At 45.7% G+C, this 57,671-nt stretch carries 35 protein-coding genes (1 of these 35 running past the window's edge); 11 read left to right on the top strand and 24 right to left on the bottom strand.

All coding sequences use genetic code 11. The features are described 5' to 3' along the window. The 4 genes from ACVBDY_RS07565 to ACVBDY_RS07550 form a co-directional block, all read left to right on the top strand. Window positions 1-84, top strand: the end of a protein-coding gene (locus tag ACVBDY_RS07565) for a glycoside hydrolase family 32 protein (protein ID WP_447174861.1). Its footprint begins 1,524 nt before the window's first position; 84 of the gene's 1,608 nt are visible here — the last part of the coding sequence; its start codon lies beyond the left edge, outside the window; its stop codon occupies window positions 82-84. A gap of 18 nt (window positions 85-102) precedes the next feature. Beyond that, window positions 103-3,252, top strand: coding sequence for a SusC/RagA family TonB-linked outer membrane protein (locus ACVBDY_RS07560; protein WP_447174860.1), 3,150 nt, complete (start codon window positions 103-105; stop codon window positions 3,250-3,252). 71 nt (window positions 3,253-3,323) lie between these two features. After that, on the top strand, window positions 3,324-5,045 hold the full coding sequence (locus tag ACVBDY_RS07555) for a RagB/SusD family nutrient uptake outer membrane protein (RefSeq protein WP_447174859.1): 1,722 nt from the start codon (window positions 3,324-3,326) through the stop codon (window positions 5,043-5,045). Between the two features lie 156 nt (window positions 5,046-5,201). After that, window positions 5,202-6,101, top strand: a complete 900-nt coding sequence (locus tag ACVBDY_RS07550) for a carbohydrate kinase family protein (protein ID WP_447174858.1) — start codon at window positions 5,202-5,204, stop codon at window positions 6,099-6,101. A gap of 8 nt (window positions 6,102-6,109) precedes the next feature. Here the strand turns inward: ACVBDY_RS07550 and ACVBDY_RS07545 are convergent, their stop codons facing one another. Then, complete coding sequence (locus tag ACVBDY_RS07545) at window positions 6,110-7,039, bottom strand: LysR family transcriptional regulator (RefSeq protein ID WP_447174857.1); 930 nt, start codon at window positions 7,037-7,039, stop codon at window positions 6,110-6,112. A 103-nt stretch (window positions 7,040-7,142) separates the two neighbouring features. Here ACVBDY_RS07545 and ACVBDY_RS07540 point away from each other — a divergent pair, with 103 nt between their 5' ends. From ACVBDY_RS07540 to ACVBDY_RS07525, 4 genes are all read left to right on the top strand, one after another. Then, on the top strand, window positions 7,143-7,754 hold the full coding sequence (locus ACVBDY_RS07540) for an NAD(P)H-dependent oxidoreductase (protein ID WP_447174856.1): 612 nt from the start codon (window positions 7,143-7,145) through the stop codon (window positions 7,752-7,754). Between the two features lie 133 nt (window positions 7,755-7,887). Continuing rightward, window positions 7,888-9,063, top strand: coding sequence for an MFS transporter (locus ACVBDY_RS07535; protein WP_447174855.1), 1,176 nt, complete (start codon window positions 7,888-7,890; stop codon window positions 9,061-9,063). Between the two features lie 24 nt (window positions 9,064-9,087). Next, a complete protein-coding gene (locus ACVBDY_RS07530; protein WP_447174854.1) occupies window positions 9,088-10,233 on the top strand; it encodes an alkene reductase in 1,146 nt (381 codons plus the stop codon). Between the two features lie 9 nt (window positions 10,234-10,242). Beyond that, window positions 10,243-11,538, top strand: coding sequence for a serine hydrolase domain-containing protein (locus ACVBDY_RS07525; RefSeq protein ID WP_447174853.1), 1,296 nt, complete (start codon window positions 10,243-10,245; stop codon window positions 11,536-11,538). Window positions 11,539-11,637: 99 nt separating this feature from the next. Here the strand turns inward: ACVBDY_RS07525 and ACVBDY_RS07520 are convergent, their stop codons facing one another. The 17 genes from ACVBDY_RS07520 to ACVBDY_RS07440 form a co-directional block, all read right to left on the bottom strand. Beyond that, the gene (locus ACVBDY_RS07520; RefSeq protein ID WP_447174852.1) at window positions 11,638-15,039 is read right to left on the bottom strand and encodes a PA14 domain-containing protein; all 3,402 of its coding nucleotides are present in this window, start codon (window positions 15,037-15,039) and stop codon (window positions 11,638-11,640) included. Between the two features lie 122 nt (window positions 15,040-15,161). Then, on the bottom strand, window positions 15,162-17,609 hold the full coding sequence (locus ACVBDY_RS07515; protein ID WP_447174851.1) for a glutaminase family protein: 2,448 nt from the start codon (window positions 17,607-17,609) through the stop codon (window positions 15,162-15,164). Window positions 17,610-17,642: 33 nt separating this feature from the next. Further along, window positions 17,643-18,812: an aldose epimerase family protein gene (locus ACVBDY_RS07510; RefSeq protein WP_447174850.1), complete on the bottom strand. Its 1,170-nt coding sequence runs from the start codon at window positions 18,810-18,812 to the stop codon at window positions 17,643-17,645. 160 nt (window positions 18,813-18,972) lie between these two features. Next, window positions 18,973-20,037, bottom strand: a complete 1,065-nt coding sequence (locus ACVBDY_RS07505; protein ID WP_447174849.1) for a cellulase family glycosylhydrolase — start codon at window positions 20,035-20,037, stop codon at window positions 18,973-18,975. 89 nt (window positions 20,038-20,126) lie between these two features. After that, on the bottom strand, window positions 20,127-20,828 hold the full coding sequence (locus ACVBDY_RS07500) for a DUF3823 domain-containing protein (RefSeq protein ID WP_447174848.1): 702 nt from the start codon (window positions 20,826-20,828) through the stop codon (window positions 20,127-20,129). 10 nt (window positions 20,829-20,838) lie between these two features. Beyond that, entirely contained in the window at window positions 20,839-22,719 is a 1,881-nt protein-coding gene (locus tag ACVBDY_RS07495; RefSeq protein WP_447174847.1) for a RagB/SusD family nutrient uptake outer membrane protein, read from the bottom strand. Window positions 22,720-22,735: 16 nt separating this feature from the next. Next, on the bottom strand, window positions 22,736-26,176 hold the full coding sequence (locus tag ACVBDY_RS07490; protein WP_447174846.1) for a SusC/RagA family TonB-linked outer membrane protein: 3,441 nt from the start codon (window positions 26,174-26,176) through the stop codon (window positions 22,736-22,738). 141 nt (window positions 26,177-26,317) lie between these two features. After that, window positions 26,318-27,358 (bottom strand): FecR family protein, encoded by a 1,041-nt coding sequence (locus ACVBDY_RS07485; protein WP_447174845.1) that lies wholly within the window; start codon window positions 27,356-27,358, stop codon window positions 26,318-26,320. 147 nt (window positions 27,359-27,505) lie between these two features. Then, window positions 27,506-29,629, bottom strand: a complete 2,124-nt coding sequence (locus ACVBDY_RS07480; RefSeq protein ID WP_447174844.1) for a beta-L-arabinofuranosidase domain-containing protein — start codon at window positions 29,627-29,629, stop codon at window positions 27,506-27,508. A gap of 309 nt (window positions 29,630-29,938) precedes the next feature. Beyond that, window positions 29,939-30,544: an RNA polymerase sigma factor gene (locus tag ACVBDY_RS07475; protein WP_447174843.1), complete on the bottom strand. Its 606-nt coding sequence runs from the start codon at window positions 30,542-30,544 to the stop codon at window positions 29,939-29,941. A gap of 135 nt (window positions 30,545-30,679) precedes the next feature. Next, complete coding sequence (locus tag ACVBDY_RS07470; RefSeq protein ID WP_447174842.1) at window positions 30,680-32,875, bottom strand: GH92 family glycosyl hydrolase; 2,196 nt, start codon at window positions 32,873-32,875, stop codon at window positions 30,680-30,682. A gap of 29 nt (window positions 32,876-32,904) precedes the next feature. Continuing rightward, window positions 32,905-34,332, bottom strand: a complete 1,428-nt coding sequence (locus tag ACVBDY_RS07465) for a glycoside hydrolase family 125 protein (protein WP_447174841.1) — start codon at window positions 34,330-34,332, stop codon at window positions 32,905-32,907. A gap of 133 nt (window positions 34,333-34,465) precedes the next feature. Next, window positions 34,466-35,632: a glycoside hydrolase family 76 protein gene (locus ACVBDY_RS07460; RefSeq protein ID WP_447174840.1), complete on the bottom strand. Its 1,167-nt coding sequence runs from the start codon at window positions 35,630-35,632 to the stop codon at window positions 34,466-34,468. Window positions 35,633-35,644: 12 nt separating this feature from the next. Continuing rightward, entirely contained in the window at window positions 35,645-36,775 is a 1,131-nt protein-coding gene (locus tag ACVBDY_RS07455; RefSeq protein ID WP_447174839.1) for a SusE domain-containing protein, read from the bottom strand. Window positions 36,776-36,901: 126 nt separating this feature from the next. Then, window positions 36,902-38,530, bottom strand: coding sequence for a RagB/SusD family nutrient uptake outer membrane protein (locus ACVBDY_RS07450; protein ID WP_447174838.1), 1,629 nt, complete (start codon window positions 38,528-38,530; stop codon window positions 36,902-36,904). An 11-nt stretch (window positions 38,531-38,541) separates the two neighbouring features. After that, the gene (locus ACVBDY_RS07445) at window positions 38,542-41,937 is read right to left on the bottom strand and encodes a SusC/RagA family TonB-linked outer membrane protein (protein WP_447174837.1); all 3,396 of its coding nucleotides are present in this window, start codon (window positions 41,935-41,937) and stop codon (window positions 38,542-38,544) included. 177 nt (window positions 41,938-42,114) lie between these two features. After that, a complete protein-coding gene (locus ACVBDY_RS07440) occupies window positions 42,115-43,248 on the bottom strand; it encodes a FecR family protein (protein ID WP_447174836.1) in 1,134 nt (377 codons plus the stop codon). Between the two features lie 126 nt (window positions 43,249-43,374). On the opposite strand from ACVBDY_RS07440, the gene ACVBDY_RS07435 reads away from it, so the two are divergent. Continuing rightward, on the top strand, window positions 43,375-43,971 hold the full coding sequence (locus ACVBDY_RS07435; protein WP_447174835.1) for an RNA polymerase sigma factor: 597 nt from the start codon (window positions 43,375-43,377) through the stop codon (window positions 43,969-43,971). On the opposite strand, the gene ACVBDY_RS07430 is transcribed toward ACVBDY_RS07435, so the two are convergent. Beyond that, window positions 43,952-44,605 (bottom strand): GDSL-type esterase/lipase family protein, encoded by a 654-nt coding sequence (locus tag ACVBDY_RS07430; protein ID WP_447174834.1) that lies wholly within the window; start codon window positions 44,603-44,605, stop codon window positions 43,952-43,954. The genes ACVBDY_RS07435 and ACVBDY_RS07430 overlap by 20 nt on opposite strands. Before the next feature lie 222 nt (window positions 44,606-44,827). Beyond that, on the bottom strand, window positions 44,828-46,135 hold the full coding sequence (locus ACVBDY_RS07425) for a Gfo/Idh/MocA family protein (protein ID WP_447174833.1): 1,308 nt from the start codon (window positions 46,133-46,135) through the stop codon (window positions 44,828-44,830). A gap of 471 nt (window positions 46,136-46,606) precedes the next feature. Here ACVBDY_RS07425 and ACVBDY_RS07420 point away from each other — a divergent pair, with 471 nt between their 5' ends. Further along, window positions 46,607-47,089, top strand: a complete 483-nt coding sequence (locus ACVBDY_RS07420) for a MarR family winged helix-turn-helix transcriptional regulator (RefSeq protein ID WP_447174832.1) — start codon at window positions 46,607-46,609, stop codon at window positions 47,087-47,089. Next, window positions 47,082-47,318, top strand: coding sequence for a hypothetical protein (locus ACVBDY_RS07415; RefSeq protein WP_447174831.1), 237 nt, complete (start codon window positions 47,082-47,084; stop codon window positions 47,316-47,318). Before ACVBDY_RS07420 ends, ACVBDY_RS07415 begins: the two co-directional genes overlap by 8 nt. Before the next feature lie 87 nt (window positions 47,319-47,405). On the opposite strand, the gene ACVBDY_RS07410 is transcribed toward ACVBDY_RS07415, so the two are convergent. From ACVBDY_RS07410 to ACVBDY_RS07395, 4 genes are all read right to left on the bottom strand, one after another. Further along, a complete protein-coding gene (locus tag ACVBDY_RS07410; protein ID WP_447174830.1) occupies window positions 47,406-49,781 on the bottom strand; it encodes a beta-L-arabinofuranosidase domain-containing protein in 2,376 nt (791 codons plus the stop codon). Between the two features lie 82 nt (window positions 49,782-49,863). Further along, window positions 49,864-51,849, bottom strand: coding sequence for an alpha-L-arabinofuranosidase family protein (locus tag ACVBDY_RS07405; RefSeq protein WP_447174829.1), 1,986 nt, complete (start codon window positions 51,847-51,849; stop codon window positions 49,864-49,866). 53 nt (window positions 51,850-51,902) lie between these two features. Next, window positions 51,903-53,531, bottom strand: a complete 1,629-nt coding sequence (locus ACVBDY_RS07400) for a RagB/SusD family nutrient uptake outer membrane protein (RefSeq protein WP_447174828.1) — start codon at window positions 53,529-53,531, stop codon at window positions 51,903-51,905. Window positions 53,532-53,656: 125 nt separating this feature from the next. Then, a complete protein-coding gene (locus tag ACVBDY_RS07395) occupies window positions 53,657-56,689 on the bottom strand; it encodes a SusC/RagA family TonB-linked outer membrane protein (protein ID WP_447174827.1) in 3,033 nt (1,010 codons plus the stop codon). Window positions 56,690-57,671 lie beyond the last annotated feature (982 nt).

Raw genomic sequence — 57,671 nt, 5'->3', positions numbered from 1 at the left:
CCTTTTGACACTTTTGGCCTTACCTCGGCAGATTCAGAAGCTATCATAAAAGAGATAGCTATTCATCAATTAAGCTTCAATTAACCAGAAAAACCAAAACATATGAAACGATTATTGTTCTGCCTTCTGCTGCTGGCACAGGGCTACCTGTATGCACAGGAAACCGGAGTGAGCGGTACGGTAACCTCGTCGGAAGACGGGCTTCCCCTGCCCGGGGCCTCCATCCTGGTAAAAGGGACTACCAAAGGTACCGTGACTGATTTTGATGGTAATTACAATCTCACCGATATTCCCGCCGATGCCACACTGGTATTCAGCTACGTGGGATTTGTTACGAAGGAGGTTCCCTTAGGCGGAAAAACACAGATCAACATTGCCCTGGACACAGATTCGCAGCAACTGGATGAAGTAGTCATTGTAGGATATACCAGGGAACGAAAAGTGGAAATGACAGGTGCTATTTCCGTAGTAGACATGGCCCCTCTGGAAGGACAAAGCATGAGCTCCGGAAGTACGATGCAGGCCCTCCAGGGCCGTGTGCCCGGATTGTTCGTAGAAAAATCGGGAGACCCTACGGGGGCAAGCAGCCGTATCCTTATCCGGGGAGTGAGCACCTTGGGGGACAATAATCCCCTTTACGTTATAGACGGGGTGCCTACCGTTCGTCCGGAAGTCTTTGCCAGTATCAATCCAAGTACCATAGAATCCGTCCAGGTACTCAAGGATGCTTCGGCCTCTTCCGTATATGGAGCAAGAGCAGCCAATGGTGTTATCGTTGTCAGCACCAGAAACCGCGCAAAGGGAGAAGGCGAAAAGTTTAGTGTCAGCATAAACTCCAACATTTCGGTACTTTCCGAAAAGAAACAACGTTACGACATGCTGAATGCACAACAGCGAGGTGAAGCATTATGGCGTGCCTCGGTGAATGACGGCGCCGATCCCAATAATGCCTATGGAGAGATTTACGATTTTAACTGGAACGGGGACTTTAACAATCCTGTGCTTAACAGTATATCCGTACAGCCTTACGTAGGCGGAAATACCAATGTCCCTGCGGGGGATACGGACTGGCAGAAAGAGACCTACGAAACCGGGTATGTATATAATAATGATGTGAGTATTTCCGGGGGGACGGACAAATCTTTCATGCTGCTCAACCTGGGATACCTGAAAAATACAGGGATTCTGAAATATACGGGTTACGAACGCTATTCGGCCAAGTTTAACGGAAACGTAAAACTATTTAATGACAAGGTACGGGTAGGCGTGAATACCCAGCTTTTTACTTCGACCGAAACCCTCGCCTCTCCCGATGTGGGAAGCGCTCCCACTCCCGGGCTGGCCATTACGATGGCACCGACTATCCCCGTCTTTACGGCTACGGGAGAATACGCAGGCCCCATCGGGTCCGGATACTCCGACAGGAACAATCCCGTGTACATGCAATACATCAACCGGTGGGACAATACCGAAAGGACCACTCTTTTCGGAAATGTATTTGCCGAAGCCGATATCTTCGACAACCTGACCTTCCGTACCTCTGTGGGGATAGATCACAACCGCTTTCACCGGAAAGATATAGAAACCACCGTACAGAATGGTTTTATAACCAGGAGTGTCAACAAACTGACACATGATACCAACGACTATACCAGCTTTACCTTTACCAACACCCTGAACTATGAGTTGGAACTTGGTAATCACAGGATCGGGGTCTTGCTCGGTACCGAAGCGATAAAGACTGATTTTAATTCCATCATATCTTCCGGCCAGGGCTTTGCCATAGAAACCGAAGATTATTTTACTCTCGGCGCTGCTTCGGGGAACCGTACCACAGACGGTACCACAACAGGAAGCCGTTTATGGTCTCAGTTCGGTAAACTCAGTTATGCCTTTGCCGATAAATACCTGGCTTCCTTTACCCTTAGACGGGACGGTTCTTCACGTTTCGGGGAAGATAGCCGTTACGGGTATTTCCCGGCAGCGACCGCAGGATGGCGTATCAATCGCGAAGACTTTCTGAAGGAGAACAATATCATATCCGATCTAAAAATACGTGCAGGTTATGGTGAGGTTGGTAACCAATCTATAGGCGATGTGGCCCGCTTCGGGTTATACGAAGCACGGTACGGCCCAAATCAGAATGTATATGTACCGGATTTCTTCAATATTTATTACAACGTAGGAACGGCCTATGACCTCAACGGCAATAATACCGGGAACCTGCCTTCCGGGTTCGTCTCCATACAGGCTGCCAACAGCGGATTGAAATGGGAAGAGACCCGCGAAGTAAACATCGGGCTGGATTTCGGCCTTTTTCAAAACAAAATTGCCGGTTCTTTCGATTATTTTGTGAGAAATACGGAAGGTATTCTAATACAGCCTCCTGTCGCCTCGGTACTGGGCGAAGGCCGGCAACGCTTTCTCAACGGGGCTTCTACCCGTACCAAGGGATGGGAGTTGTCCTTAGCTTATTCCGACACCTATGAAAACGGGCTGTATTTTGCCGTATCCACCAACTTCGGAGCCTTCAGGGACAAAATAACCGAACTCCCCGAAGAAGTAAGGACCGCTTACCCAGGAACTGCGGAAAACTCCATCATCGGGCATTCCCAGTTCTCTATTTACGGGTATAAGACGGACGGGCTGTTCCAAAGCCGGGAAGAAGTAGAGGCACATGCCACCCAGGTAGGCGCCAGGCCGGGCGGGATCAAATTCGTCGACCTCAACGAGGATGGTATTATCAATGCGGACGACCGTGACTTCCTGGGCACCACCCTCCCCGATCTGGAATATGGTATCCGTATCGATCTCGGGTATAAGAACTTTGATCTATCTGTATTTGGTTCCGGAGTCACCGGGCGTATCGGGCTCGATCCCTATATTTTCTGGAACAATTTTGTACAGGGGCGGGAAAATGCCGGACTGGGTGTCCTTAATGCCTGGACCCCCGAAAATACCAATACGGATATCCCTTCCCTCTCCCTGGTAAACAATGATACGCAGGACTCCGATTATTTGTACCGCAACAATTCCTATTTTAAACTCAGGAATGCCCAGCTGGGATATAATCTGCCCAAGGAACTCATCACAAGATGGGGAGGGATGACCAATCTCCGGTTTTATGTACAGGGAGAGAACCTGTTCTGGATCACCCCGAAAAACTTCGTAGGGGCCGACCCGGAAAGGACTAATGTCAATGCCATTCCCGTTCCTACCACTTTTTCACTTGGAGTCAATATCGGGTTTTAAAATGGGATAATGTGCCAATGAGATAATTGGATGATATACCGATGACTTTAACTTGTAATAAAAATAAACAGATGAAAGCAATTCACACCATACATTATACTTTCCTTGCCGGGGCATTCTTATTGATGTCCTGCAGCAAGGATTTCCTGGAATACGATCCCAAAGGGCAGGTTCCCGAAGAAGATATTGCCACTACCGAAAATGCTGAAAGCCTGGTGACCACGGCTTATGCCGGTATTGCCAACGATGAAATGATAGGCCCCCTCACTCATTTGTGGGTGTACGGCAGCGTGCGTTCGGACGATGCCTATAAAGGCGGAGGCGGAAGAGGCGATGTCGCTGTAGTGGACCACTATGAACAGTATAACCTTACCCAGGCCGATGATGGCGACCAGATGATACCGCGTACCTGGACCAATTTTTACAAAGCTATTTCCCGGGCCAACTTTGCACTGTCGGTAATCGGGGAACTTTCCGAAGAGGAATTCCCACTAAAGACTACCCGGATGGCAGAACTTCGTTTTCTAAGAGGGCATTCCCACTTTATGTTGAAGTTGCTTTTCAAGAAGATCCCTTATGTTACGGAAGGCCTCAGTGATGAAGAACTACTACAGATCTCCAATGATGTGGACAATGACGAACTCTGGAACAAGATTGCTGAGGATTTCCTTTTTGCTTTCGAAAATCTTCCCGAAACCCGCGAACAGCCCGGACGTGCAGATAAAAATGCCGCCGCCGCTTATATGGCCAAATTAAGGCTTTACCAGGCTTACGAACAGGATGAGAATCACCAGGTTGTAAATATCAATACCTCGCAACTGGAAGAAGTTATTACTTATGCAGACGAAGTGTCCGGCAGCCTGGAACCGGATTTTGCGAATAATTTTCTTGACGGCCATGACAACGGTACCGAATCGATATGGGCCGCACAGTTTTCAGTCAATGACGGTACGGAAGTAGGCCGGGCAAGCTATGTAACCGGGCTGAACTCACCGCACGGTACTTCACTGTACGGTTGCTGCGGTTTTCACCTGCCAAGTCAGAACATGGTCAATGCCTTTAAAACCGATGAGGATGGGCTGCCTCTAACCGACGGCTTCAATACTTCGGACATGATCGACTCTACAGATTTTACAAGTGTCGACCCCCGGCTCGACCATACTATAGGTGTACCCGGGCGTCCTTTTAAATACCGGAATACGGTAAGTGAAGAGGGCGATATGATTTACCGCGCAAACTGGGCCAGGGACCCCGGAGTTTACGGTTTTTTCGGAAATATGAAAGAACAGCAGGCCCCGGACTGCTCCTGTTTTGTAAAAGAAGGTCCCTTTATAGGCACCTCCAAAAATGTGGACTTTATACGCTATGCCGATGTATTGCTTTTTAAAGCCGAAGCCCTGATACAACTGGGCAGGCACAACGAAGCGCTGCCTATCATTAACGAGGTACGGCAGAGAGCCGCGGCAAGTACGGTCCGCCCGCTGGAAGCCGGGGCAAGCGACATATACAACATAGAACCGTATCCCTCTTTTTCTTCCAAAGAAGAAGCTATGAAAGCACTGAAATTCGAGAGAAGACTGGAATTTGCCATGGAAGGGCACCGGTTCTTCGACCTGGTACGATGGGGTGAAGCTGCCGAAGTATTAAATGCCTACCTGGATGAAGAAAAAACCAAACGGGACTTCCTGGCCAATGCCCGTTTCACCGCGGGAAGGGACGAATATTACCCGATCCCGCAACGGGAGATCGATTTTACCGGGGGAGGATTGTACAAACAAAATCCAGGGTATTAATACAACTGTCACATCGGGCGCAGTCGGGATGTCTTTAACGGCCGGAACCTCTCGGCTGCGCTCGGGGTGACTATTAAAATTTGGAAGTTGAATTCAGACTTCCCATATTTAATTTTTCGTAATTTGTAACGGCAAACCAGCCTGAAATCAATAAAAGTGAATAAAGAAAAAAAACTCAGGGTAATATCTTATGGTGAAGTGTTATGGGATTGTTTTCCGGATCACAAAAACATCGGCGGAGCACCGCTTAATGTAGCTATGCGTATGCAGTCCCTCGGATGCCATGTAAGCATGATAAGCGGCATAGGCCGTGATGATGACGGTAAAGAAATAAAATCATACCTCGAAAAGAACGGGATCAATACCAAAGGAATTGCCGAAATAGAAAACCACTCCACCGGCACGGTACAGGTTACCCTCAACGACCGTGGCTCCGCCACTTATGAGATCACCTACCCCTCGGCCTGGGATAAAATACCATTTACCGATACGGCAGAAAAACTGGTCAACACTTCCGACCTTCTGGTATATGGCAGCCTTGCATGTCGTGACGAGGTAGCCAGGAATACTTTACATAAATTATTGTCCGAAGACATCCGTAAAGTATTCGATGTCAACTTAAGGAGTCCGCATTATACTATGGACACTTTAAAAGACCTGATGGACAAAGCAGATTTTATAAAATTCAATGATGACGAACTCTATGAGATCTCGGAAGCATTGGGTTCTCCCTACAAATCCCTGGAGCAGAATATGGAGTATATGGCGGAAAAAACCAATACGCCATCCGTATGTGTAACTAAAGGCAGGCACGGTGCGGTATTACTTCACGAAGGAAAGTGGTACTATAACAGTGGTTATAACATCAGGGTAAAAGATACGGTAGGTGCAGGCGATTCTTTTCTTGCCACATTACTTACCTATTTGTTCCATCACAAATCCCATCCGCAGGAAGCCATACATTTTGCATGTGCCATGGGTGCATTGGTAGCGGAAAGCGAAGGCGCCAATCCTGTTATAAGCCGGGAAAGGATATCGGCCTTAATGGTACGGTAAAAACATTTTTATCCGGCTATACTTTCTTTTTCCACAGGTTCATAAGAAGGCATTTTCCTTTCGAAAATGTCTTCTATGCATTTTATTTCATCGGCATAGATCGTATTTTTACGCATAGCAAAGTAAAGTGTGTTCTCTATGGGGGTTTTTCCTTCCCAGAGCAATTGTATATTCCCCTTTTCAATCTCATCCATACACAGAAAATCGGGAAGTACGGCAAGGCCCTTTGCCCTGCTCAGGCAGCGTACGATAGAAGTCTTGTTCGGAACAATGTAATTGCACTTAAAATCGGGATGTCTATTGAAATTCACATTCCAGAACCTCTGCAGATTTTCCATATCGCCTGTCGTCCCGTACCAGGTTTGGCATTTCAGCCACTCCTGCAGGCTGGCGCTATCTCCTTTCAACAATTCTTCAAAACCGGTCACGTCTGTATCCCTACCCGCCACAAGCACTATTTTCTCTTTGGAAAAGGCCCGGTAATCTATATTTTTATCCTGCCCTTTACGGGAACTTATCACCAGGTCGAGTATTCCCTTATCCAGGTCGGTAAGGGCATCCTTGTATTCCACGAATTTGATAATGACATCAAAAGGTAAAGTGGAAATAAACGGCTCTACAGTATACTGAAAGGTTTCCATACACATTCCTATACTAATGGTAGGTTTGTCCTTTTCCGTACTTTTCCGGAAACACTGCTCGGCATCCTCCAGTTTGGTTATAGCTTCCTTAATATGATTGTACAACACCTTTCCCCTTTCCGTAGGTACTATTTTTCTAGAAGAACGGTCAAACAATTTATATCCCGTATAAGATTCCAGGGAACTGAGATGCAGACTTACCCCCGGTTGGGATGCATAAAGCACCTGGGCAGCCCCGGTAAGGGTGCCTGTTTCATAAATGGCCTTAAAGGTCCTGTACCATTCTAAATTCACCATTTTTCACATCCATTATAATTATGATACAAATATATGATTTATATTATTTTAATAATACATAAAGTAGCTATAATTTTGTCCTGTAATCTTAACAAACATCCCTATGCAAAAGATATTCATTATTAACGGCGGACAAAAATTCGCACAATCGCAGGGCCGGTTTAATGAAACCCTGGCAAACATAACTCATGATTTCTTTAACACCCGGGAAGGATTTGAAGTAAAGACCACTAATATTAACGACAACTATATTCCGAAAGAAGAAGCCGGTAAATTCGCCTGGGCGGATGCAATCATTTATCACATGCCGATCTGGTGGTTTCAACTTCCCCATAAATTAAAGGAGTACATAGACCATGTTTTCGAAAGAGGAGAAATATACAATAGTGACGGTCGTTCTTCTGCAAATCCTGCTATCAATTACGGTACGGGCGGATTGCTCAAAGGAAAAAAATACATGGCTACCACCAGCTGGAATGCGCCTAAGGAAGCTTTTACCCTTCCGGGGGAATTTTTTCAGCAAAAAAGCGTGGACGAAGGCATTTTGTTCGGGTTTCACCGGATGAACGCCTTCATCGGGCTGGAGCCCCTGGAAGGGATCCACTTCCACGATATTGTCAAGAACGGGAATATGGAAAGGGATGTAGCCGTATACAAGGCTCACCTCGAAAAAGTATTTTCTCCGGTAATTCCGGGACAGAAGCGTTTAGCATAATAATATCATATATCTATCGTCTTATGAAATGCCCATGACCAAATTTGCGGACACCTCCCGAAAGTTTTCGGGACGGTAGGATCATACATAGGGCACTCCATCTGACCGTTTAAAAAACAATAAATATTAACAGATGAAAAAAAGCTTATTATCACTGGCATTGGGAGGTCTTGGTATCGGAGTTACCGAATTTACCATTATGGGAATGTTACCCGATGTAGCCAAAGACCTCGATATATCCATCCCTGTAGCAGGCTACCTTATCTCCGCCTATGCGCTGGGAGTAGTTGTCGGGGCGCCGTTGTTGGTGGTAGGAATGGACAAGTTTTCTCCAAAGAAAGCACTGGTGTTACTCATGGTCCTGTTCACTTTGTTCAACGGGTTGTCCATTATTGCCCCGAGCTATGAACTTCTCCTGTTATCCAGGTTCGTTTCCGGGCTTCCGCACGGCGCTTTCTTCGGGGTGGGGTCTGTAGTAGCCAGCAGGCTTGCTGATAAGGGCAAGGAAGCACAAGCTGTAGCCTTTATGTTCTCCGGACTTACCGTAGCCAACCTGCTCGGTGTTCCGCTGGGCACTTATATAGGACATCACTTTTCCTGGCGCTATACCTTTTTACTGATCGCCTTTATAGGTTTGGTTACTATCCTGGCACTGCGGTTATGGATGCCTAAAACAGAACCGAGGAAAAATGCGGGCAATCCCTGGAAAGACTTTGCCATTTTCAAAGATGGTAACGTCTGGTTTATGGTATTGATATTTTCCGTGGCACCAGGTGCGCTCTTTGCATGGATCAGTTATATAGCTCCCCTGATGACGGAGGTTTCGGGCATTGCCGAAAAGCACCTGCCTTACATTATGATCCTCGCGGGGTTCGGAATGTTTGTCGGGAACCTGATCGGTGGTAAACTCTCTGATGCCTTTTCGCCTTCCGCAACCGTTATTACGGTACTGGGGTTCCAGATACTGTGTATGATCCTGATCTACTATACCGCATCCCACTCCTGGGCCTCGCTCACCATGACATTTCTTACCGGGGTAGCCACTTTTGCCATTGTTCCACCGCTTACCGTATTATTGCTCAATTCGGTAAAGAGCGAAGCGGAAATGCTGGTGGCTTCCCTGGGCCCCGCTTGTTTTAATATTGCAAATGCACTGGGAGCATTCCTGGGTGGTATTCCTATAGATATGGGCTATGGTTATACTTCCCCGGAATGGGTCGGCGTTGCCATGGCTGCGGCGGGTATTGCCATTTCACTGTTGTTTTTAAGGCGCAACAAAAAGCTGAAATACGCAGTGGAAAACAAATAATTCGCAACCCTAAAATATATTATCATGAAATATATAGAACTTTCCCTCTTCAAAGGGCACAGGGTGGGGCCATATACCACCAAAAACAGGATCGTTATGCCACCAATGACCAGGTCAAGGGCGGCAAAAGGCGAAGTGGCCACCGATCTCATGGCTGAATACTACAGCCAAAGGGCATCTGCGGGACTTATCATTTCCGAAGGTACACAGATCAGCAAACAGGGACAGGGTTATGCCTGGACTCCTGGGATATATACACCGGAACAGGTGAAAGGCTGGAGAAAGGTTACCGATGCCGTACATGATGCAGGGGGATTGATCTTCGCCCAGTTGTGGCACGTAGGCCGTATTTCCCATACCTCCCTGCAGCCCGATAACGGAACACCGGTTTCTTCATCTTCCCTGGTTGCGGAAGGTGTTAAGGTCTTTATCGACCCCAAAGGCAAAGGCGCTGAAAACGGGGTAGGTGAAATGGTACAGCATTCCACGCCAAGGGCGCTTACCACTCCGGAAATCCGGGAAATCATACAGGATTATGCAAAAGCTGCAAAAAATGCCATAGAAGCTGGTTTTGACGGCGTGGAACTTCACGGAGCCAACGGGTACCTCATTAACCAGTTCATAGACTCACAGGCCAATAACCGAACAGATATATACGGTGGTTCCCTGGAAAACAGGCTGCGGTTCCTGGACGAAACTGTTCAGGCCGTTACCGCCGCCATAGGAAAAAAGAAGGTAGGAGTACGTCTTGCTCCCCTTACTACCTTACAGGGTGCAGTAGATGACAACCCGGAAGAAACCTATACCGCAGCAGCAAAAATCCTGAATAAAAGGGGGATAGCTTATATACATATAGCGGAAGCGGACTGGGATGATGCTCCTTTAATGCCGGAGTCTTTCAAAAAGGCGTTGCGAAAAGTGTTTGCCGGCACCATGATCTATTCCGGAAAATATACCCGGGAAAAAGCCGAAACCGCACTGGCCGAAGGTTGGGCGGATATGATCGGCTTCGGGCGGCCGTTTATTGCCAATCCGGATCTTCCATACCGTCTGGAGCACAATATACCTCTTACCCCGGGAGATCCTGCCACGTATTTCGGTGGTAGTTCCAAAGGATATACGGACTATCCTTCCGTTACAGAAACCGAAAAACAGGTACAAATCTCCTGATCAAAAATTATGAAAACTTCTTCAAAAAGGAATACTACCACAAGACTCGTCGCTTTCTTCCTGGTTCTTTTCACCACCGTTTTACATGCCCAGGAAACACAAGGAATTGACATGGAGCGACTGGAACAAATCGATTCTTTTGTTTACAGGCATATCGGAGACAAACATATTCCCGGCGCAACAGCGCTTATTATCCGGAATGGTGAAGTAGTGTATAACAAAGCTTTCGGTTATGCCGATGTGGAAAGCGGGAAAAGGATGCAGACCGATAATATTTTTCGTATCGCGTCCCAAAGCAAGGCTATTACCAGTCTGGCCGTAATGTTGCTCTGGGAGGAAGGAAAATTTTTACTTGATGACCCGGTTTCCATGTATATACCGGCTTATGAAAATACGGAGGTCCTGAACACATATAATGAAAAGGACACCACTTACACCACCGTTCCGGCGGAAAGACAAATTACTATCCGGGACCTTTTGAGATATACTTCAGGTATTGCCTATCCGGCTGTTTTCAGTGACAAAAGGATGTGGGCCATTTACAAAAAGACAGGGATTCCCAGCGGCATCGGGTCCGCCGGTTCTACTTTAAAGGAAAAAATGGAACTCCTCGCCAAAGTGCCATTACAGCATCAGCCCGGCGAAGCCTTTACCTATGGTATCAATACCGATCTTCTCGGTTATTTGGTGGAACTATGGAGCGGACAAACGTTTGACAATTTTCTTCGCAAAAGAATTTTCGAACCTTTGGAAATGAAAGACACGTATTTTCATATTCCGAAAGAAAAACAGTCCCGCCTGGTTACGTTATACGAAAGTACACCCGATGGCCTGGAAAAAGTGACCCATCCTATTTATGAAGGTGTAAGTCCCCTGTTCCCCAATCAAAAAAGAACTTATTTTTCAGGAGGTGCCGGGCTCAGTTCCACTACTTCGGACTATGGCAGGTTTCTTTCTCTTTTAATGAACAAAGGGACTTATAAAGGAAAAAGGTTGTTAAGTCCGAAAACAGTGGAACTTATACTTACCAACCAGTTAACCCCGGAAATGCGTATTTCCCCGTATCCTCCGCAACCGGATGATTTTCAGTTCGGATTGGGATTTGCCCTGGAAACCGAAAAGAACAATTACCTGTCTCCATTTTCTATCGGTACTTTTAGCTGGGGAGGCGCTTTTAATACACATTACTGGGCAGACCCGGAGGAAAATCTTATAGGAATACTTTTTACCCAGGAATACCTGTCTCCCTACTGGCGTATAGGTGATGAATTTGAAACACTCACTTACCAGGCAATTTCCCAATAGTTCTGATACTGACATAAAAACTGCCTTCCCCCACCCTTATCAGGGCTTCGGAAGGCAGCTCAGCATGAAGACTCCGGTTTTAAGGGACAAACAGGTCCCTTAATCTTTAATAAAGTGTTTTGTTTTTTCTTCTCCGTTCACATAAAAACGGATGATATATTGTCCGCTCTTCAATGATGAAACATCCACTGCTTCATCCGATCTTACGGTAATAACGGGCAGGACCTTGCGACCGGACATGTTATAAATAGCTACTTCGGTCTTTTCGGAATCAAATTGCAGACGCAGGTCTCCCGAAGAAGGATTGGGATAAAGTATAGTCGCATCTTCCTTTTCTTCGGTCTTTCCTATTTGAACAAGGACGGTCTGCCCTGCAGCATACAGCTGGTTTCTGGGTATGATCTCTTTGGGTTGGGAATCACTGGACCACCGAAGCCTGCAATTGGCCCCGCCGTAATTTTCAAAATATTCCAATCGTATGTCGTATTTCTGTCCGGCTTCCAGGGTAATAGTACCGGAGTATTCCACATCCCAGTCATCTATCCAGGCATCGATAATGAGTTCGCCATCTATCCAGAGCCTTCTGCCGTTATCACTGGTGATGTAAAATGTGTATTCCCCGGAATACCTGGGTTCTACTTTTCCGCTCCATCGTATGGAATAGTCGTCTATATCCACACCTGTTCCCGGGGAACCTTCGCCCCAATCAAAATCGATCTTGGGGTCTGTCCTGGAAAAAGCGAAAGTGTCAAACTCCATACCGTTGTAATAATCTCCCGTGAGTCCGTCGCCATTACCCACCGCCGGAGCGGATACAAGTTCCCACTTTGCAGAAGCCTGACCGGTATCGGTATATTGTACTACGCTGGCTTCCGGTGATGTACTTTCATCTTCAGCGGCAACGACTTTGCCGCTGTGTACGGCAATAAATTTATAATTGGTTCCCTCGCGAACGGCAATAAACTGCTGGTTACGGGCTTCATAGTTGGTTCGCTGTGAAATATTGGTGCTGTCGTCCTGCCCGGATTGTTCCACATCAAGGCATTTGGCACTGTGATATGCCGTAATGGTGTATACTCCGTTACCCAGGTGTTTCAGGTTAAAGGTCTGGTTAGCCTGATTATTTTCGTGCCATAGTTGTACATTCACCCCGTCAGAAACTCCTCCGAGCCCTCCCCGGACATCCATAAACAAACTGCTGTTTACGTTTTTGAGAGAATAGGTACCTTCCAATTCCGTATCCCCGTCGGCCATTACCTTGAGGGAACTCACCTTATTTTTCCAGTTGCCGAAGCATCCCCGGTTGGTATTGATCTCTTTGGACGCTCCTCCGAAATTATCTTCTTCGTACAGTACCACTTTATATCCCCGGCCAATTTTCAGTGCTGCGATCTCCTTTTCCCGGAATCCGCGGAGTTCCAGGTCGGCCAGTTTGTATTCTCCTATGGGGAGTTCTGCATGAAAGCCTTTAAAACCACATTTTTCATAAAATGTCACCGGGCCCTCGGAACTATCAGGACGGCTGTAGAGTTGCCCTTTAGGAACAATTTCCCGCATCTGAGAGTCGCTTTTCCATTCCAGGTGGCAGAAAGCATCGTCGCTGTCTTCAGCGTATTCCAGTAAGATATCGTATTTTTTAGCGGCAGCCAGGGTTATCGTACCGCTTCCGGTCTGTGCTCCACTTGAATCATAGGCATCAATAAGTACCTCTCCGTTTACGGTAAGTTTCACGCCATCGTCCGAATGCACATAAAAAGTATATTCTTCGTCATATAACGCCTGTACTTGTCCGGACCACTTTACGGAAAACTGATCGGTTCCCAGGCGCGTTGCATCGGGAGCACCGTTTCCCCAATCAAAATCGACATTAGCATCGGTCTGACTGTACCTGAATTCATTCCGGTTATATCCGTCATAATAATCCGCTTTGAGCCCGTTTCCGGTACCTGCTTCCAATCCGCCAAGATTTTTACGGATGAGCCATACGAACTCGTCCGGTGCCACTACCCGTACGTTGGGTCCCAGGTTCTCGATACATTTCAGTACATCATCCACTCCCCTGGACCAAACGTGAACGGGGATAAGACTGTAACCGTCCTCGGAATAAATATCGGTAGACGCCTGGTTAAGCTGTTCGGCAAGTGGTCCGGGAGACGACAGGGTTCCCCAAAGGGTATACCTTCCGCCTATGGACGGTTTTCCGTTATACCAGTCTATTTCTCCCTGCCTTCCGGTGTAATTGGCCCCGTAGCTGTAATAGAAGAGGGCGTCTATATTATCCTGTTTGAGATAGGCGGACGGGTCATTATCACTATCATCCGCGTCGATGATATTTACGATCCTCAGGTCTGCCTTTTTCATATAGCGATTCAGCAATTCGCTTTCCGCTTCAAGATCGGCATCCGGATATCTTCCCGGCAGGTGGTATCCTCTTCCGGAAGGCCCGGCGATAAGTACATTCCGGCCTTCGGATGTGGTAAGGCAGTTATCCACATATTTTTCATAGACCACGGGGGCAAGTTCCGCAAGTGCGGGAGAAATCGTCCACCCGAGGTTAACGCGGGCACGATTAGGATTGTTCCAGCTGGTGGGGCTATCGTGTGAACCGAGAAGCCACTGTACGTTATCGCCATCGGAAATGACAAAGCATACCGTGTGAACATCAGGGACGACCTCAAAAGCTTTTACCGGTTCCTTCTGACGGAATGTATCCTTTGTGGGGGGAATATTGGTAAGCGTGGACATATTAGGTCCCCAATCGGAGGGATGTATCACCGCGGAATTCAGAGACAATTGTTCTACCGTCTCATATTCCTGCGGTCCCCAACCGAAATAAGTGGCTCCTTTGTCCATCCGGGTGTATACGCTATTGGCCAGTGTTCCGGAAGGGGAATCGTCCCAGAACTGGAAAGCCCCTGTGAATGCACTGTAATCTCCCAGGTGATATACCCGGTCGTCAGAACTCTGCTGATAGGATGCGATGGTGCGGCTAAAAAGGTCCCCATAATTGGTAAGCGCCCAGGATTCATCCTTGTCCCTTACATCCAGCAGTTTTTCGAGACCTGCATTTATGGCGGTCTGCTCTATATCCGCCGGGATGGCCACGGCATTCATTACACCGGCCAGGGAGATGGCTACATTGGTAGACTTGTCTTTCGGATTACAAAGGATATATCCGTCCAGCCTGTCGGCAAAATGTTCCAGTAGTCCGGGGAAGTCCGTGTAATACGTATCATCTACCGTTATTCCCGTATTCTCCACAAGCCCCCTGTGACCGTAAATATCCCTGAGTATTTCCGGTTTGTCTTTGGCAATCACCCCCATAAGGGTCTGAAGGGCAATGATCTCGGAAGGAGCATAATTCTCAGAAGTAAGGAACAAATGATCCGGAACGGCTGAGAATGGATAAGGACTCCCTTCCACACGGGGCACTGTTTGTGCCGCAGCACATAGCACCGATAAAATCCCGGCCAGAATGCTGTAGGTCAATTTTCTGTTCATGGTGTCATTTTTGTTTGGTTAATTTAGAGTTTGTTTAAACAAGCTCTAACAATTTGAGGGCAAAAAGGATTTATGAGAACCGATAACTGTTTCCCGGCCGGGACTACCTATCGGGTATTATATTATTTCTTCCATTCTTCTTCCAGCAGTTTTATAAAATAGCCTCCTACTACGCTTCTGGCCTGGAACCCGCGGACATCCCCGCTAGATGTAAAATGCCAGTCACTCATAGGCACCCTGTTCTTACTTTCTGTGGCAAAAGCGTACACAGGATCTGCGAGTTTCATAAATTCGGACTTCGAATCGGTCAGAGCTGCCGTCCACAATATCCAGTCCGATTTGGTGTAGTCGGACCTGCTGTCCAGGGGCAGACCGTACTTGTTCTGGTTCTTCAGGTAAAAGGCTATTTCTTTCTGATAGACTTCTTTCGGGAACAAATCAAGGTCCAGCACTTTATCCCAGACGAGATTGTATTTCTGGCTCCAGGTGTTACTGTCGTCGAAAGTAAGCGCATAATGATCTCCCGCATCGGCGAGTTCCTGCCATTTTCCGGTCATTTCTTTGGCCATTTCCGTATATTTTTCAGCTACATCCTTATATCCCAATTGATCGGCAAGATACCCGTAACACCCGAGGGCTACTATCGCTTTTACGGACAGGTTGGCGTTTCTCGCCAGGTGCCCGGCAAAATCGTCGGTACACAACTGGTTCCCGGGATCAAAGCCTTTATCTGCCAGATAATTGGCCCAGGCGGTCAGGGTTTCCCAGTGCTTTTTGGCGTAATCGGCATTCCCTTCCGCTCTTGCTATGGCAGCCGTAAGAATAATCATATTCCCGGACTCTTCCACGGGCATGGGTTCTCCGTATACCACCCCGTTGGCTTTGGGATATGTACCTATATCATGGGCGGGGAAAGGTTCTTTATACCTTCCGCTTTCGGAATAGTAAAAGATCCCGGTAAGCATACCTTCCATAAGTTCAGGATTGTACAGGAGATATAACGGTGCGGACGGGTAAGTTACATCTACAGTATTGATACAACCGTTACTGAAATTCTCTTTGGAAAGGAACAATACCTCACCGTCAGGGCTTTCCACCAGCTTATGAGCAGCAATACTCTGCCGGTAACCGATCTCGCATATCTTAGCGTATTTCTCACCCCCTGCCGCCACGGCTTTCTGACGCAGGTCGCTGTCAAATACATTACATTTTTCCATGACGTCGTGGTATTGGGTGTATGCTCTTTCCAATTCGTTCTGAATGGTATTTTTCCCGTCTTTATTCCACCACGGGCGCAGGTTTTGCCCGAAATACTGAATAGAATAAATATCGTCATAGCCAAGCAAGATCAGGTATTCCTTTTCGGAACGGATTTCTTCTTCAGGGAAAACGGTGTTCAGCATCAGTTGTTTTCCTTCTTTTACTTCCCCGGAAGCCGTATTGCCGGATATGAAGTTTTTCGTAGCTTCCGTAGCAGGGGAAACATACTGTGTTGTTTTTGCGGCACCCGGGGCGGCAACATACATATAGCCCCAGTCAATACGCAGGTTATCTCCTTTTTTTTCCAGAACAGGTTGCTCTGTGGTACCTGCTTTCAGGTATGACAGGTTCTCCGTGGCCGATTTTTCCGTAGTCATCAACTGACCGGGTACATTGGATGCTACTGCGGAAGAAGCTCCGAAATATACCTGCACTTTATGAGCCTTGCCATCTTTAGGCGTAGTTTTTACGGAAATATAGGATACCGGTCGGGCAAAAAGGGTGAGATCGTCCATAAGCAAGGGAGATGTAAACGTAAGGTCTACGTCTACCGGGCCGCATTCCAAAGTATATGTGGTTTGTGTTGCAGAAAGATTCAGATTTTTTTGCCTGGCTGCAATGGCTTTGTCTTTCGGAACTATTTTTTCCACGATACCTGCATCCAACCATTGTCCGCCTGCTGTATTCCGTATGTGAATAGCCAGCACATTTCCTTTTTTCTTTAGTTTTTTTCGGACCTTTTCCGGGATGTCATAGTATTTGAATTCGTTATTCCAGCATTCGCAATCGTATACCGGCTCTCCGTTGATGTATACCTCTACGTTGTCATCATGGCGGAGTTTTAACAATACTTCTCCCGAAGGAACTTCTGCCAGGTCGAATATACGCCTGTACCAGAGATCTTCGCTTTTCCACGAAGTCCCGGCCTGATCGTTATCCCCGAAAGGGGCAGATGATACAGACCAGTCCGAATCGTTATAGCCGGGTCGTTCCCAGCCTTGTCCGGGGTTTTTCTCCGTACTTTTTACTTTATAGGCTTCACTGTCCGAAGCGGGAAGTATATCTTTATAATTTACACCTTCTTTTCCCAGGAAACGGTATGTTTCCCCGTCTACTTTTACGAGTCCCAGCAGGGATTGATCAGTGCCTGTCCAGTGTGTGGTGGGCGTGGAATTTACCTCGTCGGTAAAAGACCAGATACTAAAATAGGGGTCGTGTGTTATAAGGGGATATGCAGGTGCCTGCCTTTGCTGGGCATAACCGGCCATGAAAAACAAGATGGTAAACAGGATCTGAATTAATTTTTTCATCACGGTGATTTTAGATGGAGTTATCTGGTTATTCTAATTATCGGTTGTTGAAAAACTATATATGGAAACGGTATGGTATTCTTCGTCGGGATTTAATATTATCGACGGAAAACCCGGTTGGTTCGGGGCATCGGGGAAATGCTGGGTTTCCAGGGCGAATGCCGTACGAAAGTCGTCTTTGGCTCCGCTTTTGAAAGTATTCTTTCCCTGCATGAAGTTACCGCTGTAAAACTGTATCCCGGGCTCTTCCGTATAGACATTCATGGTAATACCCGTTTTGTCCCCTATGATCGTAGCGGCATGATTCATCCCTTTTGCTTTAGTATCGTTCAATACAAAATTGTGGTCATAACCGTCCCCGTTCTTTAATTGCTCATTTTCTTCTCCGATACGCTCTCCAATAGTGTGAAATTCTGAAAAGTCGAAAGGGGTCCCGTTTACGTTCTTTAGCTCTCCTGTAGGGATAAGGCCTTCATCTACGGGGGTAAATGCATCCGCATAAAATTTTACCCGGTGTTCCAGAATAGTGCCATTCCCCTCTCCATTGAGATTAAAAAAAGCATGATTCGTAAGATTAACAGGAGTGGACTTATCGGTTGCCGCTTCATATTCCATTTTCAGACTATTATCTGCCGTAACGGAGTAAGTAACTTTCACGTCAAGATTCCCGGGGAAGCCTTCTTCCATATCGGGAGAAGTGTAATGCAGTACCAGGGTCTTGTCATCCGGTTGTTCTGCTTTCCAGACTACATCCTGGAACCCCTTGTTACCGCCGTGTAACGAATTTTCTCCGTTATTTACGGGAATAGTGTACTCTTTACCTTCCAGTGTGAATTTTCCTTTGGCGATACGGTTCCCTACCCGGCCTATTGTTGCGCCAAAATAGGGTTCCGTGGAATTGATAAAATCACCCACATCGTCAAAGCCTGTCACTACATCGGTCATTTTCCCGTTTTTATCCGGTACCCACAACCCCACCAAACGTCCCCCATAATTGGTAAAGGCGGCTTTTATCTTATTGTTCTTTATCCAGTACAGACCTACCTGCTTACCATCCAGGACCGTATCGAAGGCTTTTTCCTGTAATTCAGCGCGATCCGTATTTTCTGTTTTTTTCTCGGCGGTTTCTTTTTTGTTGGTTTGCTTGCAGGCTGTTAAAGTTATAGCAAGGGCTAAGATGATATATAGATTGATTTTCTTCATGATTTTTTATGCTGGTTGTATGGTTTTTTCTTTGGTTGGGAGACAATATTGGGTTTTGTCTCCTTCGGATCTTCCTTTTTTTCCTTTTTTGTCTGGCAACCTGCACAGATCAATAACAAACAGGAGAAATACGGATAATTTTCGGTACATGAAGATTAACTTACTTTTTGTTATTCAGTTTTTTTATCAGGTCCGCTTCATCCTGCCGATATGGGGTGCCATCCTTTCGGAATACATCGTGAAACCATTCGACGGGTTCTTCTCCGCTTTCTATCGGGGTATTCCAGGCATAAATGGTATTCGTTTTGCCGTTGACCAGCCCCCAGTTTATCGCACCTATGTTTTCCTCTTTCAGCATGGGCATAATATTGGCAAACCTGCTGTTCCTGGTGCGGGCCATATACTCGGTACAGATCATCGGGCGTCCGTGGCTTTTCAGCAATTCCAGGACCCTCCGGTGATCTTCGGGATCGCCGTAATTGTGATAGGTAATAATGTCGGAATGCAATGCCTGAAAAGCACCGAGGTCCGTTAGACCCCACGACCATAAACCTGCCGATACAGGTTGGGAAGGATTAACTTCACGTGCCCATTTAAACACATTTTTGAGTAACGGCAACGATTCGTTTCCTTTCCCCTCATTTCCCGGTTCGTTGTAGAGGTCCCACAACAGGATACGTTTATCATCCTTAAAGGTATTAATAATATCCTTGACGTATTTTTCCAGTTCCGGAAAATTCTTTTCTTCTCCGGAAGCGGGATCACCGGGATCCTGTACCCAACCGGAGTTATGAGTACCTGTTTTTGGTTCGGGCTGTTTGCCGATCTTCGGGGTTTTGTCCCACACATCATCAAAAATGACAAACATAGTCTTTATACCGTGTTTATCGGAAATATCCAGGTACCGGTTTACCCGCTTTTTAAAACCTTCGGGATCGGCCTTATAGGCCAGGCTATGCAGATAGACCCGCATAACATTCATCCCTATGCTTTCGGCATATCCCAGTTCACGGTCTATGACTTCGGGACTGAAAGTATCTTCCTGCCACATTTCGAGCTGGTTTATAGCGTTGCTCGGGACAAAATTTGCTCCGTTGATCCAGGCGTGTTGTTTATACCACGCTTCGGCCTTCTCTATGGACCATCGTTCTCCCTTTTGCTGTGCCACAGCACTGCATATCATACTTAGGAATAGTAATAGTGTTAACGGATATATTTTCTTCATGCTTAAAATATTTATTATAAAATTGATCTTGCTATTTTACATACGGAGTGCTGTTTCATTCAGAAATTGTTTAAATTTTAAGGTATTCATCAGAATTCCAACTTTTCCACCGGTGAAAAGATAAGGCTTTCTACTCCACTGATCTTTACCCCGATACGTGCAAATACATAATTCCTGGTATTGTCATCGGGAATTTCTGCCGAAACTTCAATGTCATTAAGGTCTCCCATATCGGCATTGGCGTTTGTATAATTTTCCAGATCATTATCCGAAACAAAAGCCGTATTATTGAGATAGAGTGTTACGCGCTCCACTTCCCTGGCCTCCTCTCCGGTTATAATCTGTCTTATGCTACACCTGGCATTAACCGTATTGCCGGAAAGGGAAAACTCCGTATTTTCTACCATAAAATAAGGCTTTACATCCACATCGAGCGTTTTTTCTCCATTCAGGGTAAAAAAGATAGTATCCCGCTGTTCTTCATTTATGATTTCCGTCTGAAAAGGGCCTGCATTATTAACAAAAACCAGTTTATATTCCCCGTGGAATGTCTTTATACTGAAGGAACCATCCTGGTTTAACGGGACATCAATTGGTGCCGGGTCCCCATATCCCGGCTGCCATAACTGAAAATTCACCTCGCCGTGCCTTACCTGTACCGGTTCTCCTTCATAGACCACCCGCCCGCTGAAAAAGGTATCCGGTTCGTCAAAATTATCGACACCGCAGGAAGTGAATATCCCGCATACACAGAGACATATCCAATAATATTTAAATTTTAGTGTTTTCATCTTTGCCGTTTTAGTGGTTAGGGTTTTTTACAATCTTAGGGTTGTTGTTCAACACATCCTGGGCGATCTCGGAATAGTAATTTCCAAACCGGAAGCGATCGGAAGCGGTTACACGGCTTGGTCTGACAATCTTGTAGATATACTTTTCATGATCTGCATTTCCGGGATTGTACACTTTATAAGGCCATATTCCATAGGGTTGTGTCTGCCGTTTGGTAGCGCTTCCTATATTTTGTGTGATCCCAGATTCCGTAATCTCCGAACCGTCCATTACCAGATGAGCGATCCTCCAGCGCTTGAGATCAAAGAAATACAATCCTTCAAATGCCAGTTCCACATAACGTTCGTGAGCAATTCTGTCAAAAGTCACATCGCCAGGGGCAAGCGGTACGGTAATACCAGCTCTTTCCCGGACCCTGTTCATATAATCTGCGGCCACATCGGTTTGTCCGAGTTCAAAAGCAGCTTCGGCAGCATTTAACAGCACTTCTCCGAAGCGGTAACGGATAAACCACACATCGCTCATTACCCCACGTTGCCCCGAACCATCCTTGGGGTCCTGGTATTTCCGGATATAGAAACCGGATTGGGCCACATGTTCCAGGCCATCAATAGGCCCGTCAAAACCTACGACCTGCATGGGAGTACCGTCCACGTCCTTGCTTTGTCCACGGGAATCCCCACTGATTACGGAACCGTCGGGCATTTGTATTCCGGCAAAAATATCCACTTCCCTGCCCTTAAAGGATGAACCGGGGACTATTACGGTACCTTGCAGGCGCGCATCCCGGTTTTCGAAGATATCCCCTATATTATCGTAGGCGATATATGCTCCGGAGGCATCTTTATTGGGCAACGGTGCTAATTCTCCTTCCAGGGTTTCAAAAGATTGTACGAAATTCAATGAAGGATTTATACGTCCTCCCTCTTCTTCCTCGGCACCAAACCTGGGTTGATTAGATATTGTAAACCCGTGTCTCTTACCGGTCTGTAACTGGTAATCTTCTACAAAAATAGCTTCCGGGTTGCTGGCCTTGTCATAGAAAATACTGGCAAAATTATCTGCCAGATCGGGTTTCTTCTGATACAATGCATAAGCTCCCGCTTCTCCGTCAATTATTCTCTGTGCCGCCTGTAATGCGGCAGTATAATAACCATTCGCCCGGTCTGCCGGAATACCCACTTCTCCACCCGAAAGCGATACCTGAGGAGTTGTAGTCCCGTATTTGGCTATGGAACCGGCATACAATGCCGCCCTGCATTGCATGGCAAGGGCTGCCCCTTTGCTAGCCCTTGATTTGGAATTTACGTCATTGGGAAGCAATTCCATGATCTCTTCCGCCTCGGCAATAACAAAATCATATATGGCAGCTTCCGTTTCCCTGGGATGTTGCAGATATGTAGGATCTCCGCTATAGTCATATTCCATCGGTTCCAGTATAAGCGGAACACCCCCCATGCGTTTCACCATGGTAAAGTAATATGAAGCCCTTAAAAACCTGGCTTCTGCAATAAAACGGGTTTTATCTTCTTCTTCCAGACCTTCCGAATCCGTAACCCCCTGTATAAAAATATTGATATCGCGGATATAACCGTAATCCCATGTACGCCAGTCGCCATATCCCCAGCTATTGTTCTGAAATGCCCCGTAGCTGCCATTGTCTGACCAGAAAGCCAGATTAAAGCTGGAAAGAGACTGCCAGGACTCTACAGTTCCGAAGTCATAATACCTGTTATAGAGATCGGCTACAATGGAAAGGGTAAGTTCCGGACTGTTATAGGCTTTATCCGTAGGGATGATCTGCGTGGGTTCGCGGTTCAGGAAATCGTCGTCATTACAACTGCCCAACCATAAGGTTAATATTATCAGGGTATATATATATCTTTTCATCTTGTTGCTTTTTGTGTTATAATGAAATATTTACACCTAAGTTTACAAACTTATTCGGAGGGTATTGCAACCCGTTGGTATCCGCTATTTCCGGATCCACCCCGAATTTGGACAGGTTATCTATGGAAAACAGGTTATACCCGTTTATATAGAACCTCATTTTCTGAACACCGAATTTGTCCAGGAGAGCTTTAGGGAGCGTATACCCGAGTTCAAGCGTTCTCGCTCTTATGTAGGTTACATTATGCAGCCAGAATGTGGAATTCCTGTAGCTGCTGTGCCCACCGTGATTATAGCGAAGCGGCGGGTATTTCCCGGATATCCATTCGCTCTCCGTGTCGAAAGGATCGGCACGGTGCCAGCGATCAAGTTGTATACTGTTTAATGCCCCTTCGTTCTGAAAGGGTACCCTGATTTCGTGTTCCTGGTTCCAGGAATACCCGGAAGCCCCTGAGAAATCTGCGGTAAGGTCAAAGCCTTTGTACCCCATCCGAAGGCTGAACCCGAAATTGACATTAGGATTAAACGAGGTGTATCCGATAGGTCTCTCGTCATTACCATTAATATATCCGTCACCGTTAAAATCCTTATACATAATATCGCCCGGCAACAAAGTGGAATTTCCCTGTCCGTCTATATTTACCGGGTAGTTGTCGATTTCTTCCTGGTTTTGAAACTGTCCTATGGCGGTAAGCCCCCAGAAAATATTTTCGTATCTGCCTTCCGGACGATTGCGGTACTCCTGAAGGGAATTGGCGTAACGCGGTTTATAGCTATCGAGGAACTTGCTCCTTGAAACCGAAGCATTCCCGCTTACCGTAAATGTGAGTTCTCCGAAATTACCGGAATAGGCAAGCGCTCCTTCTATACCGTAACGGGCATCGCTGTTTACGTTTTCATCCGGGAGTTCGTAACCTACTTCACTGGGGATCAGAATATCGTATTTTCGTCCCCTAAGGCCGGTACGTTTTCTGTAGAAATATTCGAAAGACCCGCTTAACTTACTATCAAAAAGGTAGAAATCCGCTCCAATATTGGTGATCTTACTTTTAAACCAGCTAAAATTCGTAATAGGTATTCCACGGTTGCGCGATCCTACAACCACATTTCCATCGAGGATAACCTGGGACACATTATAATTGTAACCGCTCAGGTAATCATAAGCCCCGAGTCCTGTCACATCCCGGTTATCATCCCCGAGGACTCCATAGGAAGCCCGGAGTTTCAGATCATTTAAAACCGTGTTTTCCCCTAGCAGGTTTTGCATAAACTGTTCATCTGTGATACGCCATCCCCCGGATATTGAGGGAAAGAAACCGGTCCGTTTTCCAGGAGCAAACATCCAGGAAGCATCGCGTCTTCCTGACAGTTCCAGGTAATACCGGTTTTTATAATTATAGCTTATTCTACCGACATAACCTATTCTTGCTTCTTCATTATCACTGTCATTAAACGTATCCATGTCCTTAAAATAGATCAGGGGGAGATCATTGTTGTCCGGTACAGCATGAACCCACTGACGTATATACCTGTCTTCCTTACGTTCTATCACAAAAAAGGATTCTATATTATGATCTCCAAAAGAATTTTTATAATGCAATTGTCCCTGATACAGTTGTCGGATTATTTTTTCATTTTCGCGTTCCCTGAATGGATTGGTACTTCCTCCAGTTACTTCATAAGTATCGGTATCCGGATGATATGTATAAGCGTCATAAGTATATTCATGACCATCACGAACCTGATCGGCATAGTAATAAGAATACATGCCCTTCAGCGTTAGTCCATCAATAAAAGGAATGTCGTATTCTCCCGTAAAATTGGTCTGAACCACCCTCCAGGTATCCAGTGCGTATCCTCCTATTTCCTTGTTGTGCAATGCCCAGTTGGTCTCATTATGCCCTATATCATTGAGATAATCGGGGTTATCATTGGCATAAGGACGCTCAAATGGCCGGTTCCGTAGGATAGCAAAACGCGGTAACCAGTAATCATCTTCGTAGGGAATACCAGGATTGTCCCGAACTTCTATCCGACCATTGATCTGTACCCCTACCCTCAAACGATCGGAAATATTCGCATCTACATTACTCTGGATATTGGTCCGTTCAAAAATAAATTCATCACCCAAAACGGCCTCCTGTTTTAGACGGGTTGCCGAAAGGTAATAATTGATCTTTTCCGACCCCCCGGAAGCATTGATATTGATACTGGTAAGCGGAGCATTTTTCTTGATAATAAAATCTTTCCAGTTAAACGACTGGTAGCCATACTCCGTACCTACCCGGTATTTTTCCAGCTCTTCCGGGGTAATGTTCGTCTGCCCGAACTGGTTGACATCAGCTTCAGCTTTCATCAGCATCCATTGGTAAGAATCGTTTACCGGTTCGGGGAACCTCGACCAGTTCTGCCAACCGGTATACGCATTAATATTTACGGTGTTCCTGGAACCTTTCTTTCCTCTTTTGGTGGTGACAACCACTACCCCGTTTGCTGCCCGGACTCCGTAAATGGCCGCAGAAGCATCTTTCAGGACGGTAAGACTTTCAATGTCATTCGGAGCAAGGTTATTAAATTGTCCTTCATCCTGGGGGACACCGTCTATTATAAATAACGGGGTGCCCATATTACGGATCTGTACGGCGGCACTTGCCCCCGGCCGGCCATCGGCCATCCGAAAGGTGACTCCCGGAATCTTTCCGGCAAGACCGGAACTTACGGTAGCGCCTCCGTGTACATTCTCCATATCTTCACTGGTTATAGTAGCTATCGAGCCCGTGAGCGATTTTTTATCTTGGGCGGAATACCCTGTAATAACCACTTCGTCCAGTTGCTGGGCATCCTCTTGCATAGTTACGTCGATCCGCGTTTTACCGGACACTGCTACTTCCTGTGAAATAAACCCAACATACGAAAAGGTAATGATATCATCTTCGGTAACGCTGAGTTCGTAATTACCATCAAAATCTGTTGAGGTTCCTTTGGGCTTGCCCTTTACCAATATATTCACTCCCGGCAATGGTGTTCCTTTATCGTCAATCACAGTCCCTTCCACTGTTTTTTCCTGTGGTTTTTCTTCTGTTTTTTTTACCGGAGGTGGTATCCTTATTTTTTTTACGGCTATGGTATTACTTTTTTGTAAAAAAGATACATGAGCTTCCCTGGAGACCATTTTCAGAATTCGGGCAACACTCTGATTCCGTGCGTTCAGGGTTATTTTTTTATGGGTATCATAGATAATTCCTTCTTCATAGAAGAAAACAAAGTCAGTCTTGCTTTCTATAGTCTTCAGGATCTGTTCTACTGACACATCCTCCACCACCACATTGATATAGACATCCCGAATATTCTGCGAGGTGGCTTTAGATGCAAAAGCTAATCCGGAAAATGTCCAGATGCTCAGTATAACTGTGTGTAAAGTCATGGTAATACAAGCCTTGGCAAGATTATTTTTCATAATTTTGTGAAGATTAAGTGAAACTTCGGTTTCGTTTGGTTTCCGGCCTTCTATCAATTGCGCTAACAGTGGTAAGGAGGCCGCTTTTTTTGGTTTATATGTGCATTGCTATCCGGTTGGTTTATTCATGTATCGGTGTTTTTATCTCGTACAATTTTTTCCGTTTATAATGATAGAATCTTTTGTTATTTCATAAGAAACTCCCAGGGAATATTTGAAACTGTGCAACACACTGGCCAATCCCTGATTTTTATGATCTCCGGTTATTACACATTTTTTAAGCCCTGGATTTTTAAGTATTACTTTTATGCCATACCAGCGTTCGAGCATTTTTGCCGCCTGGTCCAAAGGTGTCCTGTTAAAGGATAAAATGCCATCTTTCCACATGGCTATACTTGCTATATCCACTTCCCTCGTGATAAAATCCTGGTCATCTCCACGATAAACAGCCTGTTGACTGGGATTGAGCAGTACATGCTGCTTTTCTTTGTTCTCTTTACCGGTTTTTCCTTTACTCACCTCAACCAGCCCGGAGGCTACGGAAACTTCTACTTCTTCTTCGTTTTCATAAGCCTTTACATTAAAAGATGTACCCAAAACCCGGGTGGTAAGCTCTCCTGTTTTCACAAGAAAAGGATGTTTTTTATCTTTCACCACTTCAAAAAAGGCTTCCCCGCGTAGCATCACTTCCCTGGCATTGCCGGAAAAGCGATCGGGAAAAACCAGTTCAGTATTCGAATTAAGTCTCACTACCGTACCGTCAGGCAAGGTAATTGTTGCTTTTTCTCCGGACGATATGTGCTGGGTAACCATGACCGGAGGTGGTAAAGGTTCTTCCTGGTTTTGATAATACCAGATCCCGGAGACGGAAAGCAATAAAACCAGTATTGCCGCAACCTGATAATATCTATATCCCGTTTTCCCGCTTCCGGGCCGATGAATCCTTCTTCTCTTATCCGCTTTTTCCAGCATTTGTTCGAAGTGGGTATCCGATACGATTTCTCTTTCAGGATGATCCTGGTTTTTTTTTAATTCTTCCCAATGTTCATCCATCCATTTTTGCATCCTGCTTTCAGAACCGGATTCCTTTATCCAGTCCATCAACAGATGGTACTCTTCCTCACTTATGGTATTTTCCCGGAATTTTTTAAATAGTATTTCGATTTCCTTCTCCCTGTTCATATTCCTGTTATGGTTTACGGTGGGTACAGTTAACGGTGTCCTGTACTTTTCGCCGTGCTCGCATATACATCACACGTAGCTTCGTGTAAAGTCCCAACTTTAAAATATTTTTTTAACCTTTTTCTGTCACTGTCTTCCGGACAGGTTTTACTCTCGTATATTATAGGTCGGAAATTCTGTTATTCTCAGGGTTGTACATCCGTAGGGTATAAGTACAATATCTTTTATATCCTCTGAATTTTTCCCATTGTGCCAAAAGCCGGGCATAACCGGCACACCGTTTACGTCTTTCCATTCTTCTGCTTTAACTCCTTTAAGGTGCAGTTCCAAGGGTGCGTTTTCCAGGTTCCAGGGATAGTTTTCTTTCCAATTCTTCTCCACAACCTGTATATTTTCTTCGGGATTGTTTATAACAGACTCCAATAAGCCGTAATTCCAGTCTGCCGCAGGATAAAATTCCCGGAACTCCCCGTAACCGTCTTTTCGGTCCTTTCTTTTCTCATGATGCGGTATTTTAAGAGAATACACCAAAGGGCCCCGTTCTACGGCGGTGGAAAACTCATACCACCTGGAAGTTCGTATTTTCATAGGTAATTGCAGTACCACTTCATCTCCGGATTCCCATTTTCTGTCTATCACAGCTATGTGTTCCTTAATATCGGTGTTCACTTTCTCCCCGTTTATCATAATAACGGGATTGTCCGTCCATCCGGGTATGCGCAGATGGAACGGAAAGGAGGCCGACTCAGATAATGTCAGCTTAAAACGGACCGTATCCCGGAAAGGATAATCCGTGGCTTCATGGATTTCCAGGTCCACCTCATCGGCAACTTTGAGTTCTGCCCGGCTGGGGGCGTATTGCAAGGCAGCTACACCACCGTCCTTTGTTCCGTAAAAAAGGTTTTGAACAAACTTGGGCCAGGACTGGTGCATATTGGTTGTACAGCAGGTATAACCCGTTACCGTACCGTATACGAAATCGGTAAAATGGTGGTTATGGGTTTCGAAAGCAGCATCTATACGATCGCTTATCTCTACCTGGTTGGCCGCCTGGAAATACTGCTTGGCCATATAATCGTCCGATGCCTGAGTCGGCAGGGCATTATAGGTGATCTTTTCCAGCAGATCGGCAAATTCCATATCCCCGGTGATCTGTACCATGCTTTCCAGCGAAAACATCATTTCGGAAACGGAACAGAACTCAATACCGCGAACAGGATTGTTTCCGTGTAAGGGCTCGTCTCCCCCGTACATTCCCTGGGGCTGACCGTGAAATTGTTTTATATCCCGGAATGCTTTTTTAACGGCACGAAGATATTTATCGTCGGTTTCTTTCTGATAACGTACTACGGGCTCCTTGATCCCTTGTGCCAGGTTTACGGTATGTATACCTCCTGGTTTGGAAAGGGTGATTTTGCTTATTTCCAGGGAATCAAAAGGGTAACCTTTTGTGCTCCCGAAAGACCACGGATGTCCCGGATCGGCATCTTTGACTTGGTTGAGAAATACTGTTGTCCAGGGAAATGTCTGTTCGTGTATGAGGTCTCCGAGTTCCAGGAGGAATTCGTCGCCGGTTATGTTATACAGCCAATAGACCACCTGCAGATTGTCCCCTCCCCTGCGGTTGCCCCAGAACGAAAGGTAATCCAGAGGTCTTTCCGGAAGTTCTTTTAACTGGTATTTAAAATACCTGGTAAGGGCGGTAATCACCCTCTCGTCTCCGGTAGCTTCGTAATGCTGTTTCAATATTTTAAGCATAATCATTTTGGGCCACCAGTCTCTGCGTGCCCCCCGTTGCAACCCGGGTTCGTGTTCCGGTTCTTTCTCAAAAGGTACCGGGCCGAGATAACCGTCGTCAGTCTGGTTGTTCAGTGTCCACTCGATCCAGGGTTTTGCTTTTTCCTTGAGTGTGTCGTTATCGAGTATATATGCAAGGGGGAGCAGGCCGTCAATCCAGTAGGGACCTCTTTCCCATCCGTCGCCATCGCCCCCGAGCCAGCCGTTCCTTTCACCCACAACTTCCGAATAGATGGAATCCATTTTCCCCGTCATCCCGTTTGCCATCCGGTTCAGTTGTTCTTCGAGCCATCCTTCCGCGCGTATAGCTCCCAGGGGCAATTCCAGGTATGGTTTTGGTTGTAAGGGTTTCCTGTTCTGTAAATAGTTGGCAGAAGCTATCTCGTTTTTCTCCTTCACTTCCGGAGTTCTTTCTTCTTCTTTACACGACAACAATAACAGAACAATGCCGAAACAGGTAATAATATTTTTCATGTCTTTTTTACTATTTTTCAATGGTCGCGACCTTTCCCTAAGTATTGAGGGGAGGAACCTCCATCAGACTGACAGGAAGATTCGACGATTAAAACAATCATGCATGTTTGTGCTTTAAAGATTATTTTAATCATGTCCGTTTCATTATTTGTAATGGTTGATTTGATTTTGAAGGAAAGTTTCCCGGCTGGCGAAAGCTTCTTCCCTGCAAACAACACACATAAGTGGTTGTAAAGTCCCAACACTTTTTCGTTTTTTTTATCCGACAGAAAATATTCTTACCGGAAATAAAAAATAAATCCTTGAAAATCAGAAGAAATAATAAGCAGACAGGAGAAAGAAAAATTTAATAGTATTTTCGAGATGGGGTTGTAATTGCACTTTTATCGTTTCGAATATCTTCCAGAGATGGTTTTTTACGGTTTTCTGGGAAATTCCCATGATATCGGCAATTTCCGCATTGGTTTTCCCTTCTTCTCTCGACATGATATATATGGAACGTTTTTTTTGTGGAAGATGGTTTACAATGTCATCAAGAATATCACGGTACTCCGAAAATATCACTTCCGACTCCGTGTTTTCCTGTAGTTCGGAAATATTTCTCCAGAGCTCATTCCGGATAACCTCCCGTTGTGAAGCATTGCGTAAATAATTCAGGGTAAGATTTTTTGCCATAGTATAAAGCAGGGAACTGAAAGACCCTTTAAGCTTTATTTCTTCTCTCCTTTCCCATATTTTAATAAATACTTCCTGGACAATCTCTTCGGCAATATAGTCGGATTTGGTATAGGAAAAAACAAAACCGTGCAGCCTTTTTTCCATAAGTTCAAATATGGTTTGAAAAGCTGCACGGTTACCTTGGCTAAAACCTTTTAGCAATGTGTCGTCTATTATATGAATTTTGGGGTTTTTCACCGAAACGGAGCTATACTTTTATCCATCGGCATAAACTTAGTGACAATTAGTGTTTTAACAAAATTTTATCTGTTTTTTTCGCAAATTTGATTTTAAAACCTTTTAAAATTCACAAAAACACTACTTAATCATCTACTATTCTCCTGTAAGTATTTCCAGTTTTCCTCCCTCCCCGAACAATTGATGCGGTACAAAAAAGGAATTGCTCTTTTTTCCGTCGATGCGTATTTCCTCCAGTTTCCTTCCCTCCGATATTTTTTGCAGAAAAACAGGTTTATGTCCCTTGAAATTTAAGTCCACGCTATCAAAAACAGGTACAGTTACCAGGTATTCCGGATCTGCAGGAGACAGCGGGTAAAGTCCCATAGCGGCAAATACGTACCAGGACGACATTTCCCCGGCATCGTCCATCCCTACCAGGGCCAGTCCGTCTTCCCCGACTCCGTAATAATTTTCCAGGATATCGTCGATTACCTGTTGTGATTTATATGGCTTATCCGCGAAGTAATAAGCAAACGGGGCTTCGTGATCGGGCTGGTTCCCGTGACAGTATTGCCCCATAAATCCGGAGACATTTCTCGCTATGTGATCGGGATTCCAGGGAACTTCGAAGAGTGAATCCAGCTTGTTTTCAAATTCTTTCTGCCCTCCGTACAGCTCCACAAGCCCTGGCATATCATGCGGCGCATAGAAAGACACCTGCCACGCATTGGCTTCGCGGTACATATATTCGTAATAGGGATACTGCGGGTTAAACGGTTTGATCCACTGCCCGTTTTCCAGTCTTCCACGCATAAAATTTACGGACGGATCGAAGACATTGGTATAGTTTTTCGATCTTTTTATCAGGTCTTTATAATGCACGGAGTCATTCATCACTTTTGCCAGCTGCGCAAGGGCGTAGTCATCATAAGCATATTCCAAGGTTTTGGAAACCCCGGCTTTTCCTTTGCTCTCCACATTCGGATCGTCGATCTGCGGATCGGAGATATATCCTTTTTCTATGTATTCTGTTATGAAAGGCCTTGTACCTCCTTCTTTATAGGCATTGTTCAGCAATAATTCATAAGCCTTTTTCACATCGAAATCCTCTATTCCGCGCAGATAGGAACCGGTGATAAATGCCGCGGCATGATCTCCGTGAAAAAAGGTAGGTATAAATCCTCTTATTTCTCCCCTGTCCGTAAGGGATTTTATAACATCTTCGGTAACATCGGGAGAAACCAGCGCCAGTAATACGAGTTTGTTTCGATACGTGTCCCACAATGAAGGAATGGTGTAGTAACCGAAGTCTTCTTTTCTTTTGTTACCGGCTTCATCCGTAAACTCCCCGTTATTATCACTACGGAGTGCGGGCCACAAAAAAGCGCGGTAAAAAGACGTATAAAAAAGTTCTTTCTGCCTGTCGGTCCCTCCGGCAACACTAATCGATGACAATAGTTTTTCCCATGTTTCCACACCTTCTTTACAGATATCATCGAGGGATTTATTTCCTATCTCTTTTTTGAGATTTTCCGCTGCGTTGTCCGTACTCACAAAAGACAGCCCGATTTTCAATACCACAGGTTGGTTTCCGTCTTTGAGTTGTACCAGGGTATAACCACCACTTTTACCTTCATTCTTTTTTTCGAGATTTTCTATTTCGTCACTTACTATGGCAGAAAAATAGATCTTCTCCTTTCCCATTTGCTGAAACCCTTCCAGCCTATTTTTTCCGATGAGTTGTATTTCCCAGTCCGAAACCTGGTTATTGGCCCTGCCCAGGTCGAGTACCACCTTACGGTCCGTAGTATCCTTATAGGTATATTCGTGAATCCCGCAGCGAAGGGTCGAGCTCAACCGGACTTTTACATTGTAGTCTTTCAGCAGGACTTCGTAATAGGCCGGGGAAGCATCTTCTTCTTTATGATCGAATGAAGAACTGAAGGGATGCCGGGCATTGCCCGAAACAGGGAGTACGGGGATATTACAGAGGTTCCAGTGTCCCTTATTGGTATGGGTAAATCCCAGTATTTCACTATCTTCATATTCATATCCCGCCCCGCTGCCGTATTCGGTAACAGGGCTTAATTGCACCATGGCATTGGGAAGGGAGGAGCCGGGATATACCAGCCCCGCCCAAACCCGCCAGTTTTTCGGAGGGGTATAGCCTATCATCTCCGGGTCGGTAAGCGGCGCCGTGCCTATGAACGGATTAACGTATGATGTAAGCGCGACATCTTCTGCTGTTTTATTTATGGGACCCTTTTTTTCCTTATCTCCTTCTTGGCAGTTAAAACACAAAAGGGACAGGATAAGCAAGGTAATTCCATTCTTCAAAAAAAATTTCATAGTAACGGTTTTGATCGGTTTATGCGTTTTTAACGCAATAATTCCGGTTGTTTTTTATAAGTATCCCAAAGGAGTTCGCCAAACAATGTATTGGTCCAGGCAAACCAGGACCTGGTAAAATTCTTCGGATCGTCCTTATGGAAGGATTCGTGCATAAAGCCGGTATCTCCGTGAGTGGACTTCAGCATTTTTATACATTTCTTTATTTCCTGGGGGTCGGTACTGGTCAGTCCCTTCATGATAATGGACATGGGCCATACCATATCCATACCCACGTGTGGCCCGCCTATGCCTTCGGCTGCTTTTCCCTCAAAGAAGAAAGGATTGTCCAGCGACCATACAAATTTTCGCGTATTCTGGTAAACAGGGTCTTTAAGATCAACGGCATCCAGGTAAGGCAGCGCCAGAAGGCTTGGTACGTTGGCATCGTCCATTAACAGGTGATTTCCGTAACCATCTACCTCAAAAGCATAAATATCCCCGTATTCCGGATGTTTTACCACAGCGTATGTTTTCAGCGCTTCGTCTACTTCGGCGGCCAGTGCTTTCAGGTCTGCTGCCAGTGCGGCATCACCTGCCAGTGTTTCCACCATTTCCGCAGCCTGTTTTAAGCTAACCACGGCAAAAAAGTTGGAAGGCACCAGGAAAGAGAATACCGTAGCATCGTCGCTAGGACGGAAAGCAGAACATATTAGTCCCACAGGTTTTACCGGGTATCCGAAACCTTTCAGTGACCTGGTATCGGTAGCATTAGCCGTTTCCCTCTGGAAAGAATACGGGCCGGGGCCGTCTTTTTGCTGCTGATCTCTGAAAACTTTAAGTATGGCTTCTATTGCTTTTTTCCAGTTTGCATCAAACGGGGCCGTGTCTCCGGTGGTTTTCCAGTAATTATATCCCAGTCTTATGGGATAGCAAAGGGAATCTATTTCATACTTACGTTCGTGAACTCCCGGTTTCATATCGGTAAAATCGCTTGTCCACTCTCCTTTTTTCTGCGGATCATCATAAAAGGCATTGGCATACGGATCTTTGAGAATGTACTGTGTTTGCCTGTTTATAACGCCAGCTATAAGATTTTTCAGTTTGTCATCTTTATCTGCAAATGCCATATATGGCCATACCTGGGCCGAACTGTCGCGCAGCCACATGGCATCGATGTCTCCTGTAATTACATAGGTATCGGGTTTTCCGTTTTTTTCGGTATAGGTAACCGTGGTGTCGAGGGTATTCGGGAAACAGTTGTTGAACAGCCAGGCCAGCTCCTCATCCTTTACATTTTTCTGAAACTCTTTTATAGCTTTTTCAATGGCTTTGCTTTCAAAGTGTCTCTTGCCTTTTGGGGTCCTTACTTCCGGAAATTGCTGTTTGTGCAATGTCCCCGCTGCCAGGTGAAAAGGATCTACCAGTGCCAGGCTTCCTACCAGAGCCGTGTTTTGGATAAATTTTCTTCTTTGCATTTTTCGTTTATAGTATTTATAGATGAATTAGAATTTGATTGTCTTCTCCCTTCACAAGTGTCTAAAATCATACCTCAGAGATAAACACTATAGTCATTATCTCTGTTGTTATAACTGTTTCCCGGTACCTTTCCTATTCCAACATCCCCTCTTCATGTAGCTTTGCGGCCGCTTCCATAAGCATTACCCCGCTGAGTTGCGTAGAAAGGTCCGTGCGGTCTCCCGGCATTTCTCTCCAGTTGGGCCCTGCAAGCATAGCCGGACGTTTTATTCCCTTTTGGTAAAACGTTTTAGCATTGAATTTCATGAAGTCCAGAAAAGACTTCCTCTCGCTATCGCTTAAGTCCGGCTGCTGAATAAGCAATGTAAAATAACGGACCAGTATGCCTTTAAAAAGTCCGCCGTCTCCCTGTCCTTCATCTCTCAACAACCCTTCGGTTGTAAGTTTGGAACTCGTCATCATGGACTTTGCGGTCTTTACTGCTTCCTGGAGATACATCTGTTCCCCGGTCTCTTCGTACAGTTTAAGTCCGGCACCTATGTATGTTCCTATATTATAGGTGAAAATCCAGTCTTTATTGATCACTACCTGGCCATCCACTTCATTTATATTATCCCATACCAGACCCGATGTGGGGTCTACCAGCATATTTCTCTGCCATTGGTAAATGTCTTTTGCCCATTGCAGATCTTCCTCGTTCCCGTCCACTTCAAAAAGCCTCATGGCCAGTATGGCAGCCGGTGCATTGGATGTGGCATTTTTTCCGAGCGGCTCATTGGATTTCCAGGTAATTCCGCCTCCGTAAAGATCGCTCCAGCTTTTCTTGATCTCTTCCCAAACGAATTCGGCAACTTCTTTGAATTCCACGTCGCCCGTAGCGTTATATGCTCTCACACAGGCATTGCCCAACCATTGCATATCATCGTTGAAATCGTTGGTATACGTACCGCCGTGCTTCGTTTTTATTCCCTGTACCAGGGCTTTCATACGGGGAACATAATTTTCGTCCCCCGTCCTCAGGTAACCGTCTACCAGGACATCCAGCATATGGGAATTCCACCAGTAATGAAACGTGGTATTGCCCTGGTCGTCCTGTACAAAGGTCCCTTCGGTCCCCAGGTAGGTATTATAGGTTGCTGATTGTAACGAATCGGCTGTTTCTTCCCAGGTCAAAGCTGCTTCTTCTCCACGATCTGACGGATCCCGGAGCGGAATGGCCTCATCATCGCATGCCATGACAAAGGCCAGGGCTGCCATGACAAAGATACTATTTTGAAGTGATTTGTGCTTTCTCATCATGTTTCTGTTTTTTTAGTCTGTTACGGTAACCTCATGGGTATAGTCAGTTACTTCGGCATTAAAAACTACCTCTACATTTACCGTGTGCATATCTACTGCTCCGGCGAACTTAAAGCAATTGTTCCATCGATCGTCCGTAACGGACACCATATACCAGTACGATACGGGGGTATTACTATCGGGTGGTGAATTGTCATTATTTACACTGCCATACCATTCCTCAAGAGTATTGCCGTTCTGCATAAGGGTCATACGGAATTTATATCGCTCATCCCTTCCCCAGTCTTCCTGCTTAAATTCTATCATTTCATCCACCGCCAGCCAGCTTCCGTTTCCTGCGTACGGTAATTCGAATAAAAATTCCCCGAGAGGTGCAAACCATAATTCCATTTTATCTACGCGGGCAATTTCTACCGAATTATCGTTAAGGTCCAGCCTTATCCTGTATATGCCTTCTTCCCCTTCAAATGTTGCCGTACCATCCTCCTGAAGTTGGTCGCCCTCAATGAAATAGGTTCGCGGCGTCCCGGTCTTTGCATCGGTAAACTGATAAGATCCGGACTTAAGGGCCGCATATATCTCATATGTCGCCGTTCCCGTTTTTTTCAGGCCGGTAGCGACAGCAAGGTCCTCTCCTCCTTCGGTAGCAGTTCCGGTAAGGAAAAGCTGCTCTGGTATGTATATTTCTTCCGGACGCTCGAGTTCTATGGTCCTGAATATATCGGACTTAACGATATCCAGTCCCCTGGAGGAATGGACCGTCCATTTGAGTTTTCCGCTGGCTTCCGCTTCTATCCCGGCCATAGCGGCTATTCCGGTGAGGTTTTCATAGGATAAGGTCAATGTATTCCGAAAGCCTTTTCCTTCGGAAGTTGTGACATAAACGGGGTTCGAGAAATCTCCTTCTGCAGTATCGAAAAGTACATCATAAAGAACCACCCCGTTGTCTTCTGATTTGGCTGCTTCCCATTCGAAAAAGACGGAACCTTTTCCTTCCAGTCTTACCAAAAGATCATCTTCGGGAGCATACAGGGCATTTACAGCGGACACTTTTACGTCCGGAAGTTTATCGTCGTCGCTACAGCCTGTAACGCTAAATACTATGAGCGCCAGGAAAGCCAGTTTGGTGAATATTGTTTTCATCTGGTTATTTTTATCGTTTTTTATTGGTCGGATGAAACCCCTGCCGGCAGGCAGGTTTGATGTTATTTTAAACATGCCGGTCTCATTAAAGTATATTTTTGATATTCGGTTGGTATTCTCCCTATGTTACCAGTTGGGGTTTTGCGAAAGGTTCCCGTTTATAAGCCGTTCATCTCTCGGTACGGGCCAGAGGTAATGTTTACCGGGGTCGAAATACCTTTGGTTGGCACGGATATAGCCGTTATCAGGTGAAGCCGGATCGAACTGTGCTCCATGCGCCCATCCGTTGAGGACATCTTCGGCGATACGCCACCTGCGGATATCGAAAATGCGCAGTCCTTCCATGCCGAGTTCTACCTGGCGTTCGTTCCGGATCACCTGTCTCAGGGCATTCTGTCCGAGCGCACTGTTAAATTCCAATGCGGCACTTTCCTCAAACCCGGCACGCGCCCGTAGCGCTCCTATGGTTTCGTTCCAGGTATCCTGATCCATTTGTCCGAGTTCGTTTTTGGCTTCGGCATACATCAGCAGCACATCCGCATAGCGTATCAGCATGAGATTAAGGCCTGACCTCAACGACGAAAGGTGGGTCGGATCGAAGTATTTCCGGGTATAATACCCTGTGGGACTTGCCGATGAGCCAGATACGTATTCGTCCGAATTATCTCCTTCCGACGAACCGGGCTCAATATAAATAGTGTGACTTCCGCCACCCGGTTCTTTCCACTCATAACCGTGGTATACCACCGTATAGGTAAGTCTCGGGTCCCTGTTGTCATACGGGTTTTCTTCATCATAGCCGGAACCGCTTTCCTCTATAGCCTTACCGTTCAGCATCCGGTAGCTGTCCACCAGCTCCTGTGTAGGCGCAAGGGCATTCAGCCTGGCGCCGGCGGAAAGGGGTGCCATGTCAAAGAATTCCCCCCAGGTACGGAATTCGGGGACATACTGCAAACTGAGCATATCTTCGCTACTATATTGGTTTTCGGGCAGGAATAGTCCTTCATACGAGGAAAACAGGCCATAACTACCATATTCGTCACCATTTATGATGGTCTCGCAGACAGTTACCACTTCTTCCCAGCGTCCTTCGTATAGCAACACTCTTGCCTTTAATGCCATAGCCGCACCACGGGTGATCCTTCCCCTGTCCGTTTCGGGATATTCGGTATTGGATGGTAATACACCGGCTGCGGCATCCAGTTCGTCCAGAATAAACGCGAGTACTTCGGAACGGGGTGTTCTGCTGATGGTCTGGGCTTCTTCGAGCGTAAGATCTTTGGAAACCAAGGGTATATCCCCGAACCAGGTCATTAATTGAAAGTGCTGAAATGCCCTGATAAACCGGGCTTCGGCCTTATACCTGTTCCGCAGGTTTTCGTCCATGTCTTCTACCCGGTCTACATTTTCCAGGAGAAGGTTACAACTTTTTATGCCCGCATAACGATCGTTCCACTCGCTTTTTATCCTTCCCAGGGAAGGGTCGTAGGTCCCGGCCGCCAGGGAAGCGGCACCTTCATTATCTCCCCTGCCGTTAAAGGCATTGTCGGAAAGTGCTTCGTTATAGAAAAACCGGCTGCTGGTATAAAGCTGTGAATAGGCCGTATTGAGCATACTTTCGGCCCTTGCGGCGCTTGTCCAGTAATTTTTATCCGTAAACTCATCTTCGGGAGTCAGTTCAAGATCTTCACAGCTTACCATGAACAACAGTAACACTGCAAGATATTTTATTCTATGTCGGATTATTTTTTTCATCGGTCTGATTTTTAAAAACTGATATCTATACCAAGTCCGTAATACACCAGCGTAGGATAGGCCCTTCCGCTGTTAGCCCCGGAGTTTTCGAGCCTGTTGTTGAATTCGGAGAGTTCCGGGTCTACGAATTTCACCTTGGATAACGTAAAGAGGTTTTGTCCGGAAAAGTACAGGCGGTAACTCTTCATCCCCAGCTTTTCCGCAATTTCCGCAGGCAGGGTATACCCTATCTGAAGGTTTTTCAGGCGAAGGTATGCCCCGTCATACAGGTACATATCGGACCCGCGACGGAAGTTGTTGGTATTGGAGGGGGAACCGTTATTGGCCAGCCTGGGATACCTGGCATCGGTGTTCTGCGGCGTCCAGTAATCCAGTTGATGGGTATACATGGTCATGCCGTAATTGTAGTGAAAAGGTTCTACCAGTTCGCCTCGTATCATCATAGTTCTTTTTCCGACGCCCTGGAGGAAAATGCTCAGATCAAGGTTTTTGAAACCGAGATTATAGGTAAATCCGTAAGTATACCTCGGGAAAGGATTGCCGAAGACAAATTTGTCATCATCATCGATAACCCCGTCCTCATTCACATCTACATAACGGTTATCTCCGGGAACAACGGTAAGCCCTTCCGGAACTGCTGCTCCGGATATTTCTTCGTAATTCTGAAAATATCCGTCCCTTTTAAGTCCCACATACGAGTTAAAAGGCAGCCCTTCCCGCAACAATATCTGTAATTCCTCTACCTGGGTCAGTATCTCTTTTCCCTGAAAATCGAGTACCTTATTTTTGGAATCCCCGATATTGAAAGTAACGCTGTGACGGAAAAACTCCCCGTAGTGCCGGTAGGTGGCACTTATTTCCCAACCGCGGTTTCCTACTTTCCCGGCATTGAAATCGGGAAGGTCGGTACCGTACACACCGGGTACTGCGGGAGCTACCAGTATGTCTGAAGTTACCTTGTCGAAATAATCAAAAGAAAGGCTGAGAGCTCCTTCCAGAAAATCCATATCCACCCCTGCATTGAAAGTTGCAGCCCTTTCCCATTGAATATCAGGGTTCGCGAAGTTAAACCCTGCCCCTCCCACGGCATCATTATTAAAACCATAGGCATTGGAAAATGTGAAATAGGTAGTCTGGTACTGGTAATTCCCTACATTCTGATTGCCGAGAATACCATAAGAAGCCCTCAATTTGATATTCCCGAACTTATCCCGGTATCCCTGCATAAAATCTTCTTTGGTTATCTGGTATCCCAGTGTCATGGACGGGAAGAAGCCCCAGCGTTTTTCCTTCCGGAATTTGGAGGATCCGTCATAACGGAAACTGAATTCGGCAAAATATTTATAGTCATAATTATACGACGCGCGCCCGAAAAGGGAGTTCAGGCTGTTTTTTGCAGATTGGTCGTTAGAGTTGTACGAATCGGTATCGACAATTACGGTTTCGCCTATAGGCGTCCCCAGATCGGGATCGGTATAACGTTTGAGGATACGGGATTTTCTGTCGGAATGATTTTCGTTGGAGGCGCCTAACAAAACGTTTACGTCGTGCAGATCTGCAAAAACCTTAGTGTACTCAGCAATAAACTGCGTATTGAGATCGAGGCTTTTATAGCTTTCGTCGTTGGTTTCTCTGGTGGCTCCGTAAATCCCCGAGGGCACGAAATCTACCTCTTTTGTCCGGCTGAACAGGTTATTGGAATATAACCGCCCTCCGAACACACCCCGGAGTTTGAAATTATCGGTGATTCGTAATTCGGCGCTGATATTCCCGAAAACGTCATCGTTATCGTATTTCCGGAAGCCGCCCTGTTCCAGTATTCCGAGCGGGTTGAATTCCCGCAGGACATCATTGGTCAGGTAATTTCCTTCTTCATCTTTCTGCCTGTAGTAAAGAGGTACCCGGAAAGCATCTACCATAAGCGTACCGGTGCTGGAAGAATGATCCGTGATCTTCTGTTTGGTATATGCCAGCGTGGAAGTAAGTTTAAATTTTCCGTAATCGTTGGTCAGGTTGATCCGGTAGTTATATCTTTCCATTCCCTTGGAGGGCCCGGCAAAATTGCTCCTTTGATCCATATATCCCAGGGATACGAGATATGTGGAATTTTCATTTCCACCGGATACGGATACATTGTGATTTTGCTGTAGCGCGGGCTTTATAATTTCGTCGGCAAACCACTCTTCATCACCGTTTTCCCGGAATTGCCGTATCTGTTCGGCCGTAAAGACCGCCGAAGTCTCATTGGAGTTCAGCGCCGCTTCGTTCCGCAACATGGCATTTTCATAACCGTGTACGGGCTGTGTAAAATAATGAGGGGAATTGTAACCTACCAATCCGTTATAGGTTACGGTCAGGGGAGATTCCTTACTCCCTTTTTTAGTGGTTATAAGCACCACCCCGTTACTTGCCCTGGAACCGTAAATAGCTGCACTACCGGCATCCTTCAACACGGAAATACTTTCGATATCCGCAGGGTTCAGGGCATTGATATCACCACCAACTATTCCATCTATGACTACGAGAGGACTATTATCTCCGAGCGTACTTACCCCACGTATATTGAGATTGAGCCCTGCTCCGGGTTCGGAATTTGTCTGTTGTATTACCAGGGCAGGGGATTTCCCCTGTAAGGCCTGCGTGGTATTGACCGACGAACGGCCCTGGAAGGCTTCATCTGCCACCTGGTCTACCGCACCGACTACCTGCGATCTGCGTTGTGTTCCGTATCCTATGACCACTACTTCGTCAAGCATTGCTGCGTCCTCCTGTAAGGTAACCGCTATGGAAGTCCTGCCGTTCACAGGGATCTCAAGCGACTTGAATCCCACATAAGAAATAACGAGTACGGCGTTTTCATCTTTTACCGTAATGGAAAAATTGCCGTCAAAGTCCGACTGCGTTCCGTTATCCGTCCCTTTTTCCAGTATACTGGCTCCTAAAAGGGGGATGCCCTCCGCATCTTCGACAGTTCCGTTTACCTGTACGGGGTCCTGTTCCGTACCCCCGGAATCCTTCCCTTCCGCAAGCGATGATTTTTTTACGGGGACAGGTTTGAGTATAATATGGGTCCCTCTTATTCTGTAACCGATGAGTATATCGGAAAATAAACGGTCCAATACCATCTCTATAGCACCTTTTTCCACTTTAAAGGTGACCTTCCTTTCCAGGTCTACATGCCTGGTCTTGTAAATAAAACGATAGTCCGTGGTAGATTCTATATGATCTATAACATGGCGTACTGTCATGTGTTCCGCGTCCAGGGTTATCCTGTTCTTCTGCGAATAGCCGTTGTTGGCATGTAATCCGCACAGGACAACCAAAAAAAACAGTACCGTAAGCCTCATCTTTAAGTCAAATTTAAACAAAGGGAATATTCTCCTCCGTCCATTCGGATGATTTTTCATACATTTAAACGTTTGGTTGTGGTTACTCTATTTTTTTAGTTTGATCACACATTCCAGGACCGGGAAATGAGCCACCATTTTCCGGTTTCCTATTTTATTGAAGTGCTGTAGTATTGATTCTTACTTCATGCGAAATGGATTTATACGGGTTAAACAATAGATGGATCGATATTCTTCTCAACGGATAAAGACCTTATTGTCCTTTATCTCAAAATTGATCTTATGTACATCGCTGAAAAAACTCAGCACGCTATCTATGGGAACTTCATTGAAAGCGGCATTAAACAGTTCTTTCCCCAACGACGCATTGGTGTTCTCTATTTCAACATTGTAATGACGCTCCAGTTTTTTCAGGATATCGTCAAAGGGCATACTGCGGAAAACAAGTTCACCGTTCATCCACGCCGTGTAAATACCGGTGCTTACTTCCGTTACGCTTATGGTTTTACCTGTATGATGCAGTGTCCCTTTATTTCCCGGGGCCAGTATGGTAGCCGAAGACGAATCGCTTTCCTGTAATGACATGGCCACGGCACCTTCTAACAGAACTACATCGGTAACTTCATCTTCAGGGTAGACAGACACATTAAATTTCGTACCCAGGACTTTTACATCCAGCGCTTCCGCATTGACAATAAAAGGGTGTTCCTTATCCTCGCTCACTTCAAAAAAAGCTTCTCCTTTCAGGGATACTTTCCTCTGGTCCTGTTTCGAAAAGCGAACCGGGTATTTTAGTTCCGTACCGGCGTTAAGATGCACTATGGTACCATCGGAAAGTTCTACCCTAAAGCGTTTCCCGTAGGGTATTTTTAATGTATTGTACTCTTCTTCTTTTCCCGGCCCGTCCGAAACATAGCTCAGCAAATCCTGTTGCTGCATAGCCACCACGTTACCCTTTGTACCTGTCAATTGTCCGTTTTTTGAGGGATCTATGGTCCGGGTCTGTCCGTTACCCAGGTCTATGGTGATGAGCTCATTTTTAGGGACCAGCCCTTCTCTGTTCCCCCCGGAAAGAAAATACTGTTTGAATAAAAAACCGAGGCCCAGCAATACAACCGCCAAAGCCGCATACTTTAGTATTCCGGGAAACAGTTTTCTGACGGGCCCTGGTTTATGTCCTATTTCCTTCATAACCCGGGTTAAAGCCATGTTTACATCATTTTTCTGAACGGCCAGGTTCAAATCGTGATCATCGCGTATGTATTCTTCCAGGACCTTCCGGTTGTCGGGATTTTTTAACAGCTTGTAAAGCTGTTCTTTTTCCTCTTCGGTAATTGTCCCTGTAAGTAGTTTTGTGACAAGGTTTTTCAATGCAATAATTTTTTTTCTTATATCCCTAATGCTTTAAATAATTAAAAAACCCTTAAAAGAATTAATTTTTTTTTAATATTTACAGCGTATAATTATCAACATGACAGAAAATTAATACAAGTACCCATGAATGAATCAGAAGCGGTCAGCGCGTTAAAAAAGGACGACAAAGCGGCTTTCGGATATTTGTTCCGGTGCTATTACGATCGTTTGGTGGCATACATGACTACTTATACTCATGACAAAATTCAGTCTGAAGACATTGTACAGCAGGCTTTTATTAATTTATGGGAAGACCGGATGAAGCTGGACCCGGAACGATCTCCGAAAAACTACCTCTACACCATAGCCCGAAACCGGTACATAGACAGTGTTAAGAAAGAGAAGAAATACAGTAAGTTACTCGATGAATTATGGGAAAAGGCCTTGCGGGAACGAATTACCGAAGACAGCGAACAACTGGAAAGAAGGGCAGAATGTATAAAAAAGGCCATGGAGTCTCTCCCTCCCAAATGCCGGGAGATCGTCCGGCTCAACAAAATGGAAGGAATAAAATACAAGGATATCGCTGCACAAATGGATATTTCCGTAAAGACTGTAGAGTCACAAATGCGAATTGCATTTCAGAAAATCCGGGAAGCTTTTAAGGACGATCACCTGGTCATTTTTATAATGACCAGGGTTTTTCGCAAAAAGCGGAGGTCTACCTCAAAAAAGGTGTAATTCTTTCCGTCCATATCCCATAACCTTCATCAGTCATATGTATACCATCGGTTATAAAAAGTTCGGGGCGGGGTTTGCCGTCTTCATTTAGCATGGAAGGCCAGACATCGATAAAATAGAATTTTTCTTTCCTGTTGCAATACTTTTCCGCCCAGCGGTTAAAAGCCCGGTATCTCTTTTTCCTGTCTACTCTTTCTCTGTCCAATGAAGGCTTTACGGAGATAATATACACTTCTGTTCCCGGGGTACGTCTGCGAACAGCCCGAAACAATTTCTTAAAATCCCTTTTTACCTGTCCTACTCTTTTGCCCCACGCTATATCATTGTCTCCTTCGTAAAGGAACAATCTTTTTACAGCATGCCGGAAAACGAGTTCATCCGCATAATAAAGCACATCGCTCATCTGCGATCCTCCGAAACCCCGGTTCAGAAACCTGTAACCGGGAAAATAAGCATCCATATCCGTCCACATCCGCACCGAAGAACTGCCTACGACCAAGGCGTCATAATCATTTATGTTCAGCGTATCGTCCTGCCGGCCGAAAGCTTCGATGTCTGCCTTAAAACGCCTGGCATCCTGGCCGAAGGAAAGCATAGCGGCACATAAAAAAACACACAGTAAAACATGTTTCATCTGTTCATTTTTATTTAACTCACTTATCGTTCATTGTTTAATGGTGTTCGTTGATGTGCTTCGCAATTGTTTTTAATCGGTCAGATGAATTCGCCATTAAACATTTCGTCCCGATAGTCCCGATCCCGATAGTTATCGGAATTATCGGGATCGGGAGGTATCAACTCAAATAGTTATGGTTCATTTCATAACGGCATATTTCCTTGTCTTTTCCATATTCCGCTACAAAGCAGGAATAGCATATCCGTTGTGGTAGGAAGCGGTAATAAGCTTATCGGCTTCCCTGTCGTTAAAATTCTTTTTGGCTTCATCCCAGTAGATCTTTTTACCGGTTCTATAAGCTATATTTCCCATTTGAGAGAATATGGCTATATGTGCTCCTGCCTCAACAGGGCAATTCAGCAGGGATTTATCTCTTTTCCGGACGGCTTCGATAAAATTAGCCGCGTGCAAATCCAGGCCGTCATCGACTTTTTTCTGAAACGGCACGGCCTCCATGCGATCTTTTTCCGGGATTACTTCCCAACCATCGCGATTGACCACCAGTGTTCCTTTGTTACCGATAAAGGCCACCCCGTGGTTACGGCCGTAAGGACCACCGTCTATACCATTGGCATGTTCCCATTGTACGTTAAAATCGTCGAATTCGAATACGGTGGTAAGGGTGTCCGGAGTTTCGGCAGCATCGTCTGGATAGGCAAATTTCCCGCCGGAGGCCATAATGGATTTCGGTTTGGTGGCTTTCATTCCGAGCAGGGCATAATCCAGCATATGTACGCCCCAATCGGTCATAAGCCCTCCTGCGTAATCCCAGAACCAGCGGAATTCAAAATGAAAACGGTTAGGGTTAAAAGGTCTTTTCTCTGCCGGGCCCAGCCAGCTGTTATAATCTACTCCGTCCGGTACGGGACCATCGGGTTTTACGGGAATACTTTTCATCCAGCCCTGGTATGCCCAGGCTTTTACCAGGCGTATTTCCCCGAGTTTCCCCGAATGAACAAAGTCGACCGCATCCCGAAAGTGTTTCTGGCTGCGCTGCCACTGTCCTACCTGTACAATACCATCATACTTCCGGGCGGCTTTTACCATAGCTTCACATTCGGTTATGGAGTTACCGAGCGGCTTCTCTACATAAACATCCTTACCTGCGGCACAGGCATCTATCATTTGCAGGCAATGCCAGTGATCCGGCGTACCGATAACTACGGCATCCACATCTTTGGACGCCAGCAGATCTTTATAATTGCCATACCCTTTAACTTTTATTCCCCGGTCGGCCAGTTCTTTTATCCGGTTGTCCAAAACACTTTTGTCTACGTCACACAGTGCAGTACACTCGGCATCCGGATGCTTCAGAATGGCATTGAGGTCGGCCCAACCCATTCCTTTGATGCCTATGGCCCCTATTCTTATTTTTTTCTTCGGTTTGTCCGTAATCATAGAAAATGCGGAAGGCATTGTAGTGCCTATTCCTACCGCTGCCGTAAACGCGGCGGATGTCCGGATAAAATTTCGTCTGGTGTTTTTCATTAAGATCGGTTTATTGCTGAACGAAAGGATACTTTTCATAAAGTATCTCGTCCGTTTTTTCATTTTTAAAAAATCTGAAAGGAAAACTAATTATAAAATGTAATAAACACAAATGTAAATTACATAATTAACAAATCTCAGTACATGACAACATTCAATTCCGCAGGATTTTCCTCTCCCGAAAGTCCCGATACATATCGGGATCGGGATTTTGACCCCAGCCCTAAAGGGAGATCCCGATGAATATCGGGGCAGTCAAAATGACTAGGGTAAAACTGATTTTCCGACAAATAGTGCCAAAATCTAATTTTGTCATATACTAGATTAACAAATATAAAAAACAATATAGTATTACTGACAATATGATTGTGATGTAACATTTATCAATTTTTTATTGATAATTTTTCTACAAATACGTAACCGGTTACTTTTTTTATACTTTTGCGTAACTGGTTACGTATTTTACATTTTATGGATGATTTTTTAATTGAAATAGAATATGCCGGGCTGCATAGCCGCATTAAACGATTAAGTGATGCCCTCTTATACAGCACGAGAGATTTTTACAAATCGGAAGGACTGGACATCGAGCCGAACTGGAACCTGGTTTTCCTGCTACTGCAAAAGCACGGGACAATGACCATAACCAAACTATCGGAAAAGTTACAATTCTCGCATCCGGCGGTTGTAAAGATCATTAACAAAATGAAGAAAAAAGGGTATATAGACACCCAAACGGATGAAGAGGATTCGCGGAAACAACTGCTCAGCCTCTCTCAAAAAGCCCTGGACAAACTTCCGGTTTTCGAAGCGTATTGGGAAGCGGGGATACAAACCACAAAGGACCTCCTGGAAGACAGCCCGGATTTTGTGGAACAGTTGAAGAACATCGAGGAAAAATTAAATAGGAAAAACTATAAAGAAAGGACTATAAGAAACCTTACGAATGACTGAGATAATAGGATATATAGCTATTGGCACCGGTTTTTTTGCCATAACTAAAAAGGAAATGCGGACTTTCCGCGTGTGGCACCTCTTATCCAACCTGGTTTATATTGCCTACGGGGTACTACTGGAAGCTATTCCCATTGTGATTGCAGGTATCGTTTTTTCCGTAATACATATTTTTCACCTTCGAAAATTGTACTGGCCAAACGGACAGATCCACAAGAATATAAGGTAACGGGGAAATCGCAGATCGACGGTCATAAAAAAGGCCCCGCATCATTACATATGCCGGGCCCTCTGTAAAAAACATTCTAAAAATCAGCTATTCTTTTAACAGGCGGATATGGTAAATTCCTGCTGTCCGTGAATTTTTATGCGCTGCAAATTTTACGGTTATATAGGTGTCTCCCCCTGCTTTGAGGATTTCTCCGGGGATACGGTAATCTTCGTCATAAAGAGTATTTCCTTTTGTCCCGTCAGGTTTTACAGAAGCAAGCAGGTGATCGTTCACCAAGATATCGAACTCCCGGTCCTTATCTCCGCCGGAATATGTAATCCGGAGCACTTTTCCCTGCTTTTTCGCATTGTTCAGTTCGTAACTGAACCAGGCTTTTGAATCTCTCCAGAAACTTCCGTGGTTCATTCCGGTATTGGTTTCTTTACCCTGAAAATGATGCTCCGTTTCGGGTTGTTGCTCTCCCGTAGCCACTTGATCGACAGTCCTTGCTTCAAGTTCCAGGTGTTTTTTCTCCTTCGCTCTTATGGCATCCAGTTTTCCATCCAACTCGTCTTTCTCTATCAAGGGCCAGTAAATCATGTATCTCGCATTGTGTACCTTATAAAAAGGGACTAGTTTCAGGTCTTTATATTCCTCCGGATAGATTAAACCGGACGTGGTAAAGGTCATCGGGTTTCCGGTTTCCGGACTTACTTTTGCCGCAGGGTCCTCATTTCCTTCGGCTACTAACCATGGCGCTTCATCTATAGGATAGAGTTTACCGTTGGCTACATGCCCCATTCTGCTGTCATCGGCAAACAGGCCATCCAGGTCGGTAGTATCTGTTACCGCTGCCAGTACTATAGGTCCGTGTACAAATGAAGCCCAGCGTGAGGTACCTGTCTTTTCGGCTTCCAGGTATTCCGTAGTGGTATGCATAGGCAGGCTTACGGAAATTTTATCACCATTCTTCCAGTTCCGGTCTATAGCTACATAACCGGAAGCATCGGGTTGTATTTTTTGTTCTTTTCCATTGACTTTTACCGAAAATGCACCCTCCTCTACCCAACCCGGATGCCGTACATATAACTTAAACCGGGTGGGTTTCTTCAATTGTAAGGAGATCTGTGATCCTTCTTCGTCCGGGAACTTTGTCTGCTGGACCAGTTTGAGTTCTTTTTCCTTCCAGTCCAGTGACGAAGGGATAAAAAGATTAACATAAATATCCGGACCGTTGTGTGCATATATCAACTCCCCGTATTTTCCGTGATTTTCCAATCCGGAGCCCACACAGCACCAGAATCCCTCCTGGGGCTGGGAGTACACCCGGTAATGCCTGGGTCGCATCGGGGTAAAATAGACAAAACCGCCTTCGGGATTTTGGGACGAAAGAATATGATTGAACAATGCCCTTTCAAAATAATCGATATACTTTCCTTCCGGATGGGACAGAAAAAGCATTTTGGTAAGCCGTAGCATATTATATGTATTGCAGGTCTCCGGTCCCTGATTGGATGCTATCATTTCCGAAAAATCCCCCACGGGATGAAAATGTTCGCGTACGCTGTTCCCTCCGATGGACACACTCCGGTCTTTCACGACCGTATTCCAGAAAAAATCGGAAGCCTCTGCCCAGTCAGAGTTATTATTGAGTTCTGCGATACGTTCAAAGCCTATGACTTTAGGAATTTGCGTGTTGGCGTGAAGTCCGGTTAATTCATCTTTTTGATGTAACAGGGGTTCCAGTATTTCCCGGTGTGAAAATTTTTCTGCGAGTACGAGATATTTTTTATTCCCGGTAATTTCAGATACGTCCGCCAGGACTTCATTCATCCCCCCGTGTTCGCTTACCAGGAGTTCCTGTATCTGTTCATCGGAAAGGCCGGAAGTAATATCCACAAGCCAATCGGAAAGTTTTACCAGTATTTCTTTTGCTTTGGGATTACCGGCAATTTCCCAGGCATCGCGTAAACCCGCAAACAATTTGTGGATATTGTACAATGGCACCCATTTACTGTTGAGCGAGAAACTTGCTGCTTCTATTTTTCCACCGGCAATCTCTTTCCACATTTTATTTCCGCCAGGAATGCCCCCAACATAACCGTTAGCATTGGCATCCTGGCACTCTTCCAGTTCATCGAGCATATATGCCAGCCTGTTTTTCAGTTCTTCATTTCCGGTAGATGCGTACATCAAAGCCAAAGCAGAAAGATAATGCCCTCCTATATGGCCGTCCAGACCTGTATTTTCCCAGTTGCCATACCGTTCTGCCCTGGGTTCCAGCCCGGCATCTATACGAAAGGGTGCCAGCAACCTGTCTGCATCCAGTTCCAGGATATACTGCAAATCGGTTTGCTGTGCCCTGTAAAACGGGCCCGGAGCGAGTTTTACTTCGGAAAGTGCAAAACTCCGGAGGGATTGTCCCCGAACCCCGGTAAGACATAATATGCTCAGCGCCAACAGGCCATACTTTAGTTTCATTAGTTTGGTTTTATAAATAATGTAACAATGAACTCGTTTAAACTTTTTCAATCTCTATTTTTGATTAAAGGTAATATATCCTTCATAACTTGATTCGTATCACACTCAGGGAGTGTGCCGGGGCCGGGTAAGTGAAATTTTCACTGATCCGGAGGGACCTGGTTTCCGGGATCACAGTTTCCGGAGCTTCAAGGGTATTTTCGGCCACAGGATTCCCTGTGAGAAGAATACACTCCGCTTTTGCCTTTGAAATATCCAGTCCGGAAAGACGGATATCCGCCCCGAGTTCTTTTTCTTCCCCGTTTACTATTTTTATGATAATATCCCCCGTTTCGGAATCCTTTACTCCCGATACCGCAAATGCGTTCTTGTCTTTGCTCTTACCGGACGGGGATACCAGCCCGGGATCATAAATGTCTCCCCGGTTTAGGGAAAACAATTGCTGAACGTAATAATTTACTGTCCGCAATACTTTATCTCCTGTAAAATAAATCAGGTTCGGGTTCCACTGCGTATGCCCCACACGTCCGAAAAGGGGTGCATAAGAGCTGAACCGGACAACATCCCCATTGCGTTCGAGGTGTGTCATATACGCGGCTTCGGCCAGTGCTGAACGCAGGGTGTTCTTCCGATCGGTATCATGAGCGGCAAACTCTCCCAGGTAGACTTTTGCCGGAACAGTACGATCGTACTTATCATAGCGTTCAAGATTACTCCAGAACCATTCGGGCTTTTCGTAATAGTGTTCATCTACCAGGGTGACATTTTCCCTTCTGGCGAATTCCCATCCTTTCTCATAGTCCTCTCCGGAGGGACCGGGTCCGGAAGTCCCTACCACAATAATTTCCGGATGTTTTTCCCTGATGGCATCGTGTATCATTTTAAATCGCTCTTCAAATTCGGGGGTTATCTTATCTTCATTACCTATACCTATATACTCCAGGTTAAAAGGTTGCGGATGCCCCGCCTCAGCACGTTTAGCGCCCCAGGTAGAAGTTACCGGGCCATTGGCATATTCTATAAGATCCAGGACTTCCTGAATATAATCTTTCATGTCCTCCAGGGGCATCGCTTTCTGTCCTATACTTCCTATACGCCAGGTTCCCCCGGAATTCTGACAACTCACTGCCGCAGCCAATACCGGTAGCGGTTTCGCTCCTATATCTTCGCAGAACTGAAAGTATTCGAAATATCCCAATCCCGCTGTCTGGTGATATCTCCATATATTCTTTTGAGGAACCCGTTCTTCCACAGGGCCGATAGTATTTTTCCAGCGATACATATTCTCCAGTCCGTCCCCGTGCACCAGGCAACCTCCCGGAAAGCGCACAAACCCCGGTTTCATGTCCGCTATTACCCGGGCGAGATCGGCCCGAAGCCCGTTAGTATGCCCCTTGAATGTATTTTCCGGGAAAAGTGATATCATATCCAGGGCTATTTTTCCCTTTCCTTTGGCTACAACTGCCAAATAAGCGCTGTCCGTACTTTGTGTGACGGCAATCCTGGCTTCATATTTTTTCCAATCCGTACTTTCGGCTGTCCATGTGGTATGTCCGTATACTTTTCCTTCCTTGTCCCTTAATTCCACTCTTAAGGGAACCGGACTTTCGGAAAACAAGCGGGACCACACGGAAAAATTATAGTTTTCTCCTTTTTTCAGTACGATGCCGTCAAAACCTGAATTAGCCAGACCGAGTCCTCCTTTTCCCTGTCCTTCATCTTCAATATTCAATACGGTATAATGCGGATTATTTTTGTTCAAAGGTTCCGAAGTCTCTACCGTTAAGGTCCCATAGGCAAAATCTTCGGTGAGATATTTCCATGCCGTGAGAGAGTGCCATCCTTTTCTATCGGAAGGACTATACTCGAACGAACGGTTCTGAACCAGTTCGGCATATAATCCGCCATCGGCCGCATAGTTAATATCTTCAAAAAATATCCCGAACAGGTCCGGACTGATAGATTTTTCCTCACTACCGCTTTTTATAGCTATATCCTGCCCGTAGGCGGTCTTTGCCACAATGCAGCTCAGGGTAGACAGAAAAATAAATTTTAAATAAATTTTCATGATTAAGAAAGAATAATGACTACACAAAATTAAATTCGCATGATCCTGTCGGATCAATAACCGGGATTCTGCTCCAGGTTCCCGTTTTTATTGAGTTCCACCTGGGGGATGGGGAACAGCGTGTGATAGCTATCGCTTGCATCGTGGGAAAACCAGGATTTTGTGGTAAACACCCCAAAACGTATCATATCCTGACGACGACGTGCTTCTTCAAAGAATTCATAACCAAGTTCATCCAGGAATCTGCCGTACTGAATATCGGCCCCTCCTTCGGAGGTGGTCTGATGTACGTCTCTCCTTCCATAGTCATAAGAACTTCCCCCGGTAAGTTCTGCTCCCGTAACGGCAGCTTTTTCGGGGTTTTCCCGGAAACTCCTTTCCCTGACTTCGCTTACCAGGATAGCAGCTTCATCTGCCCGCCCGGTTCGGAGCAGGCATTCGGCTTTCATCATCAGTACATCGGCATACCTGAAAAAGGGAAATGCATTGTTCAGTATGGCAGAAGCCCCCATGGCGTATTCAAATTTTCCGAGGCGAAGACCATGATTAGCCTCTGTGGTATCTACAGCCGGAAGTACATTAACCAGGTTGAGCTCCTGTCCTTTTTGCTCTCCGTTCTCCACGAGCAGCACATCTCCGCCGGCAGAGCGTTGTACCCCCTGGATCCAGTTCTCACGATAGCGGGCATCATCCGGATCGAAGGTATTTATAAACTGAGGTATTGCACAAATTCCTCCCCAGGGAGAATTTTGAAGGTTATAGGTCCGTTGCATTTCCTGCGGCAATGTTTGCATATGGTGATCAAAGGCATTCCAGTCGTCCCCGAACTGATCCAGGAACTTATCGTTATAAATAAAAGCCCAGATAATCTCGGTAGACTGCCAGTTATCGGTAGCAAATACGCTCTTCTGATCAAACTCCAGGTCGTACAATCCGGCCCCCATAATGGCATCACATTCCGCCATACATTCTTCCCACATAGGCGTTCCGGTATATACTTCGGCATTCAGATACATCCTGGCCAGTAAGGTACGGGCTACCCATTCGTTCATTCTGGTAGAAGGGAACTGAATATTATCTTCCCGGATATTCTCCATATTCTCCTTTAGTTCGCGTACGATAAAATCGAAAGCTTCTTTTCTCGTGTTCTGTTCCGGAAGAAAATCATCCGGCACGTCAAAATCGGTAACTATGGGTATATTTCCGTACATATCGCACAATACCCAGTAATATGTCGCCCTGAGCACTCGCAGTTCCGCGAGCGTACTTTCCCTGAATTCTCCTATCGGGATCAGATCGTTATCTATCTGATAAATCACGCGGTTACATGTAGTTATTCCTTTATACGCCCTTTGCCAGCAGGAGGTTACGATGGCATCTTCGGAAGTCCATCTGTGGGTATGGAACCTGCGGTATCCGCCATCATCCACCCATCCCCAGGGACGTTTGGGGATCACGAGCTGGTCCGTGGATATTTCCTGAGCCCAGAAATAACTCTGCCACTTGTTAAACAATTCCCGCCAGGGGATATAAGCCGAGGCGATAAGGGAATTCACATCGTCTTCGGAAGCGTTGAATTCATCGCTTATTACGGTATCAAAATTCTGGTCTTTGAGATCGGTACATCCTGTTAACGTAAAAACTAACAACAGGACAGTTATATGAGATTTTATTGTTTTCATCGATTCGTTTTTTGATACGGAATGCCTTTGCTTTTCCCGGGTGTTCTGCTTTTTCTTATGGCTTCCGTTTCCGTGATACTTTACTTATGTGTTAAAAAACTATGCTTCTCTGCGAACAGCGAAGATTAAAAGCTCACATTAATACCCAGGGTGAATGTCCTCGTAGTAGGGTATTTATCCCTGTTATCTATACCGGGCGACAAACCGGACCAGTCGACTTCCGGATCTATCCCCTTGTATTTTGTAATAACAAAAGTGTTCAGGGTAGAGACATACACTCTTGCAGAGCGGATAAGGTCTCCCCCGATGTCTTTAAAGTTATACCCCAGGGTAATGTTGTCAATCTTCCAGAAATCCCCGTCTTCTACATAATGACTGTTGAATTCGAGGGGAACATTTTTGTTAAGAACCGCTTTTCCGTAAATATTGTCATATGCGGAACGAAGGCGGTTATACCGGTCATCTCCCGTATTCTCATAGTACATTCTCTGGAAATTAATGATCTGAAAATCGAATGATCCCCGCATGGTGATACCCAAATCCCAGTTTTTATAACGAAAACTATTGTTCCACCCGCCGTGATATTTGGGTATACCGTTACCTATCACCTGCTTGTCTTCAAATCCGCGGTTAAAATCATCATATTCCACCCTGTCTCCATTGGCATCTTTATATATCCAGTACCCGTCATCCGAGATATCCACTACGTTATACCCGTGAAAGTCTCCCAGTTGTTTTCCTATTTCCACGATGTGCGTATGGGTCTGGATCGGCACTCCCGTGCTACCCGCGGTAAAATAGTTGGATTCCAGTTGGTAAAGATCATTGGAAAGGCTTACCAGTTTGTTGGAATTGGTGGAAAAAAGCAATTGGGTGGTCCAGGTAAAGTCATCTGTTTTTACGGGGATTGCCGATATGTCCAGTTCCAGCCCTTTATTCTCCATAATTCCCACATTGGCCCTGGTTACCGTATGGATATTGGGCGGACTGGGAACCTGGTAATCGTACAGCAGACCATCTATCTTCCGGTTGTAATAATCCAGCGCCCCGTACAATCTGCCATTGAAAAAGCTGTAATCCAGACCTATATTATACTCCTTCTTTTCTTCCCAACGCAGGTTGGGATTGGGGTTCTGATTGGGTGAAAGGGAACGTATCCAATCGCCATTGATATAAAAGTAATCGGCATAATCCAGGGTTGCAGGCCCCAGGAAAAGATCTTGTGGTTGATTCCCGGTAACTCCGTACCCTGCCCTGATCTTAAGATTGTCTATAAAGTCTACATTTTTCATAAAGGACTCTTCATTGATCCTCCATCCCAGGGATATCGCAGGGAAGGTTCCCCAGGGGTCCTTGGTCTTGTATAACTGGCTGGCCGCTTCATACCGGACACTCGCCATAAGCAGGTATTTATCTTTGTAATTATATGTGGCCCTTCCGAAAAAACTGATCAGGTTGGTCTCGCTCCGGTCACTACCTTGTTCGGCACTGCCTTCTGCCAGCGCCTTGCCCTGCTCTATGTTGGCATATCCGAATATATCTGTCGGGAAATCCCAGTTCTGCATAAAGGAAGAGAAGAATTCGTTTTCCTGGTAACCGTATCCTCCCAGAACGGAAAAATTATGATCCCCGATAGACTTTTTATACTCTCCGGTAAGTTCTATAAAACGATATATATTCTCCTCGTTACCAATAGAAGCATACCCGTTCCTCCCGTCCCTCGTGGTGCTGATATGCCGCTTGGTCTCCGCATAACCCCGTGACTGGTTATACTTGTCATAGGTCATATTTGCTGCCAGGCGGATTTCTTCTACGGGCATAAAGGTAACACGGGCATTGTACCTGGTATACTGGCTCTTATTACGGCCGTCGCTCTCGTATAACCTTGCAAGGGGATTGTCATAATCAAAAATACCTTCCTGGAACCAGTTACCGTTTTCATCACGGGTCGGGGATGTAGGGTTTTGTATGGTTATCTGCCGGTATGTCCAGTTGTTGAAACCAACACCATCGCCGGTAGTCGTATAAGAATTCTGCCTTCCTATAATACCCAAATTGAATTTCAGTTTGCCGTCAAACATATTATGCTCTACATCTACCCTGCCGTTAAAGGTCTCATTGTCTGACTTGCGCATAATACCATCGAACCCGCGATAGTTCAGGTTAAAAAGGTAATTGGTCTCCGAATTTCCTCCCCGGAACGTAAGGTTGTGTACCTGCGAAAACGGGGTTTGTGTTGCTTCTTTAAACCAATCCGTGTCATAACCATTGTCCCAGGACCCGGCACGGATGCCTTCTTCTATCTGCCTTCTGTAATCGTTCGCGGTGAGCATGTCCGGTTTACGCGCAATTTGCTGCGTACTGAGTTGCACACTGTAATCCAGTGTATTCACCTGCCCGTCCTTAAATCCTTTCGTAGTAATAATAACTACCCCGTTACTACCCCGAACCCCGTAAATAGCAGCAGCAGAACCATCCTTCAGTACATCGACGGATTCTATATCTTCGGGGGCAACCGTATTGAGGTCTCCCGGTATACCGTCTATCAGCACCAGCGGAGCCTCGTTAGCTCCCAGGATCGTCGTATTTCCGCGAAGGGATACTTTTACGCCTTGGGTAGGGTCTCCGCTCGGAACGGCTACCGTAAGCCCGGCAACTTTACCCTGTAGCAATTGCCCCGCATCCCTAACGGGAGCCTGTACAAAATTTTCGGATTTCACGGAAGCTACGGCACTGGTAACATCTACCTTTCGCTGTGTCCCGTAACCCACCACTACGACTTCGTCCAGCTGGGCCAGGTCCTCTTCCAGTTCCACATCTATAACATCCTGGTTATTTACCGGAACTTCAACGGTCCTAAAACCGATAAATGAAAACTCCAGCACGGCACTTTCAGGATCGTCCACTTCCAACTCGTAATAACCGTCGAAATCGGTTACGGTTCCTTTAGAAGTTCCTTTTATCATTACCGTTGCTCCGGGAAGGGGTTGACCATCGGTGGCCGAAACAACTTTTCCGGTAACGTTCAGGAAAATTTTCGCGGGAATATCGGTGTTAAAAGTCTCCGCATATACCGGGGCGCACAGATAGCTGCAAAGCAGAATACACAGAAGTCTGCGAAGCGCTATCCTCTCCTTTTTGCTGTCTGATTCTCTCATAAGTTAAAAGTTTTGGTTATCAGATTTTCGAAGCATGGTGTGTTGCCTTTTCGAAAAATCCCGTGGTTAATCGATTATAAATGTAAATAAAACATTTATTAAAACAAAATTAAATGTAATTTTTACACTCAATAAAAATCAAAAAAAGATTTTTACTGCCTGAAAATTAATAATCACACAATTATAGCGAAACTGTTTCAAGACTTATGTCTTACCTTATTACTGCCGGACGCGCGGATAAAGAATCCCTGGTTTTCGGGATCGGTAAGTAGTTATCATTTCAAATAAGAATTCGCTAATGTCTGTTAAAAATGAATATGCGTTCTTTGTGCTCCTTGTATCCCATAGCTTTCCACACTTTTTTATGACGTGGCGATTTGAATTGTATGAATGGCACTCCCCCTGCTACCCCGGCAGGTATGGACGGGTTTTCAAAACTCTGCCTATCTTCGGAAGACCGGGGTACTCATCATAAGCGTATTTCTTTTCCATACCCTCCTGTGTCAGTACCCACAGAAAAACACTCCGTTTCTTTCCGCTTTAAAGGCCGGAAAACGGTCATTTAAGGGATTGCGTATATGCCGAACCGGGCCCGGTATGCGGTTTTCCTGTTCCCTTTTGCCGCTCACCGGCTTGCTTGTGAAATCACATACAACGGCTTAAGCGGCTTACCGGGTTATATTTACGGCTTAAGGGAACGGGTGTGAAATCCTAAGAGATCCGGTTTGCGGCATACACAGTTCCGTTGACTGTTTACCGGGTTGCCTGTGAAATCATACGCAATTGCTCAGGCGGCTAACCGGGTTTTGTTTGCGGCGTAAGGGAATGGGTACGCGGCCTAAGGGATTTCGTTTGCGGCATACACAGTTCCGTTGACCGTTTACCCCCTAGCTTGTGAAATCACACGCAACTGCTTAAGCAACTAACCGGGTTGTGTTTACGGCTTAGGGTAATGGATATGAAATCGTGGGGGATCCTGTTT

The organism is Sinomicrobium halophytocola (assembly GCF_052983395.1).
The sequence above is the reverse complement of the archived record's forward strand: the minus strand, read 5'-3'. Positions and strand labels throughout refer to the sequence as shown.

What these genes read in the sequence shown, in the direction of transcription:
- ACVBDY_RS07560 (WP_447174860.1), top strand. Translation starts at nt 103, where the DNA reads ATGAAACGATTATTGTTCTGCCTTCTGCTGCTGGCACAGGGCTACCTG.
- ACVBDY_RS07555 (WP_447174859.1), top strand. Translation starts at nt 3,324, where the DNA reads ATGAAAGCAATTCACACCATACATTATACTTTCCTTGCCGGGGCATTC.
- ACVBDY_RS07545 (WP_447174857.1), bottom strand. Translation starts at nt 7,039, where the DNA reads ATGGTGAATTTAGAATGGTACAGGACCTTTAAGGCCATTTATGAAACA.
- ACVBDY_RS07540 (WP_447174856.1), top strand. Translation starts at nt 7,143, where the DNA reads ATGCAAAAGATATTCATTATTAACGGCGGACAAAAATTCGCACAATCG.
- ACVBDY_RS07535 (WP_447174855.1), top strand. Translation starts at nt 7,888, where the DNA reads ATGAAAAAAAGCTTATTATCACTGGCATTGGGAGGTCTTGGTATCGGA.
- ACVBDY_RS07530 (WP_447174854.1), top strand. Translation starts at nt 9,088, where the DNA reads ATGAAATATATAGAACTTTCCCTCTTCAAAGGGCACAGGGTGGGGCCA.
- ACVBDY_RS07525 (WP_447174853.1), top strand. Translation starts at nt 10,243, where the DNA reads ATGAAAACTTCTTCAAAAAGGAATACTACCACAAGACTCGTCGCTTTC.
- ACVBDY_RS07520 (WP_447174852.1), bottom strand. Translation starts at nt 15,039, where the DNA reads ATGAACAGAAAATTGACCTACAGCATTCTGGCCGGGATTTTATCGGTG.
- ACVBDY_RS07515 (WP_447174851.1), bottom strand. Translation starts at nt 17,609, where the DNA reads ATGAAAAAATTAATTCAGATCCTGTTTACCATCTTGTTTTTCATGGCC.
- ACVBDY_RS07510 (WP_447174850.1), bottom strand. Translation starts at nt 18,812, where the DNA reads ATGAAGAAAATCAATCTATATATCATCTTAGCCCTTGCTATAACTTTA.
- ACVBDY_RS07505 (WP_447174849.1), bottom strand. Translation starts at nt 20,037, where the DNA reads ATGAAGAAAATATATCCGTTAACACTATTACTATTCCTAAGTATGATA.
- ACVBDY_RS07500 (WP_447174848.1), bottom strand. Translation starts at nt 20,828, where the DNA reads ATGAAAACACTAAAATTTAAATATTATTGGATATGTCTCTGTGTATGC.
- ACVBDY_RS07495 (WP_447174847.1), bottom strand. Translation starts at nt 22,719, where the DNA reads ATGAAAAGATATATATATACCCTGATAATATTAACCTTATGGTTGGGC.
- ACVBDY_RS07490 (WP_447174846.1), bottom strand. Translation starts at nt 26,176, where the DNA reads ATGAAAAATAATCTTGCCAAGGCTTGTATTACCATGACTTTACACACA.
- ACVBDY_RS07485 (WP_447174845.1), bottom strand. Translation starts at nt 27,358, where the DNA reads ATGAACAGGGAGAAGGAAATCGAAATACTATTTAAAAAATTCCGGGAA.
- ACVBDY_RS07480 (WP_447174844.1), bottom strand. Translation starts at nt 29,629, where the DNA reads ATGAAAAATATTATTACCTGTTTCGGCATTGTTCTGTTATTGTTGTCG.
- ACVBDY_RS07470 (WP_447174842.1), bottom strand. Translation starts at nt 32,875, where the DNA reads ATGAAATTTTTTTTGAAGAATGGAATTACCTTGCTTATCCTGTCCCTT.
- ACVBDY_RS07465 (WP_447174841.1), bottom strand. Translation starts at nt 34,332, where the DNA reads ATGCAAAGAAGAAAATTTATCCAAAACACGGCTCTGGTAGGAAGCCTG.
- ACVBDY_RS07460 (WP_447174840.1), bottom strand. Translation starts at nt 35,632, where the DNA reads ATGATGAGAAAGCACAAATCACTTCAAAATAGTATCTTTGTCATGGCA.
- ACVBDY_RS07455 (WP_447174839.1), bottom strand. Translation starts at nt 36,775, where the DNA reads ATGAAAACAATATTCACCAAACTGGCTTTCCTGGCGCTCATAGTATTT.
- ACVBDY_RS07450 (WP_447174838.1), bottom strand. Translation starts at nt 38,530, where the DNA reads ATGAAAAAAATAATCCGACATAGAATAAAATATCTTGCAGTGTTACTG.
- ACVBDY_RS07445 (WP_447174837.1), bottom strand. Translation starts at nt 41,937, where the DNA reads ATGAAAAATCATCCGAATGGACGGAGGAGAATATTCCCTTTGTTTAAA.
- ACVBDY_RS07435 (WP_447174835.1), top strand. Translation starts at nt 43,375, where the DNA reads ATGAATGAATCAGAAGCGGTCAGCGCGTTAAAAAAGGACGACAAAGCG.
- ACVBDY_RS07430 (WP_447174834.1), bottom strand. Translation starts at nt 44,605, where the DNA reads ATGAAACATGTTTTACTGTGTGTTTTTTTATGTGCCGCTATGCTTTCC.
- ACVBDY_RS07425 (WP_447174833.1), bottom strand. Translation starts at nt 46,135, where the DNA reads ATGAAAAACACCAGACGAAATTTTATCCGGACATCCGCCGCGTTTACG.
- ACVBDY_RS07420 (WP_447174832.1), top strand. Translation starts at nt 46,607, where the DNA reads ATGGATGATTTTTTAATTGAAATAGAATATGCCGGGCTGCATAGCCGC.
- ACVBDY_RS07415 (WP_447174831.1), top strand. Translation starts at nt 47,082, where the DNA reads ATGACTGAGATAATAGGATATATAGCTATTGGCACCGGTTTTTTTGCC.
- ACVBDY_RS07410 (WP_447174830.1), bottom strand. Translation starts at nt 49,781, where the DNA reads ATGAAACTAAAGTATGGCCTGTTGGCGCTGAGCATATTATGTCTTACC.
- ACVBDY_RS07405 (WP_447174829.1), bottom strand. Translation starts at nt 51,849, where the DNA reads ATGAAAATTTATTTAAAATTTATTTTTCTGTCTACCCTGAGCTGCATT.
- ACVBDY_RS07400 (WP_447174828.1), bottom strand. Translation starts at nt 53,531, where the DNA reads ATGAAAACAATAAAATCTCATATAACTGTCCTGTTGTTAGTTTTTACG.
- ACVBDY_RS07395 (WP_447174827.1), bottom strand. Translation starts at nt 56,689, where the DNA reads ATGAGAGAATCAGACAGCAAAAAGGAGAGGATAGCGCTTCGCAGACTT.